Source organism: Clostridium swellfunianum, assembly GCF_023656515.1.
Taxonomy (GTDB): Bacteria; Bacillota; Clostridia; order Clostridiales; family Clostridiaceae; genus Clostridium_AT; species Clostridium_AT swellfunianum.
In genome coordinates this window covers 2,392,803-2,450,473 of record NZ_JAMOFV010000006.1, presented here as the reverse complement: position 1 = coordinate 2,450,473, position 57,671 = coordinate 2,392,803, and the positions used below count along the sequence as shown (strand labels likewise).

At 34.0% G+C, this 57,671-nt stretch carries 55 protein-coding genes and 2 riboswitches (2 of these 57 cut by a window edge); of the genes, 42 read left to right on the top strand and 13 right to left on the bottom strand.

Annotated elements, in window-relative coordinates; all coding sequences use genetic code 11:
• From NBE98_RS11610 to NBE98_RS11570, 9 genes are all read left to right on the top strand, one after another.
• Positions 1–944: the 3' portion of a GNAT family N-acetyltransferase gene (locus NBE98_RS11610; protein WP_250815149.1), read on the top strand. It extends 247 nt beyond the left edge of the window; only the last 944 of its 1,191 coding nucleotides appear in the window; its start codon lies beyond the left edge, outside the window; the stop codon is at positions 942–944.
• 75 nt (positions 945–1,019) lie between these two features.
• Complete coding sequence (locus NBE98_RS11605) at positions 1,020–1,937, top strand: BadF/BadG/BcrA/BcrD ATPase family protein (protein ID WP_250815148.1); 918 nt, start codon at positions 1,020–1,022, stop codon at positions 1,935–1,937.
• 25 nt (positions 1,938–1,962) lie between these two features.
• Entirely contained in the window at positions 1,963–3,348 is a 1,386-nt protein-coding gene (locus NBE98_RS11600; RefSeq protein WP_250815147.1) for a glycosyl hydrolase family 18 protein, read from the top strand.
• 179 nt (positions 3,349–3,527) lie between these two features.
• Complete coding sequence (locus tag NBE98_RS11595) at positions 3,528–4,922, top strand: ABC transporter substrate-binding protein (protein WP_250815146.1); 1,395 nt, start codon at positions 3,528–3,530, stop codon at positions 4,920–4,922.
• Between the two features lie 214 nt (positions 4,923–5,136).
• Positions 5,137–6,051, top strand: a complete 915-nt coding sequence (locus NBE98_RS11590) for a carbohydrate ABC transporter permease (protein WP_250815145.1) — start codon at positions 5,137–5,139, stop codon at positions 6,049–6,051.
• An 11-nt stretch (positions 6,052–6,062) separates the two neighbouring features.
• Positions 6,063–6,968 carry a carbohydrate ABC transporter permease gene (locus tag NBE98_RS11585; RefSeq protein WP_250815144.1) on the top strand — a complete coding sequence of 302 codons (906 nt, stop codon included), beginning with the start codon at positions 6,063–6,065 and terminating at the stop codon, positions 6,966–6,968.
• Positions 6,969–7,065: 97 nt separating this feature from the next.
• Positions 7,066–8,172: an ABC transporter ATP-binding protein gene (locus NBE98_RS11580; RefSeq protein ID WP_250815143.1), complete on the top strand. Its 1,107-nt coding sequence runs from the start codon at positions 7,066–7,068 to the stop codon at positions 8,170–8,172.
• Positions 8,173–8,248: 76 nt separating this feature from the next.
• The gene (locus NBE98_RS11575) at positions 8,249–8,902 is read left to right on the top strand and encodes a YesL family protein (protein ID WP_250815142.1); all 654 of its coding nucleotides are present in this window, start codon (positions 8,249–8,251) and stop codon (positions 8,900–8,902) included.
• A 233-nt stretch (positions 8,903–9,135) separates the two neighbouring features.
• Entirely contained in the window at positions 9,136–10,275 is a 1,140-nt protein-coding gene (locus NBE98_RS11570) for a GNAT family N-acetyltransferase (RefSeq protein ID WP_250815141.1), read from the top strand.
• A 65-nt stretch (positions 10,276–10,340) separates the two neighbouring features.
• Here the strand turns inward: NBE98_RS11570 and anmK are convergent, their stop codons facing one another.
• A complete protein-coding gene (gene anmK, locus NBE98_RS11565) occupies positions 10,341–11,492 on the bottom strand; it encodes an anhydro-N-acetylmuramic acid kinase AnmK (RefSeq protein WP_284703632.1) in 1,152 nt (383 codons plus the stop codon).
• Positions 11,493–11,851: 359 nt separating this feature from the next.
• Here anmK and NBE98_RS11560 point away from each other — a divergent pair, with 359 nt between their 5' ends.
• From NBE98_RS11560 to NBE98_RS11475, 18 genes are all read left to right on the top strand, one after another.
• Positions 11,852–12,538: a response regulator transcription factor gene (locus NBE98_RS11560; RefSeq protein WP_250815140.1), complete on the top strand. Its 687-nt coding sequence runs from the start codon at positions 11,852–11,854 to the stop codon at positions 12,536–12,538.
• Positions 12,539–13,975, top strand: a complete 1,437-nt coding sequence (locus NBE98_RS11555) for a sensor histidine kinase (protein WP_250815139.1) — start codon at positions 12,539–12,541, stop codon at positions 13,973–13,975.
• A gap of 91 nt (positions 13,976–14,066) precedes the next feature.
• Complete coding sequence (locus NBE98_RS11550; protein ID WP_250815138.1) at positions 14,067–15,293, top strand: S1C family serine protease; 1,227 nt, start codon at positions 14,067–14,069, stop codon at positions 15,291–15,293.
• A 186-nt stretch (positions 15,294–15,479) separates the two neighbouring features.
• On the top strand, positions 15,480–16,046 hold the full coding sequence (pth, locus tag NBE98_RS11545) for an aminoacyl-tRNA hydrolase (protein ID WP_250815137.1): 567 nt from the start codon (positions 15,480–15,482) through the stop codon (positions 16,044–16,046).
• A gap of 23 nt (positions 16,047–16,069) precedes the next feature.
• On the top strand, positions 16,070–19,588 hold the full coding sequence (gene mfd / locus NBE98_RS11540; protein ID WP_250815136.1) for a transcription-repair coupling factor: 3,519 nt from the start codon (positions 16,070–16,072) through the stop codon (positions 19,586–19,588).
• Positions 19,589–19,743: 155 nt separating this feature from the next.
• On the top strand, positions 19,744–20,730 hold the full coding sequence (locus NBE98_RS11535; protein WP_250815135.1) for a peptidylprolyl isomerase: 987 nt from the start codon (positions 19,744–19,746) through the stop codon (positions 20,728–20,730).
• 158 nt (positions 20,731–20,888) lie between these two features.
• Positions 20,889–21,443, top strand: coding sequence for a stage V sporulation protein T (gene spoVT / locus NBE98_RS11530; protein WP_284703631.1), 555 nt, complete (start codon positions 20,889–20,891; stop codon positions 21,441–21,443).
• 163 nt (positions 21,444–21,606) lie between these two features.
• A complete protein-coding gene (locus NBE98_RS11525) occupies positions 21,607–23,142 on the top strand; it encodes a putative polysaccharide biosynthesis protein (protein WP_250815134.1) in 1,536 nt (511 codons plus the stop codon).
• A gap of 14 nt (positions 23,143–23,156) precedes the next feature.
• A complete protein-coding gene (gene yabN, locus NBE98_RS11520; protein ID WP_250815133.1) occupies positions 23,157–24,629 on the top strand; it encodes a bifunctional methyltransferase/pyrophosphohydrolase YabN in 1,473 nt (490 codons plus the stop codon).
• Between the two features lie 193 nt (positions 24,630–24,822).
• Positions 24,823–25,101 carry an HU family DNA-binding protein gene (locus NBE98_RS11515; protein WP_250815132.1) on the top strand — a complete coding sequence of 93 codons (279 nt, stop codon included), beginning with the start codon at positions 24,823–24,825 and terminating at the stop codon, positions 25,099–25,101.
• Between the two features lie 342 nt (positions 25,102–25,443).
• Entirely contained in the window at positions 25,444–25,713 is a 270-nt protein-coding gene (locus tag NBE98_RS11510; RefSeq protein ID WP_250815131.1) for an RNA-binding S4 domain-containing protein, read from the top strand.
• Between the two features lie 73 nt (positions 25,714–25,786).
• Positions 25,787–26,080: a sporulation protein YabP gene (gene yabP, locus NBE98_RS11505; protein ID WP_250815130.1), complete on the top strand. Its 294-nt coding sequence runs from the start codon at positions 25,787–25,789 to the stop codon at positions 26,078–26,080.
• Between the two features lie 9 nt (positions 26,081–26,089).
• The gene (gene yabQ / locus NBE98_RS11500; RefSeq protein ID WP_250815129.1) at positions 26,090–26,518 is read left to right on the top strand and encodes a spore cortex biosynthesis protein YabQ; all 429 of its coding nucleotides are present in this window, start codon (positions 26,090–26,092) and stop codon (positions 26,516–26,518) included.
• Positions 26,519–26,577: 59 nt separating this feature from the next.
• Entirely contained in the window at positions 26,578–26,859 is a 282-nt protein-coding gene (locus NBE98_RS11495; protein WP_250815128.1) for an FtsB family cell division protein, read from the top strand.
• 64 nt (positions 26,860–26,923) lie between these two features.
• A complete protein-coding gene (locus NBE98_RS11490; protein WP_250815127.1) occupies positions 26,924–27,334 on the top strand; it encodes a S1 domain-containing RNA-binding protein in 411 nt (136 codons plus the stop codon).
• 203 nt (positions 27,335–27,537) lie between these two features.
• Positions 27,538–28,086 (top strand): nucleotidyltransferase family protein, encoded by a 549-nt coding sequence (locus NBE98_RS11485; RefSeq protein WP_250815126.1) that lies wholly within the window; start codon positions 27,538–27,540, stop codon positions 28,084–28,086.
• 121 nt (positions 28,087–28,207) lie between these two features.
• Positions 28,208–28,309: riboswitch (purine riboswitch) on the top strand.
• Between the two features lie 184 nt (positions 28,310–28,493).
• Entirely contained in the window at positions 28,494–29,066 is a 573-nt protein-coding gene (locus NBE98_RS11480) for a xanthine phosphoribosyltransferase (protein WP_250815125.1), read from the top strand.
• 38 nt (positions 29,067–29,104) lie between these two features.
• On the top strand, positions 29,105–30,442 hold the full coding sequence (locus NBE98_RS11475) for a uracil-xanthine permease family protein (RefSeq protein WP_250815124.1): 1,338 nt from the start codon (positions 29,105–29,107) through the stop codon (positions 30,440–30,442).
• 38 nt (positions 30,443–30,480) lie between these two features.
• On the opposite strand, the gene NBE98_RS11470 is transcribed toward NBE98_RS11475, so the two are convergent.
• The 10 genes from NBE98_RS11470 to NBE98_RS11425 form a co-directional block, all read right to left on the bottom strand.
• Positions 30,481–30,816: a DUF4342 domain-containing protein gene (locus NBE98_RS11470; RefSeq protein WP_432432682.1), complete on the bottom strand. Its 336-nt coding sequence runs from the start codon at positions 30,814–30,816 to the stop codon at positions 30,481–30,483.
• Between the two features lie 380 nt (positions 30,817–31,196).
• Positions 31,197–32,111: a metallophosphoesterase gene (locus NBE98_RS11465; RefSeq protein WP_250815122.1), complete on the bottom strand. Its 915-nt coding sequence runs from the start codon at positions 32,109–32,111 to the stop codon at positions 31,197–31,199.
• A gap of 184 nt (positions 32,112–32,295) precedes the next feature.
• Positions 32,296–32,670, bottom strand: coding sequence for an iron chaperone (locus NBE98_RS11460; protein ID WP_250815121.1), 375 nt, complete (start codon positions 32,668–32,670; stop codon positions 32,296–32,298).
• Positions 32,671–32,886: 216 nt separating this feature from the next.
• Positions 32,887–33,192: a hypothetical protein gene (locus tag NBE98_RS11455; RefSeq protein ID WP_250815120.1), complete on the bottom strand. Its 306-nt coding sequence runs from the start codon at positions 33,190–33,192 to the stop codon at positions 32,887–32,889.
• 239 nt (positions 33,193–33,431) lie between these two features.
• A complete protein-coding gene (gene murQ / locus NBE98_RS11450; RefSeq protein WP_250815111.1) occupies positions 33,432–34,340 on the bottom strand; it encodes an N-acetylmuramic acid 6-phosphate etherase in 909 nt (302 codons plus the stop codon).
• Between the two features lie 53 nt (positions 34,341–34,393).
• Positions 34,394–34,870: a PTS sugar transporter subunit IIB gene (locus NBE98_RS11445; RefSeq protein WP_250815109.1), complete on the bottom strand. Its 477-nt coding sequence runs from the start codon at positions 34,868–34,870 to the stop codon at positions 34,394–34,396.
• Between the two features lie 124 nt (positions 34,871–34,994).
• Entirely contained in the window at positions 34,995–35,834 is an 840-nt protein-coding gene (locus tag NBE98_RS11440) for a PTS system mannose/fructose/sorbose family transporter subunit IID (protein WP_250815107.1), read from the bottom strand.
• Positions 35,821–36,609 carry a PTS mannose/fructose/sorbose/N-acetylgalactosamine transporter subunit IIC gene (locus NBE98_RS11435; RefSeq protein WP_250815105.1) on the bottom strand — a complete coding sequence of 263 codons (789 nt, stop codon included), beginning with the start codon at positions 36,607–36,609 and terminating at the stop codon, positions 35,821–35,823. Before NBE98_RS11435 ends, NBE98_RS11440 begins: the two co-directional genes overlap by 14 nt.
• A 27-nt stretch (positions 36,610–36,636) precedes the next feature.
• Positions 36,637–37,050: a PTS sugar transporter subunit IIA gene (locus NBE98_RS11430; RefSeq protein ID WP_250815103.1), complete on the bottom strand. Its 414-nt coding sequence runs from the start codon at positions 37,048–37,050 to the stop codon at positions 36,637–36,639.
• Between the two features lie 213 nt (positions 37,051–37,263).
• Positions 37,264–39,987 carry a sigma 54-interacting transcriptional regulator gene (locus NBE98_RS11425; protein WP_250815101.1) on the bottom strand — a complete coding sequence of 908 codons (2,724 nt, stop codon included), beginning with the start codon at positions 39,985–39,987 and terminating at the stop codon, positions 37,264–37,266.
• Positions 39,988–40,565: 578 nt separating this feature from the next.
• Here NBE98_RS11425 and spoIVB point away from each other — a divergent pair.
• The 8 genes from spoIVB to scpB all read left to right on the top strand — a co-directional run bounded on the left by spoIVB (position 40,566) and on the right by scpB (position 49,322).
• Positions 40,566–41,795, top strand: coding sequence for a SpoIVB peptidase (gene spoIVB, locus NBE98_RS11420; protein WP_250815099.1), 1,230 nt, complete (start codon positions 40,566–40,568; stop codon positions 41,793–41,795).
• Positions 41,796–41,990: 195 nt separating this feature from the next.
• Complete coding sequence (gene spo0A / locus NBE98_RS11415) at positions 41,991–42,803, top strand: sporulation transcription factor Spo0A (protein ID WP_250815097.1); 813 nt, start codon at positions 41,991–41,993, stop codon at positions 42,801–42,803.
• Positions 42,804–42,986: 183 nt separating this feature from the next.
• Complete coding sequence (gene spoIIM / locus NBE98_RS11410; protein WP_250815095.1) at positions 42,987–43,616, top strand: stage II sporulation protein M; 630 nt, start codon at positions 42,987–42,989, stop codon at positions 43,614–43,616.
• A gap of 378 nt (positions 43,617–43,994) precedes the next feature.
• Positions 43,995–45,167, top strand: coding sequence for a phosphopentomutase (locus NBE98_RS11405; RefSeq protein WP_250815092.1), 1,173 nt, complete (start codon positions 43,995–43,997; stop codon positions 45,165–45,167).
• Between the two features lie 30 nt (positions 45,168–45,197).
• Complete coding sequence (locus NBE98_RS11400) at positions 45,198–46,508, top strand: pyrimidine-nucleoside phosphorylase (RefSeq protein WP_250815091.1); 1,311 nt, start codon at positions 45,198–45,200, stop codon at positions 46,506–46,508.
• 146 nt (positions 46,509–46,654) lie between these two features.
• Positions 46,655–47,827 (top strand): D-alanyl-D-alanine carboxypeptidase family protein, encoded by a 1,173-nt coding sequence (locus NBE98_RS11395; RefSeq protein WP_250815090.1) that lies wholly within the window; start codon positions 46,655–46,657, stop codon positions 47,825–47,827.
• A gap of 135 nt (positions 47,828–47,962) precedes the next feature.
• On the top strand, positions 47,963–48,754 hold the full coding sequence (locus tag NBE98_RS11390) for a segregation/condensation protein A (protein WP_250815088.1): 792 nt from the start codon (positions 47,963–47,965) through the stop codon (positions 48,752–48,754).
• The gene (scpB, locus tag NBE98_RS11385; protein WP_250815086.1) at positions 48,708–49,322 is read left to right on the top strand and encodes an SMC-Scp complex subunit ScpB; all 615 of its coding nucleotides are present in this window, start codon (positions 48,708–48,710) and stop codon (positions 49,320–49,322) included. The genes NBE98_RS11390 and scpB overlap by 47 nt, the downstream gene beginning before the upstream one ends.
• 13 nt (positions 49,323–49,335) lie before the next feature.
• On the opposite strand, the gene ytfJ is transcribed toward scpB, so the two are convergent.
• The gene (gene ytfJ / locus NBE98_RS11380; protein ID WP_250815085.1) at positions 49,336–49,752 is read right to left on the bottom strand and encodes a GerW family sporulation protein; all 417 of its coding nucleotides are present in this window, start codon (positions 49,750–49,752) and stop codon (positions 49,336–49,338) included.
• A 22-nt stretch (positions 49,753–49,774) separates the two neighbouring features.
• On the bottom strand, positions 49,775–50,323 hold the full coding sequence (locus NBE98_RS11375; protein WP_250815083.1) for a DUF2953 domain-containing protein: 549 nt from the start codon (positions 50,321–50,323) through the stop codon (positions 49,775–49,777).
• A 181-nt stretch (positions 50,324–50,504) separates the two neighbouring features.
• Here NBE98_RS11375 and NBE98_RS11370 point away from each other — a divergent pair, with 181 nt between their 5' ends.
• From NBE98_RS11370 to NBE98_RS11340, 7 genes are all read left to right on the top strand, one after another.
• The gene (locus NBE98_RS11370; protein ID WP_250815081.1) at positions 50,505–51,611 is read left to right on the top strand and encodes a D-alanyl-D-alanine carboxypeptidase family protein; all 1,107 of its coding nucleotides are present in this window, start codon (positions 50,505–50,507) and stop codon (positions 51,609–51,611) included.
• A gap of 153 nt (positions 51,612–51,764) precedes the next feature.
• A complete protein-coding gene (locus tag NBE98_RS11365; RefSeq protein ID WP_250815080.1) occupies positions 51,765–52,748 on the top strand; it encodes a sulfide/dihydroorotate dehydrogenase-like FAD/NAD-binding protein in 984 nt (327 codons plus the stop codon).
• A 32-nt stretch (positions 52,749–52,780) separates the two neighbouring features.
• Positions 52,781–54,058: an FAD-dependent oxidoreductase gene (locus NBE98_RS11360; protein ID WP_250815078.1), complete on the top strand. Its 1,278-nt coding sequence runs from the start codon at positions 52,781–52,783 to the stop codon at positions 54,056–54,058.
• A gap of 129 nt (positions 54,059–54,187) precedes the next feature.
• Positions 54,188–54,370: riboswitch (Lysine riboswitch) on the top strand.
• A gap of 140 nt (positions 54,371–54,510) precedes the next feature.
• Entirely contained in the window at positions 54,511–55,149 is a 639-nt protein-coding gene (locus NBE98_RS11355) for a nucleoside recognition domain-containing protein (RefSeq protein ID WP_250815077.1), read from the top strand.
• Positions 55,150–55,164: 15 nt separating this feature from the next.
• Positions 55,165–55,698, top strand: a complete 534-nt coding sequence (locus NBE98_RS11350) for a spore maturation protein (RefSeq protein ID WP_250815075.1) — start codon at positions 55,165–55,167, stop codon at positions 55,696–55,698.
• A gap of 19 nt (positions 55,699–55,717) precedes the next feature.
• Complete coding sequence (locus tag NBE98_RS11345; RefSeq protein ID WP_250815074.1) at positions 55,718–56,632, top strand: S66 peptidase family protein; 915 nt, start codon at positions 55,718–55,720, stop codon at positions 56,630–56,632.
• Positions 56,633–56,796: 164 nt separating this feature from the next.
• Positions 56,797–57,671: the 5' portion of a DUF4474 domain-containing protein gene (locus NBE98_RS11340; protein WP_250815073.1), read on the top strand. It continues 34 nt past the right edge of the window; the window shows 875 of its 909 coding nt (coding positions 1–875); its start codon is at positions 56,797–56,799; its stop codon lies off the right edge, out of view.

Sequence of the window (57,671 nt, the reverse complement as noted above, 5' to 3'; positions counted from 1 at the left end):
CTCTTCCAGAGGAAAGAAATAAAGGCTATGTTCGCAAACTATTCGAGTATTGTTTTAAGGAAATGCGTGAGAAAAAGCAAATTTTTTCGTTTTTATATCCTTTTTCTAATGAATATTATAGAAAGTTTGGATATGAATTATGTTTAGACAAGGTGAGATATACTATACCATTAAGTTCAATAAAGGCCTTTAAAAGCAGTGGTGAGGTTAGATTGTATATCCCAGGCACTGATTATAGTCACATAAAAACTATGTATGATAGGTTTACTGAGCATAAAAACCTTACTTCGGAAAGAAACGAATTTTTATGGAATAAACATATAGGAGAGGACCCCTATAAAGATAACCTGTATACTTATGTTTGGTATAATTCTGAAAATAAGCCTATGAGCTATATAACTTTTAAATGCCAGAAGAAAGCTGATTTCGGTGCAGATATGCAGGTTAAAGAGTTTATATGGCTAAACGAAGAAGCACTTGTTGGAATTTTTAGTTTCCTAAGTGGCTTTACTCCCAGCTATAAGGATTTTATATGGGAAACAACTGAGAACTACAACTTGAAGCTTCTCTTTCCAGAGCCCGCCTATGTGAAAACTGAAGTTTATAGCTTTGGTATGAATAGAATTGTAGACTTAGAGGAGGTATTAAAGCTTAAGAACTGTCCGGAGGGAGAGGGAACCTTAGCCTTTGAAGTTAAAGATGATTTTTTAGAGTGGAACAATGGTATTTTTGTAGTTAGTTGGGGAAGTGAAGGAATAAAGGTACAGAAAAAAGATTGTTCGCCGGACCTAAGCTGCAGCATACTGGAAATGACCCAACTTCTAACCGGATATACTGAATTAGAAAATTATTTACATAGCAAAAGCATAAAGATTTATAGTAATAATAATTTACTTTTAAATTATTTTAAGAAAAGTGAGCTTTTCTTAAATGAAAGCTTTTAACTTTTAAGGTAAAAAAGTATAATAATGTCATAGCTTAATGGTGAATAACACCAATAAAAAAGGAGAGAGAAATTAATGAATTATGTTATTGGTATAGATGGCGGAGGAACGAAGACAGCTTTAAAGTTAGCGGATGAAAGTGGGAAAATAATTCTTTCTATGGAGGGAGGACCATGCAATATAAATTCCATGGGAAAGGAAGCCGTAGAAAAAATGCTTAAAGAGCTTATTGGAGCTTCTTTAGAAAAGGCTAAATTAACTATGGAACAAATTAAGGTGTTGTGCATAGGCACAGCAGGTGTTGACAGGCCATCAGATAAATTGATCATGGAAGAGATAATTAGAAATTCTGGTTTTAATAATAAGACAATCATAACAAATGACGCTGTTACAGCTTTGTATGGCGGAGTTGGTGGAAGCGAGGGCGTAATTTTAATATCAGGTACAGGTTCAATCTGCTATGGAAGAAACAATGAAGGTGATGCAAAAAGAGCAGGTGGCTGGGGGCATCTTATTGGAGATGAAGGAAGCGGATATTATATTGGAATAAATGCTATAAATAAAATTGCTAGAAGCTTTGATGGTATTGAAGAAAAGACTATAATAACTGATTTAATACTTGAGCACCTAAAATTAGAAAGTGCTTCGGATTTAATACAGTTTGTATATAGAAGTGGTGCAGGTAAAAGTGAGATTGCTTCTCTTGCAAAGCATGTAGATGAGGCTTATAAGCAAGGGGACAGTATTGCAGAAGAAATACTTTTAAAGGCGGCCTTTGAGCTTTTTCTAATAAGCAAAGCTGTTATTGATAATTTAAAACTAAACAATAAAAGGGCAACACTTGCAGTTAACGGAAGTGTTATCGAAAAAAATGAGTGTGTTTCATCTGAATTTAAAAGACTTATGAAGAGAAATTACCCTCTTGTAGAGGTTGCAAGGATGAAAAATGATGCTGCTTATGGGGCAGTACTTATGGCACTTGATGAATTATAAGTTGTACATTTATGGGGGATAAAAAATGAAATTCATTAAAATACTTGGGGAAACGTCATTATTGATTAATACAGATGGACTTGAAGATGAAAGAAGAGTGATACCGGGCAAAATCTATAAGGTATATGGAGAAGATAATAATTTTTACGAGATAAGATTTGGAAGCAAATTTGGGTACCTTCCAAAGCATTGCGCTCAGCTAGTAAGTAATGAAGAACCTCAGAAAATAATGATTGCTTGGGATTATATCTCAAGTAAGGATAAGAATGTAGAGCACTATGATAAGTACATTAATAAAAATTGTATAGAGCAAGGTTTGGATGTAATATCACCAACATGGTTTTTAAGAGAGGGTGATATAGGAAATACGGACAGCATAAAAATTGTAGAAAAATGTGACAAAGAATATGTAAGGCTTGCTCACAGCAATGGCTATGAAGTTTGGGGACTCATAGCTGATTTTAATGCTGATAGAAATTATATGGTTTATACAAATGAGAGTTTAGCTCATAGAGAAATAATGGATATTGTAAATTTTGCTCTACAATATAATTTAGACGGAATAAACATAGATTTTGAAGGCTTTGGAAGCAGATGTAGAGAGGCATACAACCTGTATGTTAAAAAGCTTTCGGAAGAATTGAGGAAACATAACATTGTAGTATCAATTGATGTTACAAGAGAATCTAATTCAGATGCTTGGGGGAAATGTTATGACAGAGGAGAGATTTCAAAGCATGTAGATTACCTATGCCTTATGGCTTATGATGAAAATGGAAGATTAGATGTTGTACCAGGATCTACTGGATCTCTGCCATGGGTTGAGGAAGGCATAAAAGAACTTTTAAATATGGGTATTTCAAGAGAAAAGATAATTTTGGGAGTCCCTTTCTATAGCAGAGATTGGAGAGTTGAAAAAATTCAAAAAAGTGTAAGGTCTGTGGTTGTTATGGAGTGGGAAGGTATAACAGCGTTCAGCCAGCCGGATGAAGCTTCAGAAAAGATAGGTATAAATGCAGGAGATGTTTTTGAATACCTAGGAGAATATAGAGACTACTATAAAGTACTTGTAAATAAAAGCCAAGGTTACATAAAGAAAAGCATAAGTAAAGTTCTTGATGCAGAAGAGGAATTTTATAAAGCTATTGAAGTACTTCCTGTAGTAATGAAAGAGATGGAAAATAAAAAGAAATCGGGAAGTGTGAATTATGATCAATATGCTCAGCAGACAAAGCTTATTTATACAGATGACACGCATAGTATTCACTATATATGGCTAGAAGACACAGAATCTATGAAAAAAAGGATTGACCTAGTGAAAAAATATGATTTGCCAGGTGCTGCTGCCTGGATGTTAACTCAGGAAACTGAAGATATATGGAATATTATTAAGCAAATAAAAATAGGTTAGAACAAAATACAAAATTAGACTCTAAAATAATTTTTATTTTCTAAATTATACCTTGAAAGTTTGTGCCGAACATATTATAATTTAGTTATGATAACGATTTAATTTGTTCTTCGTCTTATGAATTCGTTTTCTTAAGATAAGGTACAAAACAAAATTATATATTTATCAGGGGGGTAAAAATGAAAAATATTAGAAAAATAGCAGCTATTGCTATGGCACTAACTCTTGCAGCTACAGCTTTTACAGGATGTAAGAAAAATACACCTACAAATGCAGATCCTAATGCAGATGCTGGGAAAAAAGATGTAGTTAAAGTTTGGACATTCCCAGTAGAAAAGGACTACAAACAAAATTTCGAAAATATCAAGAAAGAGTTTGTAGCTAAGAATCCTAATATTGAAATTCAAGTGGAAGAACTATCTTGGGCAGAAGGGGTTAAAAAGTTTGATACTGCCATTAATGCAGGTGACCCACCAGACTTAATGTTTATAGGGCCATCAGCTAAATATATTCAAACAGGACTTGCAGTTCCTATTGAAAACTATGTATCAAAAGAAGCTCTAGGTGATTTCTATCCAAATGGACTTGAATACATGAAGGTAGACGGGAAGCTATACGGACTTCCATTATATATGAAAATACACACTATTGGAGCAAACAAGAAGCTTCTTGAAGAAGCAGGAATAGATTACAAGAAAATTCAACAAAATGGATGGACTTGGGAAGAGTTTGTAGAAGCTGCTAAGAAGGGAACAAAGAAGACCGCAGACGGAAAACAGCAATATGGATTTGTATTCCATGGAGCTCAAACTGACTGGACAGAACTTTTACTTCACATGTTAGCAAACAATGGTATTACATCAATGTTTGACAAAGATGGAAACTATCAATATACCGATCCTAAATTCTTAGAAACCTTAAAGTTTATAAGATCTTTAATAGATGAAGGTGTAATGCCTAAGGAATCAAACCAAATTACTCCTGCAAAGAGAATGGAGTATTTATATACTCATCAAGCTATGATAATTGGTAAAGCTATGCCTTACTATGAAGTAGTTGTTGGTGATAACAACAAGAAAGTAAAGGATGGAACAGCTCCTGCTGGACAAAAAGAAGTTGATTTTGTTTTACTTCCTGAGCCACACAACAAGAACCAAAAGGCTGTAACTGTTGGTGGTGTAGACGGATACTCAATGTATAAGCAAAAGAATTTCAAGGGAGAAGTTAGTCAAGAAACTCACTTAAAGAACGTTGGTAACTTCCTAGTTGCTTTAAGCTCTGGAACAGCTGGTGCATCAGCTAAGGTTCTTAACCTTCCACAGGTTACAAAATCTGGTGATGCAATGTGGAAAGACAAATACACTATGACTCCAGAAAATAAGACTGCATTAGATACTTTATTTAAGAATATACTTCCTCCAGTTCAAGTTGATCCAGAAAAGACTCAAAAAGGAATCAAGATTGATGATGAAGTTGTAAAAGCTAAATATCCTGCAGTGCTTGGAGGAGACGTTACTCCAGATGCTATGTACAAAGCAGTTCAAGATAAGGCTAAGGAACTTTTGGGTAAATAGTAAAAATTTTAATAAAAGATAGTTCGGTAGATTGTCTATCGAACTATCTTTTTTATATAACTACAATTTGAAAGAAATTTTCAGAAAAGATAAATGAATGCGAAAATACGCATTGAAAACTTTTACAAGATATTGTATTATATAAGTACAGTATTCTCATAAATTTACTAACATGGGACGGATATCAATAATAAAAGTAAGGGGAGTTTAGTTTATGGAAAAGACATTAAAGATCCGTAACAAAAGCGGGGGATTTAAACAAAATTTTAAAGAATATTTTTGGTGTTATGTATTTATTGCAGTTCCAGTTTTAATGTTTTTATCCTTTACATTATATCCTTTGATAAATGCATTTATAATGAGTTTTCAAAAGTATAATGTTATGGGTTCAACATGGATAGGCTTAGATAACTATAAGGCTGTATTTAAAGATTCTCTTTTTAGAAAAGCTCTTGTGAATACAGTTATTTATACAATAGGTACAGTGCCAGTAAATATTATGATAGCTTTAGGCCTAGCTCTTTTGATATTCCAGCTTGGAAAGAAAACACAAACCTTCTTTAAAGCAGCATTTTACTTGCCAGCTGTAACCTCTGGAGTAACTCTTTCATTGGTTTGGTTTATCATGTATGACCCAACTCCAGACGGATTATTAAATAAGATTATATCGGTATTTGGAGTTAGCAATATAAATTGGCTTGGAAAAACAAATATTGCTCTATTCTCACTTATGTTAATGACTTATCTAGGTGGACATGGAAGCGGTATTATTCTATATTTAGCATCCCTAGGCGGGATACCCAAGACTATATATGAAGCAGCTGATATTGATGCTGCAAGTACATGGTCCAAGTTTAAGAACATAACCTGGCCTTTATTAAAGCCAACAACCCTATACATGTTTGTTACAGGTATAATCGGTTCCTTCCAAGTGTTTATGACAATTTACCTAATGACAGGCGGAGGACCAGACAATGCCACAACAACAATAGCATACTTAATTTATCAGCATGCTTTCTCATATTTTGAATTTGGACATGCTGCTGCAGAATCCTTTGTGCTTGCAATTATAATTATAGCTATATCTATATTGCAGTTTAAGTACCTAGGGTCAGATGTAGAATACTAGGAGGTGGGACAATGGAAAGAGTAGAACTTGCAAATAAATCAATACCTGTGTTTAAAGAAAAGAAGAGTACCTCATTCTATGCTGGACGTACTCTAACTTTTGCATTGCTTATAATGTGGGGAATATTCACTATTTGGCCCCTTTACTGGATGATAACAGTAGCACTTAGCGATCCAAATGCAGCAGGCACGCTGACCTTTAGTTTACTTCCTAAGGAAGTTACTTTAGATTCTTTTAAGACCTTTTTTAGGCTGGGACAGCTTAGTGGTCCATTTAATAAAGATGTATTTAGATGGTTATTTAATTCATTTTTTATATCTGCAATAATAACTTTAGCTAATGTGTTCTTTGCTTCCATGACAGGATATGCTTTTGCAAAGCTTAAGTTTCCAGGAAAAAACACTATATTCTGGACACTTATGTGTACAATGATGATACCGTCACAAGTTACATTGATACCGCTTTACGTATTAGTTCTTAATGTATTTAATATGGGTAATACCTATGCAGCTATAATTCTACCTTCGCTATGTACAGTTGGAAATGTATTTCTTATGAAGCAGTATATGTCATCAATTCCTGCAACACTTATTGATGCTGCGAGAATAGATGCTTGTTCTGAGTTTGGTATATATAGAAAGGTTATATTACCTTTAGCAAAGCCAGGACTTGCTGTTCTTGCAATATTCACTTTTGTTGCATCTTGGAATGATTTCTTCTGGCCTCTGCTTGTTACAAATACAGCCAGCATGAGAACTATACAGGTAGGCTTAGCGTCCTTTAAGTTCCAGGACAGCACTCAGTATGGACCAATGATGGCAGGTGCAGTTATTGCATCTATACCAATGTTTATATTGTTCTTCTCACTGCAAAAATATTTCTTGCAGGGTATAACAATAGGAGCTATAAAAGGATAGATTAAAGTTCTAAATAGCCTTTTGCGGGCAGTTTGCAAATGAGAGTGGGTAAGCTTAAACTGCCCCGTGTGATAATTAAATGGAGGGGGAAAAAGTTATGGCTAAGATAGTTTTTGAACATATAACAAAAGAGTTTGTTGATGAAAAAAGAGGAGTAGTAAAAGCAGTTAATGACTCAAGTTTTACTATAAACGATAAAGAATTTATGGTGTTTGTTGGACCATCTGGATGTGGAAAGACAACATCCTTAAGAATGATTGCTGGCTTGGAAAAACAAACTGAAGGAAATATATATATAGGAGATAAGGTTGTTAATAGTTTGCATCCGAAAGAAAGAGATATAGCTATGGTGTTTCAGGACTATGCATTATATCCACACATGACCATATACGAAAACCTTTCTTTTGGTTTGAAAAATCTTAAGGTGCCTAAGACAGAAATAGATAAGAAGGTTAAAGAAGCTTCTGAAATATTAGGAATTGAAGATTTGTTAGATAGAAGACCAAAAGAATTATCTGGAGGTCAAAGACAAAGAGTTGCTGTAGGACGTGCTATAGTAAGAAACCCTAAGGTTTTTTTGTTTGACGAGCCTCTTTCAAACCTAGATGCTAAGCTTAGAGTTCAGATGAGAGTCGAAATAGCAGAACTTCATAAAAAACTGGGTACTACCATAGTATATGTTACGCATGACCAGGTTGAAGCAATGACACTCGGACAAAGAATAGTTGTAATGAATAAGGGTGTTATTCAGCAGATTGCTTCTCCAGAAGAACTTTATAACAAACCTGTTAATATGTTTGTAGGAGGCTTTATAGGAGCACCATCTATGAACTTTATAACCTGCAAGGTTGATGGAGATAAACTTGTTGCAGAAGAGGTTGTATTTAATATTCCAGAAAAGTATAATAAAGTTATTGGAAAGTACAAAGGCAAAGAAATAGTTATGGGTATAAGACCAGAGGATATCTATGATTCACAATATGCAGAAAATGTACAAAACAAGAGTGAAATTAAAACAAGAGTAAAGGTAGTTGAAAAGTTAGGTTCAGAGAATTTAGTGTACTTTGACAAGTTTGGAAAAACAATAACTTCTAGAGTAGTTCCTTTAAGTCAAATACATTCTGGAGATGTAGCTTCTTTAACTGTAGACTGCAATAAAATACATTTATTTGACAAGGACAGTGAAATGGCTCTGATGGTATAGAGCAATGTGAGAGGAATACAGGAGGCAAAAGGATTGATAATCCTTTTGGGCAGTATAAGGAATACAGGAGGGTATAATGAATAGCTTAAGTATGGTTCTTAGAAAAAGCGGACATGATATATTTCAAAATATAGTGGAAGTGGTAGGAGTAAGTTTGGTATCAAGTTTGATACTGCTTCCAGGGTTATTCTTTATGCCTCCTGCTTTTGGAGTTATATATTTGCTTTTTACAGCAATGCCAAGCGTTGCTTCAGCTTTTTATATGATAAATCAAAAAAAGAACAGAAAGACTTTCAAGTATTCCATGTTTTTTAAAGGTTTTAAAAAGTTCTATGGAAGAGCTTTGATTTTTGGTATTCTTTTAGCTTTGCTTACTATAATTCCTGTATCTTCTTGGTGGTATTATATAACTGCAAAGACTATGTTAAGTCTTATTATAGCTATATTTCAAAGCTACTTTTATATAATGATTTTAATCGCTTTCGTATATATTATGCCTATTATGGTTATTGAGGATAAAGGAATGTCTTATAGTCTAAGAATTTCGCTTAAATTACTTCTTGATAACCCGGGGTACACTATAGGCAGCTTTATTCAGGTTGTAACTGTAAGCGCCTTGCTTATGGTAACAGTTATAAGCATACCGCTTTTATTTATAGGTATATTCTCAATATTTTCAGCTAATTTATATGAGAATGTACTTAAAAAGTATGAAGAAATTAAACAATAAAAAAATATAAGTCCCAGCATCTATTAAATGAGTGCTGGGATTTATGATATTGAGAGAAGGTTAAAGTCCTAAATGGGCTTTAACGAGTAATTTGTGAGCAGAGCGAGCGATCTAAAATACTCAGTGTTTCGACTGAAAGGAGGTTAAAGTCCTAAATGGACTTTAACGAGTAATTTGTGAGCAGGGCGAGCGATCTAAAATACTCAGTGTTTCGACTGAAAGGAGAAAGTAAAATGGAAGGACCTAGAGCTTGTAGAAGAGAAGAAAGAGAAAAGGTTATTAACCTTATAGATAGCACATTCAGAACTCCTAATGGATTTAGTCCATCTATGGGTGAAGAATTCAAGCTTTTGCTTGGTGAGGGTAACCTTGAGAATATGAGATTAATCCTTGAGGATGGAGAGCCTGTAGCTGATGTGAATTTTTACAAGAGCACTATTTTAATAGAAGGCACCCCTGTAAAAGCTGCATCTATAGGAGCTGTATGCACTGCTGCAAACAGCAGAGGCAAAGGATACTCTTCAATTATACTGGATGACTGCGAAAAGCTCATGAAGGAAGATAACGTGAGGCTCATGCTTGTTTCTGGGACTAGGAGCTTGTATACAAGAAGAGGCTGTGTCTTAGCTGGCAAATGCTATGAATTCACTTTAGAAGCTTCTGAAGATAAGCATGAGAATATACAACTTGAAGAGTTTCAAGAAGAATTATTACCAGAAATGATAAAATTATATAACAAGGAAAGTACAAGATATTATAGAACCTATGAGGAGTTTAAATATCTTTTAAGCGGTGCTACGACTCCTTGGGGTAACTTCACCTACAAGACTTATCTACTAAAAGCTTATGGTGAATACTGTGCATATATAGTTCTTAGACTAGTTAATCATAAAGAAGGACCTTATGGGGTTGTTGTAGAAGCTGCTGGAGACAGGGACATGATTTATAGCTCTATTCAAAATATTATTAGCTTAAATTCATTAAGGCATATAAGATATTTTTGCACATATAATGATCCTTCTACTCAGCTTTTAAAGAGAAAGAATATAAGCTTTAAGGAATTAAATCTTATGGGAACCGTAAAGATATTAGACTTTGAAGGTTTCATGAAGGATTTAACAGCTTATTTCTCGCAGTTTATTGATGCAAATGTTCTAAAAAATATTGAATTCAAGCAAACAGGTGATAGGTATATACTCAGTTATAAAGGTGAAAGTATAGAGTTTGATGATATCCATGATTTAACAAGATTAATATTTGGCAGTCGTGAAGCTGTAGAAAGAGATTTTAGCAATAAGACTGTGTTAAATGAATTCATAAGAACAGTATTTCCTCTTCCTTTTGTATGGACGGCAAATGTTAACTACCAATAAATTAAGCAAATTTAAATATAAGAAGATATCTTGATATCGCGATATCAAGATATCTTCTTATATTTTTATCTTTTATATGGTACAGGAGTGATATTGCCTAACACAACTCTTTCATTTGCTCCAGTTGCACCAAGCACGTTTGATGCCATGCCGTTTATAGTTTCGTTAGCAAGTACAGCAAAAGCTATAGCCTCTTTTGCATCGGAAGAATAACCTAAGTCCTCTTGAACCATAACTTTACACTCAGGTAGAAGCTCTTTAAGCATTTTAACAAGTGTATTATTATAGCTTCCGCCTCCACCAAGAATAACTTCATCGATAGGATAGTTTTTAAATACAAAGTTTCTATAGTTTACAGCAATAGCTTTGGCTGTAAACATAGTTACTGTAGCAATAATATCATTAGGTTCTAAATGTCCCCACTTCATAAGAAGCCTATCTACAAATTGGCTGCCGAAAAATTCTCTGCCTGTAGTCTTAGGTGGAGCTTCATTTATGTATTCAATGGACATAAGTTCTTTAAGCAATTCATCGTTTACATTTCCTTGAGAAGCAAAGTAGCCCCCTTTATCATACTTTTGACCTTTAAGCCTTTTTGTAATCTCATCAATAACCATGTTGCCAGGGCCGGTATCAAAAGCATACATCTGCTCTAAGCTGCAATTAGCAGGTATAACCGTTACGTTGCCTATACCTCCAATGTTTTGCAGAACTCTGTTTTTATCAGTTCTATACATGAGATATTCGGTATATGGTACTAGTGGAGCACCTTGTCCACCAGCTGCTATATCCATGGTCCTAAAATTAGAAACTACAGTTGCACCAGTTTCATAAGCTATAACAGAAGGTTCGCCTATTTGAAGAGTTGATCTCATCATATTTTTATAGCCAACTGGAATGTGATAAATAGTTTGACCATGAGAACCTATTAAATCAACCTTGTTTATATCGAAGTCAGCTTTTTTACAAACCTTTTTAGCCGCATCAGAAAATAAATATCCAAGCTTAAAATTAAGGCTGCAAATAAGCTCTACATTAGATTTTTCAACGCTAAAGCAATCCATAATTTCTTTTTTCAACTCGTCAGGAATTTCTTCGTTTACAAAATCAATTAACTGAATCTTAGTTTGCGCTCCAAACCCCGTTATTTTTACAAGAGCTGCATCTACTCCATCTAAGGATGTGCCTGACATAAGTCCAATTACATACTTTTCCATGATATCCCCCTTTACTAGAAAAATATTTTTATTTTACAGAAAATTGAGTGAAATATTACTACAACAACATTATAACAAAGGGGTCTAAACATTTCTAGAGAAATGTTGTTAAGGTTTTCAGAACTTTTAATAATATTACGTTGCGAAGAGTATTACTAAGCAAACTAAAGTATCTATTAGTAAATTATTTGTAACATTTTAAACAATACTATTATTAGTTTACAAGTTTTGTGATAAAGTTAGAAATATGATAGTCTATTTAGCTTTAAAGGACACATACTTGTAACTTAAAGGCAATATAAGAGCCATAACAATTAATAATGTTATAGACTCCAGAGAATTATAAGGAGGTTAGTTAGATGGAAGGAACTATTGGAAAGGTTTTAATAGTTGATGATGATGAAAATATATGTGAAGTTATAAAAATGTATCTTGAAAGTTCAGGATACTCCACTAGATTAGCTCACGACGGAAGAGCTGCACAAGAGGCGTTTTTAGATTACAAGCCAGACTTGGTGCTTTTAGATATTATGCTTCCACTTATAGACGGAATTGATGTTTTAAAGTGGATAAGAAGAGAATATGAAACTCCTGTAATAATGCTTACTGCAAAGGGTGAAACCTTTGATAAGGTACTTGGACTTGAACTTGGAGCTGATGACTATATAGTTAAGCCTTTTGAGCCAAAGGAACTGCTAGCTAGAGTCAAGGCAGTACTAAGAAGATATAATACTGAGAATGTTAATAAAGAAGTTATTAGCTTTGAAGATTTAATTATTGATATAAATTCCTATAATGCTACCTATAAGGGACAAGAAGTAAAAATGCCTCCAAAGGAATTCGAACTTTTACATTATCTTGCAAACAATAAAAATAGAGTGTTTACAAGAGAACAGCTTTTATGTGAGGTTTGGGGGTATGATTATCCTGGAGATTCAAGGACTGTTGACGTTCACGTTAAGAGGCTTAGAGAGAAGCTTCCCGGTGGAGCTAAGTGGCAGTTAGAAACTGTATGGGGTGTGGGCTATAAGTTTGAGGTGAAATAGATGAATTTAAAGCTTAAACTTAAAAAGGGTCTGTTTTCAAAAATGGTTGCTACTTATATTGTCATTGTGACATTGAGCTTTGTCTTTATAGCAACCTTTCTATCTGTTTGGTTTGAGAGATATTATTTCTCTCAAAGAAGAGAACAGCTTGAAAAGGAATCAATTTTAATTAAGCCATTTGCATTGGATTTTATCAGAAATGAAGGAAAGTACGAACCTGAAGAAATAGATAGAAGTTTAAATTTTTTTGGAAGCCTAACTTCGTCTGATATCTGGCTTTTGGATAGAAATGGATATGTGTATTCAGTATCAGATGAAAAGTTCAATTCAATCAAGGGAACTCAAAAATTCACCAAGGCATTGGAAATACTCAGGCTAAATAAGATATATGAAATTAAAGGCCGCTATGACAATATAATAACACAGGAATCCCATATATATGGAATTCCTGTGTTTGATAAAGATTTTTTCGGTGGTGCAATAGTTATGATTACTCCTTTAAGCGAAATCAATGAGCCTCTTAAAGGAGTATTTAGAATTATTTGGACTACAGCTTTATTTGCAATATTTATTTCTTCTTTTATAATTTACTATTTCTCGGAAAGAATTATAATAAAGCCTTTGGCTGATATTAATGGAGTTGCCAAGAAAATTTCAAAAGGAGAGGTAGAAAAAAGAGTAGAGATAATTTCAAATGATGAAATAGGCCAGCTTGCGGAGTCCTTTAATTATATGGCTGACAGCCTCGAAAAGGTTGAAAAGGCAAGAAGAGAATTCATATCTAACGTATCCCATGAAATTAGGTCTCCCATTACCTCTATAAAAGGCTTTATTGGCGGAATTTTGGATGGAATAATACCTAAGGATAAGGAAAATTATTATCTGTCTATAACCTATGAAGAAATTCAGAGACTCACTAGGCTCGTAAATGATATCCTTGATTTATCTGCCATTGAGGCAGGACAATTTAAGCTTAGAATGTCTGAGCTTGATATAAATGAAATTATTAGGCTTACAGTTATAAAATTTGAGCAGAAGATAAAGGAAAAGAAGCTTAATGTTGATGTGTGTTTTAATTTGGAACATCAATACGTTTATGGAGATAGAGATAGGCTAATTCAGGTTATGACAAATCTTATTGACAACGCTATTAAGTATGTTTCCGAAGGTGGGGAAATTTATATATGTACAAAGGTAAAGGCTGATAAGGTTTTGGTGTCTGTATTTAATAATGGACCATCTATTCCCAAGGAAGATTTGCCAAAGATATGGAACAGATTTTATAAATCAGATAAGTCTAGAACTTCCAAGGTCAGTACAGGCCTAGGACTTCCTATAGTAAGAAACATTTTGACTCAGCACGGAGAAGATATTTGGGTGGAAAACAAGGAAGGTGGCGGAGTAACCTTTATATTCACCTTAAAGAGGGTTAAATAATAAATTACAATTTGTTCATAGGTTTGTAAAACTATATTTGTATAATTGGTATATTGAGATAATTTATCATTAAGCGGGAGGATGTTCGTTAATGAATAACGATTTTAAGGAGTACAGAGATGCATCCTGGGAGCATGTAAGTCGAGACGGGCATAGTTATGATGGAGCAACAATAAAATTTAGAAACAATAGTAGAAGAGTTCGTATAAGCGGTTTTTTCAAGGGAATTGCCTTTGTAGTGATTGCTGCAGTTTCTGGAGGAGCAACAGCCGCTTATATAATTGATACAAGATATGCTAATATGCCTTATAATTATGGACCTAATAATCCCTCTCTGTTTGAGCAAAAACAAAATAATACTCCTACTGCAGTCCTTCCAAAGAATGCTATAAATAAGGTATCTGAAAATGTAGGACCTACAGTTGTAGGGATTAGCAATAAAGTAGAGACCTTTTTTGGTGAGAAAAGCAATGGCAGTGGATCAGGAATAATTTTCAAGGAAGACGGATATATAGTTACAAATTATCATGTTATCGAAGGAGCCGAAAGGGTTACAGTTAAATTAGCTAATTCCAACAAGATATTTAATGCTAAATTTATTGGAGCAGAACCAACAAGAGATATAGCAGTTATAAAGATAGAAGCTGAAAAACTGCCAGTAGCAAGGTTTGGGGATTCTAGCAATGTTAAGGTTGGAGATGTAGCCATTGCAATAGGAAATCCTCTTGGAGATGAATTTGCAGGCAGTGTTACCGCTGGAATAATAAGCGCTGTAAATAGGAAAATCAGCATTCAGGATCGTTATGGAAAGGTCACTACCTATAAGGTTTTTCAAACTGATGCGGCAATTAATCCGGGTAACAGCGGAGGGGCCTTAGTTAATGAAGCTGGAGAGATAATTGGAATAAACAGCTTGAAGGTTGGAGCAAGCTATAATGCGGAAGGAATGGGGTTCGCCATCACTATCAATGAGGCAAGCGAAATAATTAAAAGAGTAATGGGAACAGCCGATAACAAGACTCAAGGTAAAGATGCATCAGCCCAATCACCTGCTGATATCATTGGGATTACAGGTAGAAATGCTATTCCAGAAGAAGCCAATGGAGTACGTGGAGTTTATGTTGAGAGCATTAATCCAAACCTAGGTGCAGCTCAAGCTGGAATTAGACCTTCAGACATAATTGTTGAAATTGAAAAGGTTAAAATTGAAACTATGGATCAGCTCTTAGAGCTTTTGTCTAAATATCAAGCAGGAGACACTGTATCCTGTAAAATATGGAGGAGTGGAAAAGTATTTCAAACAAAAGTAACCCTCTGAAAATACATCACAATAATAAAGAGACTGCATAGTCTCTTTATTATTTGCTTATTTTAGGGTAACATATAATTGTTTAATTCATAAGATAAGAAGGAGATTAAAGTCTCAGCTAGACTTTAACGGGCAGTTTACAAGTTGCAGTGGTAACACTTAAAATGCTCGAGTTCCAAGCAAAAGGAGGAAACTATGTACTTAATTGTTGGATTAGGAAACCCTGGAGTCGAGTATGCGCATACAAGACACAATGTAGGTTTTGATATAATAGACTTAATTGCAGAAAAGTATAATATAAGGATGAATAGGATAAAATTTAAAGGTACATGCGGGGATGGACTTATTGGGGGAGAAAAAATATTACTATTAAAGCCATCTACTTACATGAATTTAAGCGGTGAAAGTTTAGTAGAAGCTGCTAATTTTTATAAGATTCCAAGAGAAAATATAATAGTTATTTATGATGATGTAAGTCTTGAAGTTGGAAGAATGAGAATAAGACCAGAGGGAAGTGCTGGCGGACACAATGGAATAAAAAATATTATACTTCACCTGTCTTCAGAGATGTTTCCACGTATAAAGGTTGGTGTGGGGCAGCCAAAAGACGGGTTAATTCCGCATGTTCTCGGGCGTTTTCCAAAGGAAGAAAGAGAAACCTTAGAGAAGCTGTTTCCAGCAGCAGCTGATGCAGTTGAAGCAATTATAAAATATGGTGTTACTGAAGCTATGAATAAGTATAATGGCTTTAAGACAAATTAAGACTTATAACTAGAGGTGTTAAGATGAGATTAAAGGGCGTAATGCAGCCTTTAAAGGAAAGTAATGAATTTAAAGAAATAATAAATGCTATAGAAAAGCGCAGATATCCAATTGGTGTATTTGGGCTTTCTGAGTCTGCCCGAAGTTATCTTATAAATGGTGTTTATGATGAACTGGATAAGCCATTTTTAATTTTAAGCCACAGCGATGTAGAAGCTAAAAACATATATGAGGATTTAAATTTATACCTTCCAAATGTGTTTTATTTTCCTACAAAGGAGGTTGTATTTTACAACATAGATGCAATCTCAGGCGACCTTAGGTGGGAGAGACTTAAGGTAATAAGAGAAATGACTAGAAAGAGTAAGAAGATTATTGTTGCTTCTATTGAGTCTGTTGCTCAAAAATATATTCCCTTTGAGCTTTACAAGGAGTTTACCTTTAGTTACAAGCTTGGAGATACAATAAATCTTGAAGAGCTCAATGAAAAGCTTGTTCAATGCGGCTATGAAAGAGTAGATATGGTTGATGCTAAAGGACAGTTTTCTATAAGAGGAGGAATAATGGATATATTTCCACCCTTTGGAACGCTGCCCTATAGAATTGAGCTTTTTGGAGATGAAGTTGACTCTATAAGAACCTTTAATACCGAATCTCAAAGAAGTATTGAGAAGGTTAAAAGCATTGAGATTTTCCCTGCTAAGGAAATGATACTAAGCAGAGAGAGTATAGCTAAGGCCGTAAGTTCCATAGAAGAGGATTTAAAGACTGTTACAGCATCCTTAAAAGCTAAGAAGAATAAAGATGCTATGGAAAAGATAAATTCAGCTACAAAGAGAAATCTGGAGACTTTAAAGGAGAGCTGGAGTTTCGAAACCATAGAAAGCTTTCTACCATACTTTTACAACAATACTTCAAGCTTTTTAGAATATATAAAAGAAGGCTTTGTAATTGTTGATGATGTTCAAAGGTGTCAAGGAAAGCTTGAAAGTGTATATTTTGAGTTTGAAGAAAACTATAAGAATTTTCTTCAGCTTGGAAATGTTCTTCCTGGACAAGGTAATCTCCTTATATCAAAAGAAGAACTCTTAGAAAAGCTTACCTACAGCAATGTGCTTACTATGAACGCTATACCAAAGTCGGCAAAAATATTGGCTCCAAGAGCTGTAGTTAGCTTTACTCAAATAACTCTCCATAACTATCATGGACAATTAGACCTTCTTATTGAAGATATAAAAGATAAGAAAGCTAGAGGGTTTAGAACAATAATATTATCAGGTACAAGGCCCAGAGGTGAAAGGCTTGTTTCAACTCTTAGGGATAGAGGCATTGAAAGCTCTTATAGTGACGTTGTAAATGAACTTGAATTAGGTCAGGTAGTCATAACCTTTGGCAATCAGCTGAGGGGTTTTGAATATCCAGATCTTAAAATATGTGTTATATCTGATAAGGAAGTTTTCGGTGAAGCAAAAAGAAAGAAGACCTCCAAGCCTAAGAAGGGTGTAAGCAAGATAAAGAGCTTTACAGAACTTAAGCTTGGAGATTATGTTGTTCACACTAATCATGGTATAGGTGTTTACAGAGGTATAAAGCAGCTAGAACTGGAAGGTCATAAAAAAGATTACTTACAGCTTACCTACGACAATGGAGACATGCTTTATGTACCTGTTGACCAGCTTGACCTTGTTCAAAAATATATAGGACAGGAAGGCAAAACTCCAAAGGTTAATAAGCTTGGAGGTACAGAATGGGCCAAGGCTAAGAGCAAGGTTAAAAGATCTATCGAAGAAATTGCTGAGGATTTGGTTAAACTGTATGCTATGCGTTCAACCTTAAAAGGCCACAGTTTTCATAAGGACACTGTGTGGCAAAAGCAATTTGAAGAGGAATTTCCTTACGATGAAACTCCAGACCAGTTAAATGCTATTGAAGAAATCAAGAAGGATATGGAGTCTGATAAGCCTATGGATAGGCTCCTTTGCGGAGACGTAGGCTATGGAAAAACAGAAGTGGCAATTCGTGCTGCCTTTAAAGCTGTTATGGACGGTAAGCAAGTAGCTTTTTTAGTTCCTACAACAATACTTGCTGAACAGCACTACAATAATTTTGTGCAGAGATTTTCAGACTTTCCAGTTAGAGTAGATATGGTAAGCCGCTTTAGGACGCCTACTCAGCAGAAAAGTACTTTAAAGTCTGTTAAAGAAGGTAACGTTGATATCCTTATTGGAACTCATAGACTTCTCCAAAAAGATATACAGTTTAAGGATTTAGGACTTTTAATTATTGATGAAGAGCAGCGTTTTGGAGTTACACACAAGGAGAAGCTTAAGGAACTTAAAAAGAATATTGATAGCTTAACCTTGTCTGCCACACCTATTCCGAGGACTCTTCACATGTCTTTGGTGGGGGTTAGAGATATAAGTGTTATAGAAACTCCTCCGGAGGAAAGATATCCTATTCAAACCTATGTGGTAGAGTTTAATGAACAGCTTATTAGAGATGCTATCATGAGAGAGATAAACAGAGGTGGACAGGTGTATTTTGTCTATAACCGGGTTGAAACTATAAGAGACATGGCGAGCTACCTTCAAAAGCTAGTGCCAGAAGCTAGAATTGCAGTTGGACATGGACAAATGAATGAAAAGGAGCTTGAAGATGTAATTCTTGGCTTTGTAAAAAACGAGTACGATATACTAGTAGCAACAACCATAATTGAAACAGGTATGGATATTCCAAATGTAAATACTATAATAATAAATGATGCAGACAAGATGGGGCTTTCGCAGCTTTATCAGCTAAGAGGGAGAGTCGGACGTTCTAACAGAATAGCTTATGCTTATCTTACCTACAAAAAAGATAAGATATTAACAGAGGTTGCCGAAAAGAGACTTAGGGCTATTAAAGAGTTTACAGAGCTTGGCTCAGGGTTTAAGATTGCTATGAAAGACCTTGAGATAAGAGGAGCGGGAAACATGATGGGCTCTTCTCAGCATGGGCATATGGCTGCCATAGGATACGATTTGTATTGCAGAATGCTTGAGGACATGGTTAAGCTTATAAAGGGCGAGATTGAGAAGGAACCTATAGAAACTACCGTAGAACTTAAGGTTGATGCATTTATACCTGGAGATTATATAAGTGATGAAATGCAAAAAATTGAAGTTTATAAAAAGATTGCAGCTATTAGCTCTCTTGAGGATATGATGGAAGTACAAGACGAGCTTATAGATAGATTTTCGGATATTCCGCCATCTGTTGAAAATTTAATGAATATTGCTTATATAAGAAGTATAGCGAAAACGCTTGGCATTGAGGAAATAAAGGAAAGAAGAGAAGAGCTTTGGTTCCGGTTTGAAAGCAAGGATTGGATTAAGCCTGAGCTTGTGAATGGGCTTCTAGGAAAGTACAGTAAAAATATTTCTTTTAAAGAAGACAAAAAACCTACTCTAGTTTATAGGCTTATGGATTTAAAGAGAGAAGAACTTATACCTAAGGTTAGGGAGATAATGGAAAATATGAAAGTAAGTGTTGCAATAAAGTAATATTGTGATAAAATAAATTATGCGTATCGTATATAAAAATATATTCGTTTACAATTAGGAAATAATTTTGACACATATATACCATAATTCTATGGTAAATTAGGAAGAGAACTAAATTAAAGAAGGATTAAATTAGAAAGAGCGGGGGAATTAGAGTGAAAAACATTAGAAAAATAGTAGCGGCGGCACTTGTTAGTGTGTTAGTTGTGGGAGCTACAGGCTGCAATATGATAACTAAAACAGAGGCAGGAGTTAAGAAAAGTCCTGTTGCTAAATTTAATAATACAACTATTACAAAAGGGGAGCTTGATGAAAAGATGGCTCCAGCGTTAGAACAGTTAAAGGCTCAATATGGAGAAAATTTCAAGAATGATACTCAAGGAAAGGAAGCTTATGCTCAAGCTCAGCAGGAGTTCCTAGATAATATGATTCTTGAAAAAATAATAACAAAAAAAGCTGACGAAAAGAAGATAACTGTTGAGGATAAAGAGATAACTGACAAAATAGAAGAGCTTAAAAAGGCTTATACTGAAGATCAGATAAAATCAATGGGTTATAAAGATGGGTATAATGATGCTGAGTTTAAAGCTACTGTAAAGAATATAGTTATGTCCAATAAGCTTTATGAAGATACTACAAAGGATGTTACTGTAGATGATGCAAAGGCTCAGGAATTCTATAATTCCAACCAATCTAGCTTTACTGAAAAGCCAAACACAATTAAGCTTGCTCATATCTTAGTTGCAACTGAAGATGAAGCTAAGAAGGTAAAGGAAAGAGTAGATAATAAAGAAGACTTTGGAAAGCTTGCAAAAGAGCTTTCTACAGATACAGGTTCAAAGGATAATGCTGGAGAATATGAAGTGCCAGTTGTTAATTCTGGCTTCGATCCAACCTTTATGGCAGCTGCTTTAGCTTTAAAGACAGGAGAAGTATCAGCTCCAATACAGACACAACATGGATGGCATATAATTAAGAGCATCAGCAAGACTGATTATCCTGTTAAGAAGTTTGATGATGTTAAGGAAGATATCAAAAAGCAGCTTCTTGATCAAGCTAAGCAAGCGAAAATGAATGAAACAGTGGAACAGTGGAAAACTGATGCAAAAATTAAAAAATACGATAAAAATTTAAATTTATAATATTTTAGGCGGTGACTTGGTCACTGCCTTTATTTTTTCCCATTAAAGAAATTAATAGTAACTAGTTGTGTATAAATTTTCTTAATTGGAAAGATAATAATAACACAATTAGATTTTCCAAGTTAATTTTTATAATATAATAAGGAGGGTACATATCTATGAAAGCTACTGGAATAGTTAGAAGAATAGACGATTTAGGAAGAGTTGTTATTCCGAAGGAAATAAGAAGAACTCTTAGAATTAGAGAAGGAGATCCACTTGAAATATTTACTGATAGAGAAGGTGGAGTAATACTAAAGAAATACTCTCCGATAGGCGAGTTAACAGACTTTTCAAAGGAATATGCAGAATCACTTCAACAGTCCATAGGACATATAGTTCTTATAGCGGATAAAGATGCGGTGATTTCAGCTAGTGGAGCACCAAAGAAGGATTTCGTAGAAAAGAAGATAAGCAATGAGCTTGAAAAAGCTATGGAGGACAGAAAAACTATATTACTAGGAGAAGGTGGAGGAAAGGTTATACCTCTATATGATGATGAAGATGCAGAAGGAAAATATTCATCACAAATAGTATCCCCAATAATAGCAGAAGGCGATGCAATTGGGGCAGTTATCATACTAGCAAAGCAGCCAGGAGAAAAGCTTGGAGATCTAGAGATGAAACTAGCCGAAACTGCATCAGCCTTTTTAGGAAAGCAAATGGAACAATAGTTGGCAGCATGTTTAATGGCAGCATGTCTGCCATTGTTCTTTTTTGCCTCAGCTTGAATTCTTGACAAACATTAAACAAATTATACATTGTTTTCTCAAAAAGTAATAAAATTTCTTAAATTTAAATATTAATAAACAGAACAATTTTGGAAAGGACTTATTTATGAGAAAACAATCCCTACTTAAAGGAACTTTAATACTAGGTATTGCGGGAATTTTAGCAAAATCTATGGGTATACTTTTCAGGTGGCCTCTTATCATGCTCATTGGAGATGAAGGTATAGGCTATTATCAAATGTCATATCCTTTATACACTTTTTTCATTGCCGTAGCTTCAGGAATACCAATTGCAGTGTCTAAGATGGTGTCTGAGAAAAATGCAATTGGAGATAAGTCTGGTGCTGTTCAAGTTTTAAAAAATGCGTTGTTTTTGATGCTGATTCTAGGTGGAGGCTTTTCTGCTTTTCTGATTGTCTTCTCAAGACAGCTTTTAGAGCTCTTTAAATGGCACGAAAACTCCTATTATGCACTTGTTGCCATATCCTTTGCACCGCTTATAATATCTATAATGAACAGTATAAGAGGCTTCTTCCAGGGTATGCAGAATATGTACCCCACAGCAGTGTCGCAGGTTATAGAGCAATTAGGGAGAGTCTGCATTGGAGTTGGACTTGCATATGTATTGCTTCCTAAAGGAATACAGTACTCAGCAGGGGGAGCAGCCTTTGGAGCAGCGGCAGGAGGTTTCTTGGCAGGTACATATTTAATCTATAAATATCTAAGAGTTAGACATGAATTTGATGGGATAAGAGTTAAAAGAGACAGCCGAATTTTAGGAAAGCTTTTGCGTTTAGCCATTCCTGTTTCCTTAGGAGCAGCCACGAGTTCAATAATGGGGCTATTAGACTCTCTAATAGTACCGAGCGGACTTTTACAAGCAGGCTTTAATTCTGTACAAGCTGCAACTTTATTTGGCCAGCTTACAGGTAAAGCTATGGTGCTTGTTAGTGTGCCATTAACATTATCTGTAGCATTATGCGCATCCATAGTGCCCACTATATCGGATGCAAATATTCTTGGTAAAAGAAATGAAGTTATAAGTAAGGTAAATATGGCTATAAGGATCTCCTGGGTTATAGCTCTTCCTTGTGTACTAGGGTTATACTTTATGGCAGCACCTATTCTTGGGTTAATATTTCCAGGACATGCAGATGGCTATAAAATACTTCAAGTGCTTTGTTTAACAATACCTTTTATAATAACTTTGCAGACTAGTACTTCAATGCTTCAGGCAATTGGAAGAATATATGCACCTATTATAAATCTCTGTTTAGGATGTTTTATAAAGGTTATAATAACTTATAGCTTGGTCTCTATGCCAAGTATTAATGTATATGGAGCTGCTATTGGAAGTATAGTAGGCTATATGATTGCCTCCGTATTAAACTTTAGATTGCTCAAGAGGACTCTTAAGATAAGCATAAACTATTATGATATTCTCATAAAACCTGCTTTTGCAGCGATTTTAATGATAATAGCTGTTGTATTTACTTACATGTATGTCTATAATATTACAGTAAGTAATGGTGTTTCCTGCTTGGTTTCTGTTGCGGCAGGAGGAATTTTATATAGCATACTCATATTTGTTTTTGGAGTGTTTAAATACAGCTATATAAAGAGAAGATTTTTAAGACAGTAAAGGAGCATGTACATATGATAAAAATAGTTGGACTTGGTCCTGGGGCAAAGGATGCAATAACATTAGGCACACTAGAGGTATTGAAAAGTGGAGCAAAGGTTTTTCTAAGAACCTATAAGCATCCTAATGTGGAATACTTAAAGAGCCTTGGAATAGATTTTAAAACCTACGATGAAAAGTATGATACTTTGGATAGTTTTGATGAGGTTTATGCATCAATAGCTGAAGAGCTTATGAAAGAGCATGATAACAACAGCAATGTAGTTTATGCAGTGCCAGGTCATCCGTTGGTGGCTGAAAAATCCGTTGGCAATCTTATTAAGCTTTGTGAAGAGCAAGGGGTAGAGTATCAGCTTTATCCTGCGGTAAGCTTTATTGATGTTATAATGGAAAGTCTTAAGCTTGATCCTGTTGAGGGACTAAAGGTTATAGACGCCTTCGATATAAAAAATCAAGTTCTAGATAAAAGAATTGGAACTATAATAACCCAGGTATACAACAAATTTATTGCTTCAGAGGTTAAGCTTGCGCTAACGGATTATTATAAAGACGATACAGAAATTTACTTTATCCGTGCTGCTGGAGTTAAAGGAGAGGAAAGCATAAGAAAAATTCCTCTTTATGATTTAGACAGACAAGAGGATATAGATCACTTAACTTCGGTATTTGTGCCAAAGAGTTTGGATAACAACTTAGATTTTACCGACCTTGTTCAAATAATGGATACTTTAAGATGTGAGGATGGCTGTCCTTGGGACAGGGAACAGACTCATGAATCTCTTAAGAGATATCTAATTGAGGAATGCTATGAGGCTTTAGAAGCCATAGATGAAAAGGATGATGATATGCTTGTGGAGGAGCTGGGAGATGTGCTTCTTCAGGTTGTATTTCATGCTCAGATAGGTAAGGAAGAAGGGTTCTTTGACATAAAGGATGTTATAAAGTCTGTAAGCAACAAGATGATAGAAAGACATCCGCATATATTTGGTGAAGTTAAGGTTGAAAATTCCAATGAAGTTCTTGCAAATTGGGATGAAATAAAGAAGAAAGAAAAGGGTTTTGAAACTTATACAGAAGAATTAAGACATATTGGTAAGAACCTTCCTGCGTTAATGAGAGCAGAAAAAGTTCAAGGTAAAGCTAAGAAGGTGGGTTTTGACTGGGACAAAGTTGAAGACGCATTAGATAAGGTTTTCGAGGAGTTTCAGGAGGTAAAAGATGTATATAAAGACAAAAACAAGGCAAGAATACTAGAAGAAGTGGGAGATTTGATTTTTGCAGCAGTAAATGTGGCTAGATTCCTTGACATCGAGCCCGAAAATGCATTAAATTATACTATAGACAAATTCATAAACCGCTTTGAATATATAGAACAATCTGCAATCTCAAAGGGGATGAATCTTAAGGATATGACTCTTGAGCAAATGGATACTCTTTGGGAAGAGGCAAAGCAAAAGAAAACTTTGTCAAAAAAGAAGGAAATCTAATCCTTATGCAGAATATATTTATTGTACTTACATTGTTTAGTTTTATTAATTACATATATAAACTAAAGGAAAAAATGGGCTGAAAATAAATTTACATTTTTAGGAGGTGGAAAACCCTGGTTTATGGTTTATTTAAACCTGTCTTGCTGGCCCGGTAAGGTAAAATCTTAGAATTTAGAAACCAGGATACAAAATGAACAAATCAGAATTAATCGCAAGCATGGCTGAGAAAAGCAGCTTAACAAAGAAAGATGCAGAAGCAGCATTAAAAGGATTTATAGATAGTGTTCAAGAAGCACTAGCAAATGGAGAAAAAGTTCAACTAGTTGGATTTGGTACTTTCGAATCCAGAGAAAGAGCTGCTAGAGTTGGAAGAAATCCAAGAACTAAAGAAGAAATAACTATACCAGCATCAGTAGTTCCTGTATTCAAGGCTGGTAAAGAATTCAAAGAAAAAGTTGAAAAGAAATAATAACTTTTTCTAAAAGCCTGAAGTTGCTTCAGGCTTTTTTTATTAGGATAGGAGTCTTAGAGTATGGTTGCAGCAACGCATGGTATGTAAAGTTAGGAAGGCTTCGCTGCGCATATAGGACTAAAACCTATTTTAGCTAAATCTGCTAAACCGTTTAAACTCGCTGTACTCGAACAGTAAACGGTTCTTAACGCAGTTTTAGCTAAAATAGGTTAAGTCTTATAAATGCTCGTTCAATGCTTTCTACGCTTACATACCATGCTTACTTCAACCATACTCTAAAATTTTTTCTAATCAAGAAAATAAATAAGAAAAGTTAGTTTATAAAAGGGGGCAAGAATCATGAGACTAGACAAATATCTAAAGGTATCAAGAATAATTAAAAGAAGAACCGTTGCCAAGGAAGCTTGTGAGAATGGCAGAGTTATTATAAATGGCAAGGTGGCTAAGCCTAGTACTGACATTAAAGAAGGCGACATAATTGAGATTCAGTATGCTACTAAAACGCTCAAGGCTAGAATTTTAAATATAGCTGAACATGTCAGAAAAGATGATGCAAAAGCTATGTATGAGATTTTGGTTGGTGAAGAAGATACTGACGAGGAAGAGTAATATAAAGGAACCTTCAGGCATATAAATAGATACAAGAAGAGCATGGAATAATTGGTATGCCTGGAGGTAAGAGATGGAGTTAAAAAAGGATATAAAAGTAGAAGAAAAAAAGAGCAATTTAGTACTTGAAAACAGGAAAAGGCTAGCTTTAACTGGAGTAGTTGAGGTTATAAGTTTTAACGAGACGGTTATAATGCTTAATACATGCCTTGGTTCTATGACCATTAAGGGGGAAGGCTTAAGAATGAATAAGCTGGACGTTCAAAATGGTGAAGTTATGATTGTTGGAACAATAAATTCCTGTGTTTATTCCGGTGTTGAAATTAAAAAAGACGAAGAAAGCATCTTTAAGAAGTTGTTTAAGTAGGGAGAAGCTATGTTATCATCAATTTCAACTCAGTTCAATCTACTTTTATTTAGTTTGCTTGCAGGAGTAATAACAGGAGTACTATTTGATTTATACAGAGTTTTTAGAGGGTTAGAAAATCCTAATATAGTTGTAACCTTTATAGAGGATACCTTATTTTGGATATTAACTGGCATAATTGTATTTATTTTTTTACTTATGACAAATCATGCTTACATGAGAGAGTATGTTTACATAGCCATAGCTGCAGGGATACTTTTATATATGGTGCTTTTAAGTAAATATTTCATAAAAGCACAGTATAAGATTGTAAGAACCACTGCTAAGTATATTAGAATAACTTTTAATTTTGCATTTTATCCGTTACAATTATTATTCTATAGTTTAAAAAGAAAAAATAAACAAAAAATCCTAAAGAAAAACCTTGAAGAAAATTAGAATACAACATAAAATATAAGAGAAGATATAGACTAATGTATATGAAGGGGAACATGCAGATGAGAAAGAATAAGAAACTTACTCTAAAAAAAGCTATAATTGTTTTCGCTTCTATGTATGTAGGCTATATTCTTGTGAGCACTCAGATAACTATGATTAAGCTTAAAAAGGAAATGGAAGTTAAGCAGCAGGAGTTATCTAAGCAGCAAGATAAAAATCAAAAGTTACAGGACGAAGTTATGAAAATGACTGATAGCCCTAATGAGTACTACGAAAGATTGGCTAGAGAAAGATTGGGTCTTGTTAAGGATGGAGAGACTCCTGTAATTCAAAACAAATAACTTTGTTGATATTTTATTTTAAAATATATCATATTTATAATTTTTAAGGAGGAGTCTTTTTAATATGACCTTACAGACAGGAAGTATTCTAGAAGGTACAGTAGTTAACATTACTAATTTTGGTGCTTTTGTTGAGGTGGATGGTAAAACAGGTTTAGTCCACATATCTGAGGTATCGGATACATTTGTAAAAAATATAAGAGATTATCTTAAGGAAAAAGATAAAGTTAAAGTTAAGGTAATTTCAGTGGATGATAACGGTAAAATTAGCCTATCTATAAAACAGGCTACACCTCCAAAGAAATCTATGAGACCAATGGAGATTGATTGGAGCCAAGATAGAACTAAATCAGCTTCTGGAAACTTCGAAGATAGACTTTCAAAGTTTTTAAAGGAAAGCGAAGAAAAGGTACAAGAACTTAAGAAGCACCAAGACTCAAAGGGTCGTGGATATAGAAAAAGTTCAAATTATTAAGATAAACTGGGAACCATGAAAATGGTTCCTTTAATATTTTTTGAGCATAGGTTAAAGAGTTGTCCAGCCAGTTAACCATAAAACCATATAACCATTTATATGAACTTATGATATACTATAAATTATGGTTTAATCTAACTATATTAAAGCAGTATAATTATTGCATTAGTTAAGAAAATGACCAGTATGAGGTGATATGTGAAATGTTTAATACCTTAAGTTATATAGGAGAGAAGCTTAATAAGGCAAATGTATTATGGGGAGTCGGTGCTTCCATTTTACTGAATCAGTTTGGACTTGTAGATAAACCTAATGACATAGATATTTTTGTAGATATCAAAGATATTGATAAAGCAGATGAGCTGCTTAAGGCGATTGGAGAAAAGAAAACTTACGAGAAGACTTCTGCTTATTCTACAAGATACTTTTATGAGTACGTAGTAAACGGAATTGATGTTGACGTAATGGCTGGATTTGTAATTAACCATGATAGTGGATTATATGAATATATTTTTGATTATAAATCTATATTAGAGTTTAGAAAAATTAGCGGTATAGAGATCCCTTTTACTTCACTAGAGGATTGGTATGTGATTTATCAATTAATTCCTGGAAGAGAAGCAAAGGTTAAAATGATAGAGGAGTATTTTTTATCCAATGGAGTCCAAAAGATTTTTTTATTGGAGAGAGCATTACAAGGATGCTTGCCACTAGAAGTAAGGAAGAGAATTGAGAACATATTGAGTTTATAATACTTTTATGACTGTAAGAAGTAATGAGGTTAACTTATATTAAAATACAAAAAGGTTGATATTTATTTAATTTAGTATATAATATAGTTATATAAAAAACAGAATCGAATGATTTGAAAACAAAATTGAATAATGTTCGTTTCGTATATGCTTGAAAATATGGATCAAGCGTTTCTACCAGGAGGCCGTAAACTACCTGACTACGAATGTATAATTTGTTTAATGCTTTAGCAATGCGTATTTTAGTTTTTATTGTCTATAAGTGTGTTTAGAATACACTTATATAGCTTTACGACTGCAATGTTAAAGGATTTGCTTTGAGTTATATATTCCTAGGCAGAGTGTACTGCCTAGGATTTTTTGTTTTTATGGAAAATTATTTTCTAAACACATTAAGGAGGACATTTATGAAGGCTTTAGTTGACAAGATTTTAGAAGAAGGACAAGTGTTGAAGGGGGATATTTTAAAAGTAGACTCCTTTGTCAATCATCAAATGGATATTAAGTTATTTAATGAAATGGGAATAGAGTTTAGGAGAAGATTTGAAAATAAAGAAGTTACTAAGATACTTACAATAGAAGCATCAGGTATTGGAATTGCTTGTGTGGCATCACAGTATTTTAACTTTGTGCCTGTAGTTTTTGCTAAGAAAACCTTAGGAGGAAATTTCTTAGGCGATGCTTATGAATCAGAAGTTCACTCTTATACTAAAAAACAAACCTATAACATAAAGGTAAGCAAAAGCTATATACAAAAGGGAGACAAGGTGCTTATCATAGATGATTTTCTTGCAAATGGAAGAGCTGCTCTAGGACTTATAGATATAGTAAGACAGGCTGGAGCTGAAATAGTAGGCATAGGAATAATTATAGAAAAAGGCTTTCAAGAGGGAAGACAGGTTATCGAAGATAAAGGGGTTAGATTAGAATCCTTAGCTATAATCGATAAATTTTATGATGGAAAAGTATTCTTTAGATAATAGTAACATTAAAATATATATAGGATAGGAGACTAAAAATGGATAAAAGAGTTTACGAGTTAAATGGAATACCAGCGTTTAAAGACTCTCTGATATTTGGGTTTCAACATGTTGTAGCTATGTTCGTAGGTAATATTGCGCCAGTAATAATAGTGTGCAATGCATTAAAGCTGCCCATGGAAACTCAAATAAAAATGATTCAGCTTGCCATGTTTGTTGCTGGAGTAGCAACCTTATTTCAGCTATATCCAATAGGACCTATAGGAACAAAGCTTCCAATCGTAATGGGTACAAGCTTTACTTTTGTGCCAACTGCAATAGCTATTGGTGCAAAATATAATTTTGCCTCTGTTATGGGAGCTTGCTTTGTTTGTGGTTTGGTTATTGCTTTCTTTGGCTTATTTTTAAAATCCTTTAGAAAATATTTTTCGCCAGTAGTTATAGGTACTGTTGTTTTATCAATAGGGCTGTCGCTTCTTCCTGTAGGTATTAATTACTTTGCTGGTGGACAAGGAGCTAAAGATTTTGGATCACCTTCAAATCTTTTATTAGGGTTTATTGTGCTTTTAGTAGTTTTATATTTCAGTATGTTTATAAAGGGTGGAGCTAGTTCTGCAGCTATCTTAATAGGTATATTGGTTGGATATATAGTAGCTATACCAATGGGGAAGCTAGATATTTCACAAGTCGCTTCAGCAGGTTGGGTATCTGTGCCTATTCCTTTTGAGTTTGGATTGGAATTTCATGCGGATGCTATAATATCAATGCTTATTGTCTTTGCAATAAGTTCTATGGAGACTATAGGAAATATTTCTGCCATAGCTTTAGGTGGACTTAACAGAGAGATAACAGATAAAGAATTAAGCGGGGGAGTTATAGCAGACGCTGTAGGAAGTTCTTTTGCAGCTATATTCGGGGTGCTTCCTAATTCAGCTTTTGGACAAAATGTTAGTATAATAACTATGACTAAAGTTGTTAATAGGTTTAGTATTGCAACTGGAGCAGGAATACTAATTTTAGGTGGATTGTTCCCAAAGGTTGGCTCAATAATTGCTATTATGCCATCTAGTGTATTGGGTGGAGCTGCTATCATTATGTTTGCTATGATTGTTATTGCAGGAGTTAAGATGATTACTATAGAGACTCTTGATAATAGAAGCAGCATGATTGTAGCCATAGCTTTAGGGCTTGGTTTTGGAGTGGGCATGGTTCCAGGAGTTCTTGATGTATTTCCTCAATGGGCTAAAATGGTATTTGGATCTTCTGGAGTTGCAAATGCAGGAATGCTTGCCTTTATTCTTAATATTATACTTCCTAAAGTTAGTAAATCTGAGGATATGGAATTGACTGGACTAGAGGATGTAGTAAACTTATAAAAATCTTTTTTAAAAATGTGTTGACATTATAAAGTCCATCATATATAATAATCTATGTCGCAAGAGATTGTGACANTCTTAGCAGAATCCACACTCTCAGCCACCTTATTCATCATCTCATTTACCTTGCCGCACTCCATATCCTTGCCTTCAAACTTGATTCTGTGTCCAGTAAAAAAAGCAGCTATTAAACCAAAGAAGGTTACATAAGGAGCAATCACTGTAATAACAACTGCCAAGGTAACTGGAATGCTTAATATTGAAATGTCCTTCTTGCTAATTATAAACTTTGTATTGTTTCCTTTTCTAACAAGCTTCTTAAACTTATCCCATAAGGATTCTTTATTATCAAAGGTAACCTTTTGCTTAACCATATTGTTCTTCTCTAGATAAATAATTGCCTCCAACAAATCGTCATTGCATTTTTCAAGGGCTTCCTTTGCTGCCTCGTAGCTTACGTTTGTTCTTTTAATAAGTTCATCGATATTTTCCATTCTTACTGTCATTTCTAATTTCTCTCCTCTAATAAAATTTATTATTTTTCTTAACCTTATGTTTTTATTATAAGCAGCAATGGTTAGACACAGCTTAATGAAACATTAGAATTTAATTAGAAAAGCTTTTATTTTTAGATATATCTGTCTCTTTCTCCTGCAGCATAAAAAGTTAACTTTTAAAAGATAAAAAAGGACGGTTAACAATTGCTCGCCTGCTTAAAGCAGCTGCGGCTTGTAAACCGTCCCTATTAATTCTATTAATTTTTTCTTAAATCAAAGCTTGCGATTGGCTCCGGGCCTCTTAATACTTTTCTTTTAATGTGAAGATCGCCCGCTGGATTAGGATGCACTCTCCATTCAATAAGCGATATATCTCCGCCTGCTATTTCGATGCCTTGTATTCCAAATGCCCGCACACAGGAGCCGTCATTGAAGTAGGGCAGCTCTTTGCGCTTTGGAAAATGCGGCCTGTGAGTATGCCCGCAGATTATCATAATCTTGTTTTTTTCAATCCAGCTGCTGTAAATGCGTTCAATCTTATGTATCTTTTCAGCACTTCTTACGGGGCTTGCTGGGTTAATAAACCCTACCGAGTGAAGAAATCTCCAAAAATATCTTACTGTAAGCATATTAAAACGCCACAGACTATCATTCATCCTGTCTCCTTGATGCCCATGCACAGTGAGTATTTCCTGCTCTGTATCCTTATGTTTAAACACTACTGCCTCATAGGGCGTAATCCCTGGGAACAATTCAATTTCTTCCTCATTATAGTCATCGTAGAATTTATAGTAATTGTTTTCTACAAAGCTTTTATACTTTAAGCATATGTTATGATTCCCATAGAGCATAATCAATCTATTTGAATCATAGAACTTTTTCATTTGAGTGTATACCTCGTCATGCGCCAGTCTTATATGCTTGAAATTAGAGTTTTCCCAAAGCTCATCTCCATCTCCAACTTCCACATAAGTGTAGCCTTTTTTATAATAGTATTCCAAGGCAAACAAAAATATATTTTGATTTTTTGCAAATTCATCAGAGGGCGTGTTCTCGCCCCTATGACAGTCGCTGAAAAATATATACTTAGAATTGTTATCAAAGTATTCAACTTTGGCATTCTTATATGCTTCTGTTAACCTTTTTTCTGCTAACTTCTTTTCTAAAACCATTGTACACCTCAGTTGTTTCTATAAATTACGCATTGCTTTATCTTTATATATAAATATAATTAAAAATATTATTGTCTTAAAGATGGAATCTAATTCTTCTCGTTTTAAAAAGGGGACAGTTAACAATTATTTATAAGATAAAAAAGCTAGTAGTTGTTAACCGTCCTCGTTCCATCGTTACGCTCTATTTATCTTCTGCTTTCTTTATGTTCTCAGCTGCTCTAAATTTAACTATTCTTGTTATTAAGTCATATGGCATCGGCTCTTTAATAGGAAACTGCACAGCCCCTTTTGAGCTTTTATACCCTTCAAAATAACTTTTAAATGCCTCAATTCCACTAGGCCCCGGATAAAATCCTATATGATTTTTATGAGCTGCAAAATGAACCAAATTCCCATGCAGTTCAAAAGTAGGCATTTTCCAGCTTATCTTTTCTTTTGCTTCTGGCGCTACCTCTTTTATTACCCTTCTTAAGCTTTCGAGAATGCCCTGAATTTCAGGAGGAAATTGTGAAATATATTCATCAATTGAATTATAGTCAGATTTGTTTTTTTCCATACCATAACACTTCCTTTCATATTACTGACAGCTTTTTATCTGTAAAATTTGCGAAAAGCCATTAATCTAATAATAGCATAAGAATAACCACTGTAGTTACCTATCTTTCCATCCTTTTAGTCTAAACAATAAGAGGCAAGCTTATAGCTTACCTCTTATTATCCTATTCTATATAATTATGCATTAGTCTTGAGCTTTCATAGACATTTAACCAGACTACTTATTTTTAATCTCTTTGCCAATTCCCTCAAGTATTCCCTTTCCGACACCTATTCCTATTCCTGCTCCCCTTTTAATTCCTTTACCTATTTTTTGACCAATCCTTTTACCTAATATTATTCCTTTACCAACTTCAGCTCCAATATCTTTTCCGATTTCTATACCAGTACGTATTCCTCGTTTTATTTGTTCATCTTGATATTCTTCTTCGTTATCATCCTGTAATTCGTAATCAAATGAATCTTCATCTATATTATTTTCATTCTCTAATTCATTTTTCTTAATTTCTTCATTTTCAAACATGTTTATTCCCCTTTTCCTAAACTTTCTCAATAAATTACATAGTATTTCATGCTTTTATAATATAATAATACACTATTTTGCAATTTATTTAAATTATTTCTCAGGGGTTAATTTTCTGCATCTACAATTTAACTAACCAATAATTTACCTATTTTAACTATGTTATATGTATTAAGGAGTATCAAAAATACATAATAAAAATAAAGGGACGTAAGCTTATATTACGCCCTTTACATATTTTATTTTTTTAAAGCTTGTAAGGCTTTGTAGATTGTATTATGGTTTTTAGCCAATACTTCTATGCTATCATCCTTACTTAGTCCAGATAATATCATAAAAACTGCCGTCTTAACATTTCCATCGCTTTCTTTAAGATATTTCTCTGCTGTTTCTTTGTCTACAGAAGTACAATCCATTATTATTTTTTTACTTCTTTCTATAAGCTTGTTATTTCTTGCTCTAACATCTATCATATAGTTTCCATAAGTCTTACCGCACTTTATCATTGAGCAGGTGGATATCATATTTAAAACCATCTTTTGTGCTGTTCCAGCCTTTAGTCTAGTAGAACCCGTTATAGCCTCTGCTCCAGTAATAATCTCTATTGCAACCTGACCTAAGGAGGAAATTTCAGCATCTTTTACACAGCTTATTGCTATATGTGAAGCCCCTATCTCCTTTGCATATTTTAATGCTCCTTTAACATAAGGTGTTCTACCAGAAGCTGACAATCCTACTATAGCATCTTTTTCACTAAGCCCTATTTTTTTCAACTGCTCTATAGAGCCTTCTTCTATGTCCTCTGAACCTTCATTGGCTCTAACTGTGGCATCATAGCCTCCAGATATAATTCCTATAACAGTCCCTTCATCTACTCCAAAGGTTGGTGGACATTCACAAGCATCTAATACTCCTAACCTTCCTGAGTTTCCTGCACCAATATAGATTAGTCTTCCACCCTTTGATAATCTTTCATAAACTAGGTCTACTGCCTTTGCTATGTTTTTCACTTCTTTTTTTACAGCTTCAGCAATAGTAAAATCCTCATTGTTCATAAGCGTTAGCATTTCAACAGTATTGGCTCTATCTATATTTACAGTATTTCTATTTACCTTTTCTGTATCTAATTTAGTTAAATCTATGCTCACAGCCTTATCTCCTATTATTTTTATTTTCTATGAATCAAATTAAAAAATTTTACTTATATCAAATCTTTTAATTTGCACTCCTTATCATCGGGCACCATTATAGCATCTATATCTATGCCTGCTTCTAAAAATTTATTAAAATAATATATATCTGTATCTGTCACATTTACAGAACGTTTAATAGATTTTGTTCCTTCTCTTGCAGCCATATTTCCAACATTAAACCTCTTAATATCTAATCCTGCTTCTTTTAACTCCCATAAATCCTTTGGGTTCTTTACTATAATTAGAACTCTTTGTCCTGCATACTTTTCAGCAAGTATGTTTTTTACTGCTGTCTCTTTATTAATTATTGAAGTTCTAACTGAAGCAGGGGCAACCATTCTTAAAAGTGACTTCTCCATTTCATCAGCTGCTACTTCATCGTTAATTACCATTATTCTGCTTATAGACAAAGAGTTTGTCCAGAAAGCAGCTACCTGTCCGTGTATTAATCTATCATCAATCCTTATATGAACTATTCCTTTCATTTTATGTCCTCCTTCAGCTATCTATTTTTACATGCAAGTACACTATATAAAGCAAAAATTCTTGGAGATTCAGTATTTTCCTTTGCACAATGGAAGAATTTTTGCATTATATATAGTTTATCAATTAACCTAATATCTTAAAGTTGAAAGCAATTATTGATAGAACTATTAATAAGATAATTACTCTAGTTGAATTCATTCTCTTTCTGCCTAATAACCAGTAGGTTAATCCAACTATGCTTAATGGTATTAAGGCAGGCATTATTTTATCTATCATTTCCTGTGCTACTAATTTTACTTGTCCTGAAGTGTACACATATGGTACCTTTGCTTTTATAACTGTAGGTATTAAGGCTCCTATTACCATTAAGCCTAACATTGATGCTGAATCTGTCACATTTTTAAGTACATCCCCTATTGAAGTTACAAGCTTAACACCTTGTTTATATCCTGCTATTAGAAATCCTTTACTGATTACAATCTTTACAATATTTGCTATTATCCATATATAACATCCTATTGCACTGCCTTGTAGTGCCATGTATGCTGCTATTGATCCAAATACTGTATTCCAGGTTACTCCAAATATAGTATCTCCTATACCAGCTAAGGGACCCATCAAACCGGTCTTTATGGATGCTACTGCATCTTTTGATTTTGCTCCTCCCGATTCTTCTATAGCTAAATTCGCTCCTAATATAAACTGACCAGTTATTATATTACAATTGAAAAATTGAAGATGGTTCTTCACTGCTTCATTTAATTCATCTTCATCCTTATATATCTTTCTCAATGCCGGAAGCATTGCATAACAATATCCTAATCCTTGCATTTTTTCGTAGTTCCATGCTGTCTGAGATGCTAGCAGCCATCTAAAAAATACTTTATCTAATATCTTTTTATCTAGTTTTTTGTCAGCATTATCTACTGTATTATCAATCTTAACTGAATTATTCATCTTCATCCGAGCCTCCCCCATATGCTATTACTACATTATTATTTACTGATTGATTTTGAAGCTTTTTAAAATTATAAAATGCTGCCGCAAATCCCAGTAAAGCTACTCCTGTCATAGGCATATTTAAATATGCTACTAATACAAATCCCACTATGAAATATGCTGCATATGCTTTTATTGGCAAATACTTAAGAAGTAATGCTACTCCTAGCGCTGGCAATACTCCTCCAGCTACCTTTAAACCTCCCATAAGCCACGCAGGTGATACAGCTAGTAATTGCTTAACCAATCCTTCTCCAAAGTATAAGCATATGAAAATTGGTATGAATCTTGATATTAACCATGTTGATAATCCTAATATGTTCATTAATTCAAGCTTTTCGTATTTTCTTTCTCCCGCATACTTTTCTGCTCTATGCTGGAAAAATACATTGCTCATTCTTGCCAGTACATCCAGTTGAACTAAAAGCAATGCCGCTGGTACACCTATTCCAATTGCAAAATCTGTTCCTTTACCAGTTGATATCGCCAGCGCTCCTGCTATTATTGTGGCTGTTGCATAATCTGGTATTGATGCTCCTCCATAAGTTCCTATTCCTAAAGTCAGTAATTGTAAAGTTCCACCTACCAATAATCCTGTTTTTAAGTCTCCCATTATGATTCCTACGATTAGTCCTGTTACTACGGGATTTCTAAACCCGATTTTTGTATTTGTCTCATCCCACTGTGCTATTCCGCCAAGTAAGCCTAAAATAATGATTTGCCATAATTGTATTTGCATCTTTTTCCCTCCTTAATAAATTTATATTTAATCTTCATCATCTGAAGAGATTAAATTCTCTGGCTGTATTATAGAATCTTTTGACACTTGCTGTAAGTTTTTAATTATATCTATAAGATTGCTATCTTTTGATAAAGTGGCTTCAATTAACATTGGCAGATTTACGCCTGTAATAATTTCAACCCCATCATACTTATTCTTTACTTCCAGCATACATACATTAAAAGGCGTACCCCCAAAAATATCTGCTAAAATCAATAATCCTTTATCTTTTTCATAGCATATTTTTACTTCTTTATCTAATCTTTCTTTGAAATCTTCCACTCCTTCTTTACCTAACCCAACTGTATAAACATTATCTACATCATTAGTAAACATCTTTAATGTTTCTTTTAATGTAGCTGCCATGTTTCCATGAGTTACTACCATTATTTTGTACATCCTATCTCTCCTCTTCTTTTTTGTTCTTTCATTAATTATTAAAGCAAGTTTAATGCCAACTTTTTTCTCTCCCATGCATAGCAGTAAAACCATTCATAATACTAGCATTGCCTACTACTATAAAACACTTATTAAAATCTGTCAGTAAATTATTATTGTGTCCTACCTGCTCAGCATAAAAAAATAAGACACAAATCATATGTGTCTTATTTTTTATAATTTAAATTTACCTGTCCTAGACTCTATTATACTTTGTATAATAAAGATTTCTTTTTCAGGAACAATAATGTTATATTCATTATTAATTGCTTTAAATATGTCATTAGATATTTTTATAAATTTTATATTGCTATTTTTATAGCTTTTACCTTCTTCTTCAGCAAACTCCAAGCCTTGCTTTAGCATTATTCTTTCAATCATTATACTTATATGAATATATAAGGTCATTTTTAAATCTACTGTAAATCTCTCATCTAAAACTCTTTCATAATTAAGTATTATATTTTCAACTTCATTAATTATCTTTCTTGGATTTAATATAGTCATTTTAGATATAATATTGTCCATAGAAAACATTTTTATTATATCTTGTTTTATGCTATTAATATTTTTATCCATGACAACATCATGGAATGTATCAAATAATATGTCATCGCAATCCCCATTTATTAAGTCATGCAAAAGTATAGTATTTACTCCTTCTATTTCTAACTTGGTAGTGCTTATTACAAGTTTAACATCATAATCTGAAAAGACCTTATCCTCTTTCCCTTTAAGAGTTAATGAAGCATAATCATACTCCTTAACCTCTATAAGAGCATTGCCTATACACTCTCTGACAAGGTTTCTAACCTTTACTGCAGTGCCTATTCCTGATATGCAGGTTGTTAATATAGCTTTTTTCTTAGCCTTTGTCTTTATGAGCTTACATACAAGGGGATTATTTTTTTCTATTCCATTAATCATAGTTTCAACATCTTGTCCATTAATAATTCTTCCTGCTATGTCAAGGGCTATATTGGTTGTTATATTATTTATTATACCTAAATCACCATCTATATTTTTTTCCAGCTCTATGTTTATATCTACCAAGGACCCCATATCTACCAATATTATAGCTCCTTTAGATGTATTTATTTCGCTGATATAATTTTTTATCTTGTTTTTCACCTCTATTGGGCTGCTGTCTATAGGCATGTCAAAGGCTTCAAAGATAAACTCGCCGTATAACTGATTAGCCACACTAGCTATACTGCTAGCTGTAGAATATCCGTGAGCAACTATTATAGCATTTATTAAAGCAGATTCATTACCCATCATCGTAATTACATAAAGCATTATTATAACTTTTACTCTAATATCTAACTCACAATCTAGATTATTCTCCAAGTTATCAATAATCTTGTCAGATATTAATAAAGGCTTATTTATTTCTCTTCTTAATATATTTTTAATAGTGGTTAATCTTTTAAAATATTCTTCATCATTAGTTTTAATTATATTATTTCTATTATAAATCAAAACCTTTGTTAAAATCTTGCTAGTATTTCCATAGTATCTTATTCCATAATCACTCTCTATGGATTTTAAAGTGCTATCTACTATTTCTATATAAATGTTATTAATTAAGTCATCACATTTACCTTCCTCTTGCTCGTAAACAATAAGCTCAAGGCTTCTATTCAATTCTATAGTTAGACTTTTCCTCAGTTCATTTATAGTTATATTATGTCTTTGATATTCAATAAATAACTCTTCAACTGTTTCAATCAACTCATTCAACCTATTATATCTATTATCTCCTAAAAGATTTATTTCGCTTATATCTTCACTTTCTCTATTAACTTTCATAAAGTCGTCAAAGTAATACTGTTTTATATTTTGACTATAATTTTCTTTATGTAAAGACAAATGTATTTTATTTATTTTTATTGCTTCTTCATCTTGTTGCTCTTTATAAGTCATTGCACAACATAACTTCACCAGATTTTTTAAACTTCCCACATTCCCGCCATTTTTTTGTGATAATATATAATTTATTATTCTTTTGCTTATATGTATGTCCTTACTTATTTTTAAAGCCTCATCTTTGAAAAACTTATATATCATTGTGATTCTTTCGTCTACTGGTCTCTCATCTAGTTTAGGAATATGTATCTCTAAAGGAATTCTTCTCCTAAAGGTTTGTAGAAGAGCCTCTCTTGGGTCTTCCGTAGTTGCAAAAATAAACCTAACATTTGCTGTTCTTTCAGCCTTACTTTCACCAAGTCTTTTAAATACTCCCTTATCCATAAATACAAATAATTTTTCTTGCCCTTCAGCTGAAAGCCGATGAATCTCATCTAAAAATAAATATCCACCGTCAGCTAGCTCTAATGCTCCTAAATGCTCCTTATCAGCTCCTGTAAAGCTTCCTTTAGCATAGCCAAAAAAATTAGCAGATAAAAGTTCTGGATTATCAGCGTAGTCTGCGCAGTTAAAAATTATAAAGGGAGAGCCAGCTTTTATCTTGCCTTCTTTTTCGGCATACTTGTGTATAAGGCTTGCAATATAACTCTTACCTACTCCGCTGTCCCCTGTTAATAGCACAGACATCTCCTTGCTTGGATAAACAACTGCAGCTTTACATTTTTCAACTGCCTCCCTAAGACTGCCCTTGTATCCTACTAAATTTTTAAAAACATCCTCACTTTTATTGTTTAAAATTATATTTTTATTGTCACTAATATAAGTAAAAAGAACTGGTCTTGTTTTAATCTTCCTAGCCTTGTTTTCTTCTACAAGTTCATTTAAATACTGACTAACTAAGTTTCTCCTAATAGATAATATATTAGATATTTCTTCAGTGGTAATTCCTTTAAACTCATAATTGGCGATGTTATTTTCTGTGAGGTTCCTAAGTAACTCCTCAATTCTTTTCTTATTGTTTTTTAACATTATAATCAACCTTTCTTACTTTATATACAAATCCATTAAAGTGTATGTTTATATAAAGGTTATTAAATAAATACATACTCAACATAATCAATATTCCAAATAATATTTATTCTATATACTACTAATATACCATTATGAACTTGAAAAATGAAAGCTACCTTACATTCAAAATAATATTTAAGTGCGATTAAAACCTTGCGGCTCTCCTATATATTAGTTTCGGTACAAAACCTCCTAAAAAATTTCATTTATCAACAAAATTTAATAAAAAAGCTCCAGCAAAAAAAACAGAGCTGATGGATTAATCAGCCCTGTTTTTTTTGCTGGAGCATTATTATATTATTGTGCGTCTGTTGTACTACTGGAGTCCTCACTAAGTNATATATAAATAAAAAAAAAAAATTGTGGAATAATAAACCATATCGTTTAACGGTATGGTTTTTTTTGTTTGTTTTTTTATCATAAATTAGATTTTCAAACAATGATTTAACTTTATATGAAAAAGTCTAATAGGATAATAAAATATTTAAACGGGCAACTTAAAGTTAAGATAATCTTAAAAGACAGGAGGTAAAAGCATGAAGAAAAAAACAATAAGAGCAGTTTGCTGGATTTTAACTCCTATGATTTTATTAACTTTAAGCATATATTATAAATTAGGAACAATACCTACAACAATTTTTATAAGAGAAGGTCAAGAACTTCAAAGCAGTAATTTTATAAAGCTCACTGAAGATAAGGAAATTAAAGTAAATAATATTCTAGAGAATAAAAGCAATGTAAGAAAAGCTAAAGTAACCTTACTTGGTTTAGTTCCTCTGAAATCAGTGTTAGTTAAGGCTGTTTCTCCTGAAATAACCCTATACCCTGGTGGCCAGCCAGTAGGAGTAAAGCTTAATACACAAGGAGTCTTAATAGTAGCAATGTCAGACATCGAAACTGAAAAAGGCAAAGGGACTAGTCCAGGTGCTGCAGCAGGACTTCAAGTAGGCGATAGCATAATAAAAATTAACAACGTACCTGTAACAAGTTCAGAGCAAGTATCCAAAATTGTAGCAGATTGTGATGGAGATGATTTAAATCTTATTATTAGTAGAAAAGGAAGTGAATTAAGTAAAACAATAAAACCATTAAAAAATACTAATGATGGTAAATTTAAAATTGGATTATGGATAAGAGACTCTACAGCAGGAGTGGGAACCTTAACCTTCTATGATGATAAAACAAAAAAATTTGCAGCATTAGGTCATCCAATAACCGATGCAGACACAGGAACAATTTTAAGCATTAGTTCTGGACAGATAGTTTCTTCCTCCATAGTATCTGTAAGAAAAGGTGCTAGAGGAAATCCAGGAGAATTAAAAGGTATATTTGTAGATGAGGAAATATCCTTAGGTGAAATATTTAAGAATACCGAATGTGGAATATTTGGAAGCACTACTAAGAAATTAAGTAATGATAAATTTAATAAACCTATGAAAATTGGTCTTAGGCATGAAATAAAAGAAGGCCCCGCGAAAGTAATTACTACTATAGATGGTGGTGAACCGAAAGCATATGATATTGAAATACAAAAATTATTACAGCAGGATACTCCAGGTCCCAAAAGTATGGTGATTAAAGTTACTGATCCAGTTCTTTTAGAGAAAACAGGTGGAATTGTTCAAGGAATGAGCGGCAGCCCTATCATTCAAAACAACAAAATTGTAGGAGCCGTTACACACGTACTAATAAATAAACCAGATGTAGGTTATGGCATATATATTGAATGGATGCTAAAAGATGCTGATATTTTACAAAATAAGTAGCGTTAGATTAAATATGATAGTATAATAAATAATAAATGAACATAAGATTCTTAAAATATAATTTATGTTCATTTATTATTTATTTTTGGTCAAAATTTACAAAAAAAATTATTAAAGATAGAAGGATTTATTATACTTTTGTCGAATTTATAATTTGTTAGGATATGGAATTAAATCTGAAGGGAGTATTAAAATATGGAAGATTCAAAAATTAGCGTAGTGATTGCAGATGATAACAAAGAATTTTGTAACATTCTAAATGACTACCTTCTAAATCAGAGAGATATTGTAGTAACAGGTATAGCTAAGGATGGAGTAGAAGCTTTAAAGCTTATTCAGGAAAAAAAGCCTGATTTAGTTGTATTAGATATTATAATGCCTCACCTAGATGGACTAGGAGTTCTTGAAAGATTAAACGGCATGAGTATAAGCCCAATGCCTAGAATTATAGTATTATCTGCAGTTGGACAAGATAAAATAACTCAAAGAGCAATAACCTTAGGCGCGGATTACTATGTTGTTAAGCCATTCGATATGGATGTGTTTACAAAGAGAATAAGACAAATGTTTAATAATACTATTTCTGGAGATGAAACAAAAAGAACAGTATCTGTTACAGAAACTCCTGAAATAAGATTAAATAGAAATGAACCTCTTGACTTAGAAACAGAAATTACAAGCATCATACACGAAATAGGAGTTCCTGCTCACATAAAGGGATATATGTATTTAAGAGAAGCCATTAGCATGGTAGTAAATGATATAGAACTTCTATCAGCTGTAACAAAAGAGTTGTATCCTTCAATAGCAAAGAAGTTTAATACTACAGCAAGCAGAGTAGAAAGAGCTATAAGACACGCTATAGAAGTAGCTTGGAGCAGAGGCCAAGTGGACACCATAAACAAGCTCTTTGGCTATACTATACACAATGATAAAGGCAAGCCAACAAACTCAGAATTTATTGCTATGGTAGCTGACAAGCTAAGACTTAAAAACAAGGTAAGCTAATATTATATATTAATATTTTTAATATAAAACAAAGCAGTTTATAAAGCTGCTTTGTTTTTTGTTGTTCTAAATTTTTAAGTCAGGAATATAATTTCTTTCTGCATCATAAATATTTAAAGATGATAAATAAGAATATGTAAAGTAAAAACCTATGAATTTATTTTAACTAAGGGGGAGAAAATTATGTCCAACAGAAAAACGGTAATAGATTTAAGCGAACATTTTCAGCGCAATTTTTGGCTTTATATAATAAGCCTATTTTGCATTTTTACAGGAATAGTCCTTGGTATTTATACTGTAAAGTATATGGGGGCTAATGAAAAAGGCGAATTGATAAGCTATTTTACAAGCTTTACTAAAAATATTATGCAGAGCGATTTAAAATATAAAAATGTTTTCTATGATGTTTTAAAAAATAATATTCCTTTAATCTTTGCAATGTGGTTTTTAGGCTTAACTATGGTTGGAATTCCTGTAATACTTGTAATAGATGTTATAAAAGGCTTTACTATAGGCTTTAGCATAAGTTTTGTAATAAACGGTTTAGGAACTAAGGGTTTAGGAATGGTGCTGCTTGGAATCTTGCCGCAAAACCTTATTTATATTCCTTGTGTGTTGGTATCCTCAGTAATAGCTATGGAGTTTTCGCTGGATATACTTAGAGACAAAATGAATAATAAAAGGTTAAACAGCATTTGGATTAAGATTACTTCCTATAGCATTATTTTTATTTTTATCACTGTAATCATGGGTTTAGGTTTTATCTTTGAAACCTACATAACACCGAACTTAGTTAAATTAATTCTGAAATAGGATGTGCATAATTTGAGCTTAAGAGATGACATTATAAAATTTTTATTTACTTTAATAAAATGCTTTTTCATACTGTTGGTACTGGGGTATTTCCTTCCCAAATTTATAGACAGCTTTATATTTTATATTTACAAGTCAAATTTCTATGATAACAGTATTTTTGTAAATTATATGGTGGATAAAAATAGCAAGTTATTATATAATTATATTTACATATTTAAACTGATACTTAACATAAAATAAAAAATAATTTAATATTTATGAAGCTTATTACAAAGCTCACAATAAGGCGTGCATTAAATTTCTATTGCACGCATTTATTATCTTATAGAATTAAAAACTAATAATGACATGCAAAGCTATGAAAGGAGAATTTTAATGAATAGACGAGTTTTACTGGTTGTACTTGACAGCCTAGGAATTGGAGAAATGCCAGATGCAAAAAATTATGGTGATGAAGGCAGCAACACCTTAGGAAATATATCTAAAGCTGTTGGTGGGTTAAGGTTGCCTAATATGGAAAGGCTTGGATTAGGAAATATAGATAGGATTAAGGGCATAGTAAAAACCGAAAATCCACAAGGCGCTTTTGGGAAATGCAGCGAGCTTTCAATTGGAAAAGATACGGTTACAGGTCACTGGGAAATAGCAGGTGTAGTTCTTGAAAAACCTTTGAACACATATCCACATGGTTTTCCGGAAAAGCTTATAAAGGAATTTGAAAATAAGATAGGAAGAAAAATAATAGGCAATAAAGTTGCTTCAGGCACAGAAATAATAAAGGAGCTTGGGGATGAACATGTTAACACAGGATGCCCAATAGTCTATACTTCAGCAGACAGCGTTTTTCAAATTGCTGCACATGAAGAGGTAATTCCTCTAGAAGAGCTTTACAAAATGTGCAAAATAGCAAGGGAAATGTTTGTAGGAGATATAGCTGTAGGAAGAATTATTGCAAGACCTTTTGTGGGTGAAAGCGGAAGCTACACTAGAAGCTCAAATAGAAGGGATTTTGCATTAGACCCATTTAGCAAAACTATGCTTGAGTATATAAAAGAAATTGGAAACAATGTAATGGCTGTTGGCAAGATTGAAGACATATTTAACGGAAAGGGCATTACAGATGCAGTTCATATAAAGAATAACATGGACGGCATAGATAAGACCTTGGATTATATGAAGGAAGGAAAATCCGGACTCATATTTACTAATCTTGTTGACTTTGATATGCATTACGGCCATAGAAATGACTATAAAGGCTACGCTCAAGCTCTCATTGATTTTGACAATAGACTGCCGGAAATACTAAGTTTAATGAAGGAAGAGGATATACTTATACTTACTGCGGACCACGGCTGCGATCCAACGACTCCTAGTACAGATCACTCTAGAGAGTATATACCAGTTCTTGTTTATGGAAACAATATTAAAGCTGGGGCTGACATAGGTGTAAGAAAGAGCTTCACTGATATTGGGAAGACAATTTTAGAATTATTAAAGGTTGAAAATGAGCTGCATGGACAGAGCTTTGCAAGGGAAGTACTAAAGTAATTATGTAATATGGAATCGGGGGATTTAAACATGAGAATGTATGATTTAATACTAAAGAAAAGAAATGGACATGAGCTTGCAAAGGAAGAGATAAATTATTTTGTAAGCAATTATACTAAAGGGAGTATTCCAGACTATCAGGTATCAGCTTTACTTATGGCTATATTTTTTCAAAAGATGAACAGCAGGGAAACTGCTGATTTGACAATGGCTATGGTTAATTCTGGCGCTATACTGGACCTTTCGGCTATAGAGGGGATAAAGGTTGACAAGCACAGCACAGGTGGTGTAGGAGATACTACGACCTTAGTTTTAGGACCTATGGTTGCAGCTTTAGGCATTCCTGTTGCCAAGATGTCTGGAAGAGGCCTTGGTCATACTGGTGGTACTATAGATAAGCTTGAAAGCTTTGAAGGCTTTTCAGTAGAGATGACAAATGAAAAGTTTATTGAGAATGTAAATACAATAAAACTAGCTGTGGGAGGCCAAACCGGGGAACTTGCACCTGCTGATAAAAAGTTTTACGCCTTAAGAGACGTTACTGCTACAGTAGATAATGTATCCTTGATTGCTTCGAGTATTATGAGCAAGAAAATTGCTGCAGGAGCAGACTGCATTGTGCTTGATGTTAAGGTTGGTGATGGAGCTTTTATGAAAACCTCTGAGGCGGCTTTTGAGCTTGCAAAGGAAATGGTAAGCATAGGGAAAAATGTTGGAAGAGAAACTATAGCTGTAATATCAGACATGGATCAGCCTCTTGGATTTGCAGTTGGAAACGCCTTAGAAGTTAGGGAAGCTATCGATACTTTAAAGGGACATGGGCCAAAGGACCTTTTTGAGTTATGTATTTCTATTGGAAGTCAGATGGTTGTGCTTGCTAAAAAAGCCGACAATGAAGAAGAAGCTAGAAAGCTTCTGATTGAAACAATAGAATCTGGAAGTGCTCTTAACAAGCTTAAAGAATTTATAGCTGCGCAAGGGGGAGATGCTTCATTAATAGATGACACTGATAAATTCCCTAAGGCAAATTATATCCTTCCTGTTGTAAGCCATATGGACGGGTACGTTGCTAAAATTCATGCAGAAAACATTGGACTTATAGCTATGGAGCTTGGTGCTGGAAGGGCAACCAAAGAAAGTGTAATTGACCTATCTGTTGGAATTGTTTTAAATAAAAAGCGCGGAGACAAGGTAAGTGCTGGTGATGTAATAGCATATGTTCATGCAAATGATACTGATAAGGCTGAAGACGCAAGACAAAATATATTAAATAATTACGAGCTAGTAAAGGATTATAATGATAATATACCTCTAATTTATGGAATAGTAAAAGGCGAATAAATAATAAAAACACTTGGTTTTATAATCAAGTGTTTTTGTTTTTGAAATTATTTTACATAAGAACTGTTATAACTTAACAATTCATTTTTGTGATAATCCTAGAGAAAATGGTAAAACTAAGCCTATAGAAGGGAGGATTAATTCGTATGAAAAAAATGAAAAAGCTATTTTGTTTCGTACTATCTTCAGTTTTAATTTTTCAAGTATTTGTTTCAAAGGTTCAAGCAGAGCCTGCAAAAGATATACAAGTTGAGGCGAAATCAGCACTGCTTATGGAGCCTATATCAGGGAAGGTTATTTATGAAAAAAATTCTCATGAAAAATTTGCACCAGCCTCTGTAACGAAGATAATGACAATGCTTTTGACAATGGAAGCAGTGGACAGCGGAAAAATAAAGTTACAGGATAAGGTTACTGTAAGCGAAAATGCTAAGAAAATGGGTGGAAGCACAATGCTTCTTGATACTGGTGAAATAAGAACTGTAGAGGAACTTTTAAAGGGTATAGCAATTGCTTCAGGTAATGATGCTGCAGTAGCTATGGCTGAATATCTTGGCGGCAGCGAAGAGTCTTTTGTTAATATGATGAATGAAAGAGCAAAGGCTTTGGGAATGAATGATACAACTTTTAAAAACTGCACAGGCTTAAGTGCGCCAGGTCACGTGACAAGCGCTTACGATATATCAATAATGTCCAGGGAGCTGTTAAAGCATCCTACTATATTAAAATATTCAGGAACATATATGGAAACAATCTCTGAAGGCAGAAAATCTCCAATAGAATTGGTAAACCATAACAAGCTTGTTCGTTTCTTTAAAGGCTGCGATGGATTAAAGACTGGCTTTACTGATGAGGCAAAATACTGTATATCTGCTACTGCTGTTAGAGATGATGTAAGAATGCTTTCAGTTATAATGGGAGCGCCAACATATAAAGTTAGAAACAGAGATGCCAGCATGCTTTTAAACTATGGTTTTTCCAAGTATGAAGCTAAAAAGGTTATAACAAAGGATGAAGATTTGGAAAAGATATGGGTTAACAAGCAGGGCGACAAGTACTTCATGGCTAGAGCCAAGTATGACATGAACATAGTTACTGAAAAGGGTACAGAAAACAAGCTTGAAAAGAAGTTTGTACTTAATATAGATAAAAGTAAGAAGGAATACAAGAAGGGTGAAACAGTGGGCTACTGTGAACTTTATGTAAATGGCGAGTTCATTGAAAAGGTTGCGATCTACTGTGATAGAGACTTTAAACAGGGCGGGGTTTTTGAAAATCTTAAGAATAATCTTAAGAGAATGTTTGAGCACGCAATATAAAAAGAAGCAGTTCAAGAGCTTATAAACAGGCTTTTGAACTGTTTTTTAATTTATAGCAAGTTTCATTTGTAAAATGTATAAAAACACTTTAAAATACTTAGTAGAAGCAATTTTATATTGTTAGGAGAAAACACAATGACACTTAAAATAAAGATAGAGAATTTTGAAGGTCCTTTCGATCTGCTTTTGCATCTTATAAAAAAGAACGAAATGGATATTTACGATATAAAAATCTACGAAATAACAAACCAGTATCTTCAGTTTATTGAACAGATGAAAGAGATGGACTTAGAGGTTACTTCTGAGTTTGTAGTTATTGCAGCTACGCTTTTAGAAATAAAATCTAAAATGCTGCTTCCTAAAGCAGTTTCTGATGAGGTTGCAGCAGATCAGGAAAACGACCCTAGAAAAGAACTTGTGTCCAAGCTTATTGAATACAAGAGGTTTAAACAGATGGCTGAGCATTTTAAAGAATTGGAAGCAAAAGCAGGTACTGTTTTTTCAAAGAAACCCGAAATCATTGAAGATAATAGCGAAGGTAAAAATAGTTTAGATGTATTAAAGGAAATATCCATACTTCAGCTTTATAATTTATACACTGAATTAATGAATAGGTACAATAGCAAGATAAATACAGAGACAGTAATTCAAAGAGAAATTCCTGTTGATGTATATAAAATTGAAGATAAAATGCTATATTTAACACAAAAGATTAAGAACGGCACACATATGCATTTTTCAGATTTGATGATGGAATGCGGCAGTAAAATGGAGGTTGTAGTAACTTTTCTTGCTCTATTAGAGCTAATAAAACAAAAGAACATTAAGGTTGTGCAGGAAGATAATTTTACAGAAATTTACCTAGAAAGGACAGAGAATAATGAAAAAAACGTATATCAGCCAGGTGGAGATGGAGCAATTGTCTAAGAAACAGGTTTATTTTTCTATTATAGAATCACTGCTTTTTGTAAGCGGAGAACCTTTAAAGCTTAGAGATATTGCCTCAATAATAGAAGCAGATTTGGATGTTGCAAAAGAAATAATTGAAGAGCTTGAGGAAAGATACGAGGCAGAGGATAGAGGGATTAAAGTAATTAATATTAACGATGAGTATCAGCTTGTTACCAAACCACAAAACAGCGCCTATTTGCAAAAGCTTTTAAAGACAAATTCAAGACAATCCCTATCTCAGGCAGCACTTGAAACTCTAGCTATAATTGCTTATAAACAGCCAATAACAAGAGTAAGCATAGATGAAATAAGAGGGGTTAAAAGTGATAGAGCTGTTTTAACTCTTTTAGAAAAAGGTCTTATTAAGGAGACAGGAAGACTTGAAGTTGCAGGAAGACCTATACTTTATTCCACAACAGATAAGTTCCTTGTAGCTTTTGGTCTTGAGAATTTAAAGCAGATGCCATCTTTAAATGATATTTTAGGCTTTGACAATGAGGCCAAGGAACAATATGACGAAGAAACTAAAACTAAGAAAGACTAAGGAAAAGTGTTCCTTAGTCTATTTTTTTGTCACAGCATTCTTTTTCCTTAGCCTTATTTTTATTTGTAAGATTTTTTACTGTTTCTACTAGCTGAGGTATAGAGTCTAAAAGTTTGTCAAAAGGATTATCGTATTCTACTGGCAGAAGCCTTACAGAGTCATTTTTAATAACTAAAAAAGCTATTGGTCTAACATTTACTCCTGCACCTGATCCGCCGCCAAAAGGAAGCTTAGACTTGTTTTCCTTGCAATCTGGAGAATTAAATTCGCTTCCGCCTGAAGCAAAACCAAAAGAAACCTTTGATACAGGTATAATAACAGAGCCGTCCTTGGCTTCTATAGGATCACCTACAATGGTATTTACATCTACCATTTCTTTAATATGTTCCATGGTTGTTTTCATGAGATTATCAATAGGATGACCGTCCATGTAATATCCTCCAATCTAATAATTAAGAATTGCTGTATGCATAATTCTTTTTCTGTTTAATAAATTTTAAGGATTTAAGAAGTACAGCTACTATGTAAATAATTTTAGCTAAATTGATGAAAATTATACTGTTAACGCTTGCTGCAACCATAAGCTCATTAAAATTTGGTTTAACATCCATATCATATTTTTTTACCTTAAACACTATGGTTAAAAGCTTATACAGAAAGGGAGAAAAAGTGTTTAAAACTCCATAAGCTATGCCTGTGCTGCTAGCATCTAAAAGTCCGTAATTAAGGCTTATCTTCATTCTAAGAGTAGGTTTGAATCGAAGGCACTCCAGCTTAGTTACAAGCAATCGTGCATCTTGAAAATCAATTTTAGGAAGCTTTGAAGTCTTCTTTTTTTTATTTGACTTGCTAGATTTTTTTTCTTTTTTCTTCAGCTTTATATTAAAATTGAATATGTACAAGCATAACTGGTTATTACTATAGGCTGCAGTGAGCTTTATTGGTATAGGAATAAACATAATAAGTAAAATTGCAAGGAAAATGAAAATGCTCCACTTCATAACTAAATCCTCCAGTAGATATATAAGGTATTATAACCAATGTATAACATTTTATAAGCAGCAGCAGTGATTATGTATCAAATAAGAACTCCTTCCATAATTTTTTATGACTAATAAAAGCTATAAGTGAAAAAATATATAATAGTATGTAATTTTGAAAAACAACTGTGAGGTGATTATAATGCATAGGAAATTTTATAAAATATTTTCATATATAGTGATAACGGCTTTGATTAGTGCAAATTTAATTGAGGTTAAGGTCAAGGCAGCAGAACCTTATATTGACGCAAGGACTGCAGTTGCAATAGATGCTAAGTCAAAAGTGGTACTATACGAGAAAAATGCTCACATGCTAGTTCCTATGGCAAGCACAACTAAAATAATGACTGCTTTAGTTGCCTTAAATTATGGAGATTTAGACAGAAAGATAGAAATATCAGCTAAGGCAGCTTCCATAAGAGGATCAACTGTTGGCTATAAAAAAGGAGAAAAAGTTCCTTTAAAGGAACTTATATATGGTTTAATGCTTCGTTCAGGAAATGATGCAGCAATTGCTATAGCAGAAGGCTTAGCAGGAAGCGTTGACGAGTTTGTAAGACTTATGAACGAATATGCAAATCAAATTGGTGTATATAATACTCATTTTGAATCACCACATGGCTTAGACAGCCAAAACCATTATTCAACAGCTTATGACTTGGCTGTTATAACTGCAAAAGCTCGAGAAAATCAATTGTTCAATGAAATAGTTAAGTCAAAGGACGTAGATGGTAATGAAGAAGGATTTACAAGAAGCTTTCATAACATAAATAAAATATTGTCAATGCTTGAAAACTCAACAGGAGTTAAAACAGGTTATACAGGTCAGGCAGGCAAATGCCTTGTTACCTCCGTTACAATAAAAGACCATGATGTTATAATTGTTGTGCTCAACTCACCAGGAAGATGGAAGGAAACAGAGAAGATAAATGATTATGTAGTTAAAAATTATGAATATAAAAAGTTCTTCTCAAAAGGTGACGTAGTTAGTGAGGTACCAGTAGATAACGAAAAGGAAAAGCTTCAGCTTCTTGCTGAAGAGGATATAATAATACCAGTTAAGCAGGGCTTAGATTATGAGGTGAAAGTCATAAAACCAAATTATGAGATAACTGGTCCTATAAAGAAAGACTTTAAGCTTGGAAATGTTGATATATACACAGAAGGAAAGAAGATATATTCTAAGCCTCTTATAGCTGATAGAAATATTAATAAAAAAGGTATACTAAGAAGATTGTTAGGTATTTAAGAAAGTTATATAATACTCGGAAAGCCTTAAGGGCTTTCTTTTTTTATTTAAATTTTTATAGTAGGTTTCAATTCTTAATTTTATTGTCACACTTTTCTCAATGTCAAAATAACTTAATAGTATAGGTATTACGGGCTTTAGGGAGGGGTTAAAGTGAACTATGAAATACGCGACTGCATAGATGCAGGTACGGAATACTGTCCCTGCCATTTGGCTGAGACAGGGGACTGCTTAACTTGTTCGCAGCTCAACGGGAAAACATTCTGTGATTGTATTAATTGGAAGGGTGTTTGCATATATCAGGAATATATATGGAACAGCGGTAAAGCTAAGCAGGGAAGAAAGATATACAGCTGTAAAGTAGCAAAAAAAGAAACAGTGGAAAAAAATATTATTGTTATTTCTATTTCAGCTCCTCATGAACTTGTTAAGAATTTAGTTCATCCAGGAAGCTATGTTTTTTTGAGAACTCCAAAAACCTCTCAATTTTATGATGTTCCTATATCCATCATGGAGACTAATGTGGACGACAATCTTTTGACAGTGGCAATTGAAGTAAAGGGTCCAAAGACAAAGAGCATAAACCTTTTAAAGGAAAATGATGTTATTTTAGTCAGAGGCCCTTACTGGAACGGAGATTTAGGACTAAGAAATATTTACAGAAGCAGGGAAGGCACTTCGGTGATTATAGCCAGAGGAATCGGCATGGCGCCTATGGTGCCGGTTATGAAAAAGCTGTACTCTAATGGAAATAACATAATTGTAGTTTTAGACAAGGCAAACTATAAAAATATTTTCATAAACAAGTATCTGGAATTGTGCAATTGCACGGTTATAAACTGCAATACCTTGCAAAATGGAGTTATTTCTGAAGAACTAAAAAATATTCTAAATAACCTGTTTGAAAACGAAAAAATAAATTTAATACACTGTTCAGGACCTGATATTCTTAACTACAAAGTGCTGGAATATATCGGCGACAAAGTAGACTTCTCCTGCTGCAATAACGCTAAGATGTGCTGTGGAGAAGGTGTATGCGGCGCTTGCTCCACAAGATTTAAAGGTCATAAGGTTAAAAAGCTTTGCAAGGTTCAAATTGAACCTAAATACATTTTTGAAGGTAGAAGATTTATTTAGCTTGCTATTATTAATGATTTGGGGGAATTTAGATGAAGGTTATAGTTATAGGCGGCGGTTGGGCAGGCTGCTCTGCTGCTATTACTGCTAAGAAAGCAGGAGCTTCTGTTAAGCTTTATGAAAAAACCGATATGCTTCTTGGACTTGGCAACGTAGGCGGTATAATGAGAAACAACGGAAGATACACAGCCAGTGAAGAAATAATTGCCCTTGGCGGAGGAGATTTAATAAATATAACTGATGCAAACAGCAGACATAAAAACATAGAATTTCCGGGACACAAGCATGCCTGGTTGTACGATGTAAACAAGATAGAACCAGAAGCAAGAGAACACCTTGTAAATATGGGCATAGAAGTAAATGTTCTAGCAAGGGTTATTGATGTAGAGAAGGAAGGAAACAGGCTTAAAGGAATATATCTATCCGACGGCACATATGTAGAAGGGGATGTATTTATTGAGACTACAGGCTCCACAGGACCAATGGGCAACTGTTTAAGATATGGAAACGGCTGCTCTATGTGTGTGCTTAGATGTCCTGCCTTCGGTCCTAGAGTAAGCTTAAGCTCAAGGGCAGGTATCGAAGATCTTCAGGGTGAAAGAGATGATGATGCCTATGGAGCTATGAGCGGTTCCTGCAAGCTTGCCAAGGAAAGCCTTTCTGAAGATATTGTAAAGGAATTAGATGAAAAAGGTGTCGTTGTTTTAAAGGTGCCGCCAGAGGATGTCAACTTGGATAAGCTTAAAATGAAGGTTTGTCAGCAGTATGCTTTAAAGGAGTTTGCTGAAAATATAATTCTTTTAGATACTGGTCATGCAAAGCTTATGACCTCTTATTATCCTCTCGATAAGCTAAGAAAGATACCAGGGCTTGAAAAAGCAAAGTATGTTGACCCTTACGCCGGAGGAAAAGGAAATTCCATAAGGTATTTGTCTGTTGCGCCTAGAACTGACGACATGAAGATTAAGGGGCTTGAAAATTTGTTCTGTGCTGGCGAGAAGGGTGGGCTATTTGTTGGCCACACAGAGGCTATATGTACTGGAGCCTTAGCAGGTCATAACGCTGTGAGAAGTGCGCTTGGAATGCCTCTTTTAATACTCCCAAGAGCTTTGGCTTTAGGAGATATAATTTCCTATGCAAACTACAAGATGATGACAAAGGAAGGAAGAAGAAACAGATATACCTTTGCAGGAGCTGAGTATTTCAATAGAATGAAGAGCATAGGACTTTATACTACAGATGTGGTGGAGATAAAGAATAGAGTTGAAAAGCTTAATTTAACCGATATATTAGCACAGAAATTATTATAGGATAAAGGACAGCCTTAAGGTTGTCCTTTCGCTTTTGTGTCCTTGAAAGTTTCTCCAGTTTGTATTGACTGGAAAAAAATATGATGTTACAATATTAACCATATAACTAAATAAAATCCTCATCCAAAGGGGTGGGGTAGAGGCGCGATTGCTAATAGTAGCTATATTGAGGCTGGAAGCCTATGACGTATTGAGAAAGGAGCCATCGCCGAAGTGTCAGGCACCAAAGCCTGGTGCTGGGGCTGTATTGAACAGGTACAGAACTGTCATCATAGTGTTTGCTCCATGCTATGATGTTGTGCTATCTCACATTGAGCAAGAGGGGAGGATTGTCTTGGTTTTGATATAATTGTACAAGCACCCGACAAACCTGTTAGGTGTTTTTTGTTTACCCAAAATTAATTGCTCATGGGGAAACAAGACTCTAAGAAAAGAATGAAGGGAGAAAAGAAATGTTAAATGTAATTTGGTTAGGATTAATTGTTATTGGAGTAGTTACTGCAATTTTTACTGGAAATGTACAAGCTGTTAGTGATGCAGCCTTCAATTTTGCGAACACAGCAGTGGAAATATGTATAGGTCTTATAGGAACCATGACCTTATGGTTAGGTATTATGGCTATTGCTGAAAAATCAGGACTTGTAAAGCTTGTAGGAAAAGCTGTGAGCCCTCTGATGAAAAAGTTGTTTAAAGGTGTACCTGCGGAGCACCCTGCTATGGGCGCAATGATTATGAACATTTCTGCTAATATTTTAGGGCTTGGAAATGCTGCCACACCTCTTGGATTAAAAGCTATGAAGGAACTGGATTCTCTTAATAAACATAAGGGAGTAGCAACTGACGATATGGTAATGTTTTTGGCTATAAATGATGCTTGTGTTGCGCTAATACCAGCAACAATTATAGGCTTAAGAGTTGCAGCAGGTTCTAAAAATCCAACTGAGGTTATAGGGCCAATACTTCTTTCAACCTCAGTATGCTTCATATGTGCTATTTTTCTTACAAAGCTTTTTGCTAAAAGAAAAAAGTATAGAATTGAGAATTTCATAGACGAAAATGAAACAGTTAGCATTGAAAATGCTGATAATTAGTAGGAGGGAAGAAAGATGTTTCAATATATAATGGGTCAAGTTTCGCTTCATGCTGTACCACTTCTGCTGCTTGGAATACCGCTTTACGGCTTTATTAAAAAGGTAAAGGTCTATGAAGTGTTTACTGAAGGTGCAAAGGAAGGGTTTACAACAGCAGTAAGAATAATACCTTATTTGGTTGCAATGCTGTTTGCCATTGGAATTTTTAGAGCTTCAGGGGCAATGGATATAGTTGTAAAGCTTCTTAGCCCAGTAACTAACCTGATAGGAATGCCTGCTGAAATACTGCCAATGGGAATTATGAGGTCCTTGTCCGGTGGAGGAGCGCAGGGAATGATGGTGGAATTGTTTAAAACGCATGGTCCTGACTCACTAATTGGAAAAATGGCTTCTGTAGCAATGGGTTCCACTGAAACAACTATGTATATTATAGCTGTATACTATGGTTCTGTTAAGATAAGCAAAACCAGACACTCAGTACCAGTAGGATTATTGGTTGACGTAATAAGCCTTATTGTAGCTGTAATTGTTACAAACCTAGTATTCTAAATTTAAAGAGGTGTAAAAAATGATCTTTCCAGATAAGCTTAAAAAAGGAGATACTGTTGGTATTATAGCGCCTTCCTCTCCAGTTACAAAAGATGAAGCTGATGCCTGCAAAAAGCTTGTAGAGGATATGGGCTATAAGGTAAAGATGGGAAAATGCACTTATCGTTCTATTCATGGATATTCAGCAGGTACAGGGAAAGAGAAAGCAGAAGACATAAATGAAATGTTTATGGATAAAGAAGTTAAAGCTATTTGGTGCATTAGAGGCGGAGACACAAGCTCCCATACTATGGATAAGCTAGATTTTGAAATGATAAAGAGGAATCCTAAAATATTTGTTGGCTACAGCGATGTAACCAATCTTCATATAAACTTTAACCAAAAATGCGATTTTATAACCTTCCATGGTCCTATGGTTAAATCAAACATGCTGAATGATTTTGACAGCTTTACTAGAGAAAGCTTTGAAAAGGCATTAAACATGGACAGTGAATTAAGCTTGTATAATCCAGAGGGCGAAAGCTTTCAGGTTATGGTGGAAGGAAGAGCTGAAGGAACTATTGTTGGAGGAAATCTAGCGCTTATAACCTCCATGATTGGAACTCCATATGAAATAGAAACTAAGGGTAAGATACTTTTTATTGAAGATGTTGGCGAGACTGTAGCTAGATTAGATAGAATGATGTATCAGCTTAAATATTCACAAAAACTTCAGGAAGCAGAAGGAATAATATTTGGGGATTTTACAGACTGCACTAATACAAGAGATGAAAGCTATACTGTGGTTGACATGCTTAAAGATGTTTTAGCTGATTATAACAAGCCGGTAATGTATAATATCAAATCTGGCCATTGCTATCCAATGTCTACAATTCCCTTAGGTGCAAAATGCATAATGGATACAAGGAGTAGCAAAATAAAGTTTATAAGATAAAAATGTGTCTGGCTTTTCTGCATTCATATGCTAAAGCCAGACACATTTTTATTATTTCGGAATAATATATTGTGAAAAAAGATAATGAGGAAGTGGGCAGGCTAACCGAAGTAAATCGGTATACATAGGCTGTTCCTGCTTCCGGCTATTAAGGAGGGTTAACTATGTTTACAGCCTTAATGTCAGATCTGTCTACTTATAGAAGAAAGAAAAAGCAAGAAAAAATTTTAACACGGTTTGTTGATTTAGATAGTGATAGAGTAGATGATAGATTGGAAAAAGCGATAGAAGCTGCTGGATACTCCTACGATGAAAAGCAGGACATATTTTATTCTAATATGAATGCTTGGCAAAGGAGCATGGGCTATTGCAGGTTATATGATGAAGGTGCAGCGCTTTTTGGAATGATTATAGATTGCGAACCTATTTACTTTGAATATGAGGGAAGAAGATGGCTTATAGAGTTTTGGAAGGGGCAATATGATTTGCCTACAGGTGCAGAGATAGGCATCTATGCAACGGATGGTCCTGACATAGAGATACCAGGAGTTTTCAAGGGGCCGCTTTTCTATACTGTAAGCGACCATGAGGCTCTTGAAATGTCTTATACTTTAAAAAAATATGGTAAAAAGCTTTTTACAAGAGAGGGAAAGCACTGGTGGCTCACTGGCTTTAAGCTAGGATTGTTTTCTAATCCTTATGAGTTGACAATGGACTTAAGCATTAATTTTAAGGACAAGGTAATGCAGAAAGCTTTTATACAAGGTTTAAAAAATGCTGGCTATAAAGATAGTGAAATAAAAATCAGCGGCAGCATTGTAGCTTTAGAATTTGACAGGCCTCACACACCTCAGCCAGCTACACGGACACTTGTTTCAGATATTGCCATACAGCTAAAGAATAAGTTTTTATGCGACAAGTATAATGAAATTGCTAAGCACTATGATAACTTCCCTGATCAAATCAATGCAATCTATGAGCAAGCACCTGAGCTTTATGAAAAAATTATAAATATAGACAAACCAAAACGACTGCTGAC

Excerpts from the sequence above, each read along its gene's own strand:
- NBE98_RS11465 (WP_250815122.1), bottom strand. The coding sequence starts at position 32,111 with ATGGTTTTAGAAAAGAAGTTAGCAGAAAAAAGGTTAACAGAAGCATAT.
- NBE98_RS11350 (WP_250815075.1), top strand. The coding sequence starts at position 55,165 with ATGTTTCAATATATAATGGGTCAAGTTTCGCTTCATGCTGTACCACTT.
- NBE98_RS11370 (WP_250815081.1), top strand. The coding sequence starts at position 50,505 with ATGCATAGGAAATTTTATAAAATATTTTCATATATAGTGATAACGGCT.
- NBE98_RS11485 (WP_250815126.1), top strand. The coding sequence starts at position 27,538 with ATGTTTAATACCTTAAGTTATATAGGAGAGAAGCTTAATAAGGCAAAT.
- NBE98_RS11495 (WP_250815128.1), top strand. The coding sequence starts at position 26,578 with ATGAGAAAGAATAAGAAACTTACTCTAAAAAAAGCTATAATTGTTTTC.
- NBE98_RS11605 (WP_250815148.1), top strand. The coding sequence starts at position 1,020 with ATGAATTATGTTATTGGTATAGATGGCGGAGGAACGAAGACAGCTTTA.
- NBE98_RS11360 (WP_250815078.1), top strand. The coding sequence starts at position 52,781 with ATGAAGGTTATAGTTATAGGCGGCGGTTGGGCAGGCTGCTCTGCTGCT.
- mfd (WP_250815136.1), top strand. The coding sequence starts at position 16,070 with ATGAGATTAAAGGGCGTAATGCAGCCTTTAAAGGAAAGTAATGAATTT.
- NBE98_RS11395 (WP_250815090.1), top strand. The coding sequence starts at position 46,655 with ATGAAAAAAATGAAAAAGCTATTTTGTTTCGTACTATCTTCAGTTTTA.
- NBE98_RS11580 (WP_250815143.1), top strand. The coding sequence starts at position 7,066 with ATGGCTAAGATAGTTTTTGAACATATAACAAAAGAGTTTGTTGATGAA.
- NBE98_RS11460 (WP_250815121.1), bottom strand. The coding sequence starts at position 32,670 with ATGGAAAAAAACAAATCTGACTATAATTCAATTGATGAATATATTTCA.
- NBE98_RS11405 (WP_250815092.1), top strand. The coding sequence starts at position 43,995 with ATGAATAGACGAGTTTTACTGGTTGTACTTGACAGCCTAGGAATTGGA.
- yabP (WP_250815130.1), top strand. The coding sequence starts at position 25,787 with ATGGAGTTAAAAAAGGATATAAAAGTAGAAGAAAAAAAGAGCAATTTA.
- NBE98_RS11390 (WP_250815088.1), top strand. The coding sequence starts at position 47,963 with ATGACACTTAAAATAAAGATAGAGAATTTTGAAGGTCCTTTCGATCTG.
- NBE98_RS11590 (WP_250815145.1), top strand. The coding sequence starts at position 5,137 with ATGGAAAAGACATTAAAGATCCGTAACAAAAGCGGGGGATTTAAACAA.
- NBE98_RS11570 (WP_250815141.1), top strand. The coding sequence starts at position 9,136 with ATGGAAGGACCTAGAGCTTGTAGAAGAGAAGAAAGAGAAAAGGTTATT.
- NBE98_RS11400 (WP_250815091.1), top strand. The coding sequence starts at position 45,198 with ATGAGAATGTATGATTTAATACTAAAGAAAAGAAATGGACATGAGCTT.
- NBE98_RS11575 (WP_250815142.1), top strand. The coding sequence starts at position 8,249 with ATGAATAGCTTAAGTATGGTTCTTAGAAAAAGCGGACATGATATATTT.
- NBE98_RS11445 (WP_250815109.1), bottom strand. The coding sequence starts at position 34,870 with ATGAAAGGAATAGTTCATATAAGGATTGATGATAGATTAATACACGGA.
- yabQ (WP_250815129.1), top strand. The coding sequence starts at position 26,090 with ATGTTATCATCAATTTCAACTCAGTTCAATCTACTTTTATTTAGTTTG.
- NBE98_RS11600 (WP_250815147.1), top strand. The coding sequence starts at position 1,963 with ATGAAATTCATTAAAATACTTGGGGAAACGTCATTATTGATTAATACA.
- NBE98_RS11510 (WP_250815131.1), top strand. The coding sequence starts at position 25,444 with ATGAGACTAGACAAATATCTAAAGGTATCAAGAATAATTAAAAGAAGA.
- NBE98_RS11515 (WP_250815132.1), top strand. The coding sequence starts at position 24,823 with ATGAACAAATCAGAATTAATCGCAAGCATGGCTGAGAAAAGCAGCTTA.
- NBE98_RS11560 (WP_250815140.1), top strand. The coding sequence starts at position 11,852 with ATGGAAGGAACTATTGGAAAGGTTTTAATAGTTGATGATGATGAAAAT.
- spo0A (WP_250815097.1), top strand. The coding sequence starts at position 41,991 with ATGGAAGATTCAAAAATTAGCGTAGTGATTGCAGATGATAACAAAGAA.
- spoIVB (WP_250815099.1), top strand. The coding sequence starts at position 40,566 with ATGAAGAAAAAAACAATAAGAGCAGTTTGCTGGATTTTAACTCCTATG.
- NBE98_RS11525 (WP_250815134.1), top strand. The coding sequence starts at position 21,607 with ATGAGAAAACAATCCCTACTTAAAGGAACTTTAATACTAGGTATTGCG.
- NBE98_RS11475 (WP_250815124.1), top strand. The coding sequence starts at position 29,105 with ATGGATAAAAGAGTTTACGAGTTAAATGGAATACCAGCGTTTAAAGAC.
- NBE98_RS11435 (WP_250815105.1), bottom strand. The coding sequence starts at position 36,609 with ATGCAAATACAATTATGGCAAATCATTATTTTAGGCTTACTTGGCGGA.
- yabN (WP_250815133.1), top strand. The coding sequence starts at position 23,157 with ATGATAAAAATAGTTGGACTTGGTCCTGGGGCAAAGGATGCAATAACA.
- NBE98_RS11585 (WP_250815144.1), top strand. The coding sequence starts at position 6,063 with ATGGAAAGAGTAGAACTTGCAAATAAATCAATACCTGTGTTTAAAGAA.
- ytfJ (WP_250815085.1), bottom strand. The coding sequence starts at position 49,752 with ATGGACGGTCATCCTATTGATAATCTCATGAAAACAACCATGGAACAT.
- anmK (WP_284703632.1), bottom strand. The coding sequence starts at position 11,492 with ATGGAAAAGTATGTAATTGGACTTATGTCAGGCACATCCTTAGATGGA.
- spoVT (WP_284703631.1), top strand. The coding sequence starts at position 20,889 with ATGAAAGCTACTGGAATAGTTAGAAGAATAGACGATTTAGGAAGAGTT.
- NBE98_RS11455 (WP_250815120.1), bottom strand. The coding sequence starts at position 33,192 with ATGTTTGAAAATGAAGAAATTAAGAAAAATGAATTAGAGAATGAAAAT.
- NBE98_RS11550 (WP_250815138.1), top strand. The coding sequence starts at position 14,067 with ATGAATAACGATTTTAAGGAGTACAGAGATGCATCCTGGGAGCATGTA.
- NBE98_RS11375 (WP_250815083.1), bottom strand. The coding sequence starts at position 50,323 with ATGAAGTGGAGCATTTTCATTTTCCTTGCAATTTTACTTATTATGTTT.
- NBE98_RS11440 (WP_250815107.1), bottom strand. The coding sequence starts at position 35,834 with ATGAAGATGAATAATTCAGTTAAGATTGATAATACAGTAGATAATGCT.
- NBE98_RS11555 (WP_250815139.1), top strand. The coding sequence starts at position 12,539 with ATGAATTTAAAGCTTAAACTTAAAAAGGGTCTGTTTTCAAAAATGGTT.
- spoIIM (WP_250815095.1), top strand. The coding sequence starts at position 42,987 with ATGTCCAACAGAAAAACGGTAATAGATTTAAGCGAACATTTTCAGCGC.
- scpB (WP_250815086.1), top strand. The coding sequence starts at position 48,708 with ATGAAAAAAACGTATATCAGCCAGGTGGAGATGGAGCAATTGTCTAAG.
- NBE98_RS11480 (WP_250815125.1), top strand. The coding sequence starts at position 28,494 with ATGAAGGCTTTAGTTGACAAGATTTTAGAAGAAGGACAAGTGTTGAAG.
- NBE98_RS11355 (WP_250815077.1), top strand. The coding sequence starts at position 54,511 with ATGTTAAATGTAATTTGGTTAGGATTAATTGTTATTGGAGTAGTTACT.
- NBE98_RS11490 (WP_250815127.1), top strand. The coding sequence starts at position 26,924 with ATGACCTTACAGACAGGAAGTATTCTAGAAGGTACAGTAGTTAACATT.
- NBE98_RS11595 (WP_250815146.1), top strand. The coding sequence starts at position 3,528 with ATGAAAAATATTAGAAAAATAGCAGCTATTGCTATGGCACTAACTCTT.
- NBE98_RS11430 (WP_250815103.1), bottom strand. The coding sequence starts at position 37,050 with ATGTACAAAATAATGGTAGTAACTCATGGAAACATGGCAGCTACATTA.
- pth (WP_250815137.1), top strand. The coding sequence starts at position 15,480 with ATGTACTTAATTGTTGGATTAGGAAACCCTGGAGTCGAGTATGCGCAT.
- NBE98_RS11345 (WP_250815074.1), top strand. The coding sequence starts at position 55,718 with ATGATCTTTCCAGATAAGCTTAAAAAAGGAGATACTGTTGGTATTATA.
- NBE98_RS11425 (WP_250815101.1), bottom strand. The coding sequence starts at position 39,987 with ATGTTAAAAAACAATAAGAAAAGAATTGAGGAGTTACTTAGGAACCTC.